Genomic DNA, 56,853 nt, shown 5'->3' with positions numbered 1-56,853 from the left:
GCGAAAGCTTCGTCATCAGCGGCCTGATCAGCACCCACAACGACTCCCAGGTGAACAAGTTTCCGGGGTTGGGCGATATTCCGATTCTGGGCGCGTTTTTCCGCGACAACACCATCAACCGTGAAGAGCGCGAACTGCTGATGATCGTCACCCCGCATCTGGTCCAGCCATTGGCTGCCGATGCACAACTACCGACATTGCCTGGCGAACAGCTGCGCAATTACGACCCGAACTTCTACCGCATGTTCTTTCTGGAAAATGGTGACTTCGACAGTCTCAGCGGACTCTCGCAATGAAACGCAGCCTGAACCCGACGCGCCTCGCCCTGACTCGTAACGGTGACTTTGAGCGTTTGCCGGGCCAGCCTTATTGCCATTGGCCAGGCGTTCAACCTGTTGTCGCCAGAGGACCTTCGATGAAAGCAGTCATTGCAATAACGGCGACATTAATGCTCGCAGGTTGTGCCAGCAATGGCATGCCTTCGCGACCGGGTAGCTGTGCCAAGCCCGGTTCGGAGCAAGAACTGGCCCTGAACCTGGCCGACAACATGGCCGAAGAAGGTCGTTTGTATGCCAGCCTGGCGAATCTGGAAGGTTTGCCCGATAGCGTGGTCCAGGTTCGCCTGCGCAAGGCTCGGGTGCTGCGCTTGATGGGGCGTAGCGGCGACGCGCAGCCGTTGTACGAAAGCTTGCTCGGCACCTGTCTGGCGGCTGAAGGGGAACATGGCCTGGGCCAGTTGGCCGCCGCCAGAAATGATAACGCCACCGCTGCCATTCACCTTGAGCGTGCGGTGAAAATGGCCCCCACCGACGACAAGATGCGAAATGACCTGGGGGTCGTCTACCTCAATCAGCGACGGATCCCTGAAGCACGCTTTGAGTTCATGACGGCCATGGAGCTCAAGCAGGCGAACACACTGGCGGCACTCAATTTGGTGACGTTGCTGATCTATCAGGATAACTGGAAGGCGGCAGCCGAACTGGTGACCCGCGCCGACTTGAGCCCCAAGCAAGTCGTAGAAGCCCAAACCCGCGCGGAAAAACTCAAGGCCTCCGCCAAAAAAGTGGTGGCCTCCGAGGGCAATCGCAAGACTGAGGTAGCCGATGCCTCTTCCAGTGCGAACAAGTAGAACGTACGAGGAGTCGAGATGAAGACCAAAAGGTTGTTGATCGTGTGCATGGCTTGCCTGTCAACTACTGCCTGGGCCATTGAGCCGGGGCCTTCCTCGCCGTATCAACAAGGCACTGAGCAGTGGTTGCAGTTGCAGATTCGCGGCGTGGTTGCCTCCCCTCACCTGCAAACCGCTTCGGCCACCGAACGTGACCTGGCCATGCAGCGCTGGCTGAACAGCTTCAACTTTCCGATTCCGGAATTTTATGACCAGGATTCAGCGGGAGAAATGACCATCAGCGGCGGCAACTGAGGGATATCGATGGGTGATCAGCTTCTGGCGTCGTCCAGAGTGGCCTGGCTGCAAAGCCGGGCTTGATGTCGTGTGCAGGAAAGCAGTGGCATCTAAGCATGATCCATCCCTGGACGGATTACCCCGTAGGAGCTGCCGAAGGCTGCGATCTTTTGACTTTAAGCGATCGTGAAATCACAGGAAGATCAAAAGATCGCAGCCTTCGGCAGCTCCTACAGGGGATGTGTAAACCAATGGCAGGAAAGTACTGATCAAGCCCGGGTGGCAAGGCCGTCGTACTCGACAGCCTCAAGCCGTTTGACCTCACCCGAATGCTCTGAGTACCCCAATCAAGGGGGGACCAATGGCTACCAGAAAGAAGCTCGGCCACAGGCAGAAAATCAGCGGAAATACCAGCTTGGTACCGACTTTCGCCCCCATCTCTTCGGCGGCTTGCGTACGCCGATCACGAAATTCATCGGCATAGATGCGCAGGGTGTCGGCCACGCTGGTACCGAAGCGGATACTTTGCGCCAACAGACTGACCAACCCTTGAACATCTTCCAGCCCGGTGCGCACAGCCAATTGCTTGAGCGCTTCGGTACTGGGAATACCCGCGCGGATTTGCGCGTTGACCAGCGCCAGCTCCTCCGCCAGTTCAACCTGACTGACCGACATTTCCTCTGCCACCCGCTCGATGGTCTGTGGCAATGCCAGACCTGACTCCACGCACACCACCATAAGGTCCAGAGCATCCGGAAAGGCGGCACGCAGATTGCCCTGCCTGGCCTGCTTGCGCTTATCGACAAACATCGCAGGCAGCAACCACCCGACAGCAGCAATCATTGACACCAGCAGCAACCCCATGTTCAGAGAAAGCCCGGAGAACATCGGCATCAACAACAGTGCAAGGCCAACCGAAATCAGTGGCAACAGCAAGCGCACCGCCCAGTACACCTGTACCGACGAGGGCGAGCGGTAACCGGCGTGCATCAACAGGGTTTGGGTCGAAGACGTCTTAGCCGACTCAGTCGAGCCAAAGCGTTGACCGACCCGTTCCAGCAATAACTGCAGATTACCCGGCGCGTCCTGCCCGGCGACATTTCCCGAATAACCGCGCTTGATAAGTGCCAGACGACGCTGTACCGGATCCTGCAGCCCCAGCACCAGTAACACCACGGTGACGGCCGCGAGCACCGCACTCAGACCGATGGCACCGACGAACAACATACGCGCCAACTGCGCATTGCCTACCACCTGACTGAACAACCCGAGCAAATAGTCCATGACCTGCACCTCCGCGAAACGAATACCACTCAAACCTGGATCCGGATGATTTTGCGGATCCAGAGAATCCCGAGCAACATGGCACCGAAAGCCCCGATGATCAGCTTTTGACCTGTTGGATCATTAACCAGCACAGGTAAGTAAGTAGGGGTTGTGACCAGGATCGCCGCCGCCAACACGAAGGGAATGGCCACCAGCACCCAAGCCGATATACGCCCTTCAGCCGACAAGGTTTTAATCTTGCGCTGGAAACGGAAGCGCCCGCGAATCAGTCTACTCAGACGCTCCAGCACCTCGGTCAGATTACCTCCGGTCTCGCGATGGATGAGGATCGAGGTCACCAGCATCATCACCGTCATGCTTGGCATCCGCTCCAGCAGGCCGAGCATGGCCCGGCGTACATCGTTGCCATAGTTGATATCGGCGAAGGTCAGGCCGAACTCCTGAGCGACCGGTCCCTTGTGCTCCTCGGCCACCAGGCGCAGGGTTTCGTTGAACGGATGCCCAGCGCGCAGAGCGCGGCACATGGCATCCAGCGCATCCGGCAGGCCTTCCTCGAACGCAGCGAAACGCTTGCTACGGTCACGAGAAATTTTCAGTATGGGTAACCAGAAGACCGCGAAACCCGCCACCAGCGCCATCCACCAGACTGACGAGACCATCCAGATCAGGATTCCCGCCCAGCCCCCCAGTACCAGTCCGAGCAGCAATACCCGATAGGCCCGGTATTCGTGCCCGGACTGCTCAATCATTTGCGTCAATGCCTCCATCAAGGGGAGCTGTTCAAGCCTGGCCTCCAGTGGCGACAAACGCGTCAGGTACTTCTGCCGCAACACCGTCTGCATGTTGGGCAAATTATTGGCTTTCTCCATTACGTGCAGGCGGCTGCGGATGCGCTTGCGCATCTTGCCGGCCTCGCCGAATACAGGCACCGCCACACCCTGGGACAGGAGGAAGACCGCGATAAACACCATACCGAGGAATATCAGAATGAATTCACCAGGAATTTGGTTCATGACTGCCGTGCCTCCATCCACTCAGGCCTGAACATCGTCAGCGGCAACTCGATGCCGCGCTTGGCCAGCACATCGCGGAAGGCGGGGATCATGCCGCTGGGCCGATAATCACCCAGCACCTCGCCGTTTTCGCCCATGCCATGGCGCGCAAAGGAGAAGATTTCGCTCATGGTGATGATCTCGCCTTCCATGCCGTTGATTTCCTGCACGCTGACCAGGCGGCGCTTGCCGTCCTCCTGGCGTTCCAGCTGGATGACCACATCGATGGCCGAAGCGATCTGCTGACGCATGGCCTTGATCGGGAAGGTCGCCCCGGTCATCGACACCATGTTCTCGATCCGTCCCAACGCATCGCGCGCGGTGTTGGCGTGGATCGTGGTCAACGAGCCGTCGTGGCCGGTGTTCATCGCCGTCAGCATGTCCAGCGCCTCGACGCCACGCACTTCGCCGATCACGATACGGTCCGGGCGCATCCGCAGACTGTTGCGCACCAATTCCCGCTGGCTCACCTCGCCGCGCCCCTCGATGTTCGAAGGCCGGGTTTCCAGGCGCACCACATGGGGCTGCTGCAGTTGCAGTTCGGCCGAATCCTCGATGGTGACGATCCGCTCGTTTTGCAGAATGAAACTGGACAGGACATTGAGCATGGTGGTCTTGCCGCTGCCGGTACCGCCGGAAATCAGCACGTTCAAGCGCCCACGCACTATCGCCTTGAGCAGCAGGGCAATGGCGGGGGTCAACGTCCCCACCTGGATCAGGCTGTCGGTATTGAGCAGGTCCACCGCAAAGCGCCGGATCGACATGCTCGGGCCGTCGATGGCCAGCGGCGGGATAATCGCGTTGACCCGCGAACCGTCCTTGAGCCGGGCGTCCACCAAGGGCGAAGACTCGTCAATGCGCCGGCCCAGGCTGGAGACGATACGGTCGATGATGTTCAGCAAATGCTGGTCATCGCGAAAGCGCACATCGGTGCGTTGCAGTTTGCCGAAGCGCTCGACATACACCGAGTTAAAGCCGTTGACCAGAATGTCGGACACGCTGTGATCGGCCAGCAACGGCTCCAGGGGGCCAAGTCCGAGCACCTCGTCGGTGATCTGCTTGATGATCAACTGGCGGCTGGAAGTACTCACCGGTGCCGAATGCTCGTCGAGCAGGCGCTGGCAAATGTCGCGAATCTGCCGCGTCGCCTCAGCCTGCTCAAGGGAGTCCAGCAAGGACAGGTCCATGACCTTGAGCAACTGCTGGTAGATCTTTTCTCGCCACTCGGCTTCCACCGGGGTGACCTGGCTTCTGGTTTCATACAGAACATCCGGGACTGCGTGCTCCCAAGCCATCAATTCAGCTGCCGGATCCGGCAGCTCACCGTCCAACGGGATAACCGGCGATGAGGCGGGTTTAGCGGACTGTTTGCGCAAGCGGTTACGAAAGTCGCTGATCATGGGTCACCCCCCGAAAAAACGGTTGAAGGCGCGTTTGAACACGCCTTTTTTTCCAGCCATCTGGTTGCCGACCAGATCGTCGGCCACGTTGCGCAGGGCAACGGTGATCGCCGCCTTCGGCGCATGCAGACCCAACGGCACGCCAGTGTTCTGACTCTGGCTGACCAGGTTGAAGTTGTTGGGTAATTTCGACAGGTTCGTGCAGCGCAGCGCTTCGCCGATATCCTTGAGGCTGACCGCTGCCGTCTTGTCATAGCGGTTGACCACGATCTGCAATTGATCCCCACGCACGCCCAGGTCTTCGCGCAGGATCCGCACCAGGGAGCTGGCATCGCGCAGATGGCTGACGCTCTGCTGCACCACCACATACACCCTGTCCACTTGTTCCAGCACGGAACCGGTGAGGTGGTCGATTTGCCGCGGCAGATCGATCACTACCCAGTCATAGCTGGCGCGGGCCAACTGCATCAGGGTGTCAAGTTGCTCAGGCTGGGCATCCTGCGGCAGGCACAGCTCACCGGCCCGGCCCCCCAGCACATGCAAGGTCGGGCTGAAGTGGCTGCAAAAACCGCGTAGCGCAACGCTGTCCATGCCGTCGATCTGATGCAACACCTCAAGATGGCTGTGGGTTTGCGCCACATCCAGGTAATGCGTCACGCTGCCAAATTGCAGGTCCATATCCAGCAACAGGGTACTGCCACCCTTCATGCTGAGCTGCTGAGCCAGATTGCAAGCCAGCATGGTGCCGCCCGATCCGCCCTTGGCGCTGATCACGGCGAGCAATTTCCCTTCTGTCCCGCTGCCGGTCCGAACCTCCATGACCAGCCGATTCAAGGCAGCGACCAGTTCTGTCTCGACAACGGGCTCGGGCAGCACGTCACGGGCGCCGGCCTGCATCGCCAGGCGCATGCCTTCCTGTTCGCTCAGCAGTCCGCACACCAGCATCGGCGGACGCTCATGGGCCGGCCGCTGCAACAGTGCCGACAGCTCTTCACGCCACAGGTGGCTGACGCGCAACAGCAACAGATCGGGCATCCGGTCCAGGCCATAGAGCGGGTCGACATGCCCATTGCTGACCAGGCGAGTGCTTACCTCCAGGCTGGGCATGCGCTGGCAGACGCTCTGCAGGTCGCGCAACGACGTGGCATCACGGCTACTGATCAGCAACCGTAGCCCGGCTTTGCCGGTCGAGGTAGAGAGCGGGGTATCCTTGGTATTCAGCATGGCGTGATCTCCCCGGAATCGGAATGACGCCCGAGGCTTTCGCGTGGCAACGTTGCCCTGAATGCAGGCAAGGTAATGGGCACACCGATCCCGGGAATAAACAGATTGAAAACGAAGTTTTGCAGGCTCAACCGGACATAGCGGATGGCACGAAAACCGTTGGCGCTGACAGTGTCAGCGGGGTTGGCCACCAGCGCCCCATTTGCGTCCAGATAGGTCAGCGTCAGGTGGGTGGTGGCCAGATTGCCGATCAGCTGGCTCGTGCCGGCATCGCCTGCGGCATTGAAGATCGCCCGCTGCAGGACCACCGGATCGCTGATATTGCACACAGCCGCCAGACGCGTGCCACGACGCACCGCTTCATCCAGCGCATTGACCGTGAAGTACAGGCGACCGATTTCCACCACGCCGAACAACAGCGTGAAGATCAGCAGACCAATGACGGCGAACTCCACCGTATAGGTGCCGCGCATGTGTTTTCTGTTCATCACAGTGCCCTCATCACGGTAGTGGCAACCAGCGGGATGCTCAGTGCAATCTGATTACCAAAAAAACCGGGAAGCGATCCGGTGCAGTTGCCAGCGCCAATCACCGGGCAGAACGTGTAAGTGATGGTGACCCGCACATGGTCGGTGCCCACTGCGGCAACGACCACGTTGCCCGTCGTCAGCCCTGACACCACTGCGGTGCCGGTATTGGCAGGTACGCCATACACCGCAACGTTTTTCGTCTGGGTCAGTAGCGTATTGCTCAGAGCGACCGCACCCAGCGTCGAGTCCCAGGCATTGCTGGCGACAAAACGATCGGCATCGCGGCTGGCCTGAAGCAGGATGTTGTACTGATAGAGCATGCGGCCGAATTCGCCGAAGGCCAGCATCAGCAACAGCAACACCGGCAGGACCAGGGTGAACTCCACCATGGCCAGGCCTTGCTGGCGCTGCCGACTTTTAAATCCGTGAAGTCTCATGACGCCCCCTACGAGTCAGTGCTCGGAGTACCGCTGCCGGTGAGATAGGTTTTGTACAGCTGAATGATCTGCGGGCCGGAATCCGTTGACGGCGAGGGGCCCGCCACGTTGTCGCCTTCACACTCCTTCACGAACTGGCCGAAGATCTGCGCGTCCCCGCCGCCGCCATCCATGGGCTGCACCACGAAATAGCAACCAAAACCGAGAACCGGGATCGAGGTTGAACCGCCCTGTTTACCGCTGCAGTCGCCCACCACGATTTTCAGCATCCGGCGCTCGAACACCCCGTTGCCCTGACAGCCAGTGCCCCCCGCCACACAGGCGGCAACGCTTGCACGCCAGTCGTTGTAGTCCAGTATCGAGTTGCTACCGGCTGTGAGATTGCCGTTGTTCGAGGTGACGGTTTGCCCCTGGTACTTCGCTCGAGGCGGAGAGACCGAGTCATCGTAGGTGATGGCGGGGTTACTGGACGTGGTCACCAGGTCCGGCGGATAGTCCGAGGCGCTGACCGGGCCGTTGTAGATGCCGAAGCGCGTATTCAGACCTTGAGACGCTGGACCGACCATGTTGCCCGGTGAGGTCTGGACATTTTGCCCCACGTCGCGACAGACCTTGCCACCTCCGGCCAGATCTTCCCGGACCGCACTGCCACCCGAGCCAAAATCGAGCAACTGAAAATTGCCTGGACCAATGGGCGACGAATTGCCGGCCGCTGTCTTCAAAACCTGCAGATCACCAAACTGAAAGCCCCAGAACATGCCGGCACCCGGGTTGTATTGAGTCGGGTTGCCACAGACCATCAAAGGGGCAAGATCACAGGGACTGGTAGGGCTGGGACCCGCGGTGGCGATCGCCGCCACTGCTTTGGCCCCCAGGCCGCCAGGGCCGAATACCTGGGCGAAGTTCCAGAAAAATCCCGTCAGGTTATAGCTCGGTACCGATACCCGAACGTACTTGGCATCCGTCGGCCCGGGATAGGAGAACGGGCCATAGACGCTACTTGCCAGTTCCACCACTGCAAATGCACTGGCGTTGCCGCCGATAGCCGTAGCCAATTCGTTGTTGCCCGCGGCATTGGCATTCTGTACCAGCGTAAAGAGTGCGGCGGTACGCGTAGTGCTGGCACTGTTGCTGCCACCTTCCACTTGACTCAAGGTTTTGGCGCCACTCAGCGCGGCAGCATCCACCGCATTCTGCAGGCGTGTCTTGTTCAGCATCATATGACCGCCGTCCAGAGCCAACGCCGCCATCATGGCCATCGCCGCCAACGCGATCACCATCATTGCACTCACCGATCCTTCCTGGCGCCTTGGCGTCGAAGTGAACGGCCGCTGAATACGAAGATTCATCATCAAGCCCTCGATTGCCGATACGGATCCGGATCGGCTCCGCCAATAACCTGGTGCCCAGGCACCTGTTGCACACTGTCAGCGAATATTGACTACTTTGGCTTCGGTCCCGCGGATAACGGTGATACCCGCGCCCTCACCACTGCTGCGCTGTACCACGCGTTTTGGCGCTTCGACAGTGGCCACAGCCATGGCCGGGGCAACAGGTGCAGCAGGCGTGGCAGGTGCAACGGCCGGGCTTTTCTTCTCGAGGTTCAGCGGGTTACGCAGCGCCAGTTGCAACTTGCCTTCCGTCTGCGCCGTGACCAGGGCTTCCGCTTCAGCGGCCGACATCTCCAGCGTCACTGCGCGCACCACGACCGGTTGGGTCTTGTCGGTGCCCGCGGTCTGATCCACCGCCAACACCCGCAAGTTCTCGAGGATGGTCCTGGACGTGGCGCTGTTACTGCCGGCATTGGTGGTTTTGGTCGCCAGTACATCGACCCGGTTACCCGGCAACAGGAATCCACCCACGCCCACCACATCGTCCACCCGTACCGATATGGCGCGTTTGTCTGGCGCAATCAACGAGGCCAGGGTACTACCCCCCAGGTGTTCGCTCAGACGCGCACCGCGCACGATGTCGCCCCGCAGAATGTCGAACGTTGCGATCTTGCCCACGGCTTTTTCGCTGGCATCGAAGGCATCGTCCGGGATCGTATCCATGGGCATGCGTACGGTCGTGACCTGCTGGGCCTCGACCATCTGCCCGAATGGAATCTCCACCGTGGCGACCACTACGTTTCGAAGGTGGTCATCCGGGCTGGCATTGAGCCGCGCGCTCAGCCAGGAGTCGGCCATCCATGCAGCCCCAAGGCCCATGACCAGGGAAGCGCCTATCAGGGTAAGCGTACGAGAGCTCATGTCAGTATCTCCGCATCAAAGAAAGTCGAGCTGGACGAAGTAGTTGTGCCAGGCCCATTCCAACTCTTTCGGTGACAGTGGTCCGGAACCGCCCATATAACGCTGGCGATCGAGTGCCATGTTCAGGAGATCACGGGGATGGCAAGGCACCAGGGGCATGCCTTCACTTGCATAAAGCCTTTGCAGTACATAACGCACCAGCAGCGGGTCATAGGAAATGCCCAGACGCTCGCTTTCCTGACGCCAGATCTTTTCGTACTGCTCGGGCTTCAGGTAACCGAACTGCAGCTTGTAGCCAATCCGCCGAAGGAAAGCCTCATCGGCCAATTCCAGGGGATTGAGGTTGGTGGAAAACACCAGAATCAGATCGAACGGCAGCTCGCAATGCCGACCACCGCCCAGGTTGAGAAAGTCGCGTTTCTCCTCCATCGGGACGATCCAGCGATTGAGCAGCTCGGCGGGGGCCATGCGCTGGCGTCCCATGTCGTCGATGATGAACAGGCCATTGCTGGCCTTGAGCTGCAAGGCGGCCTGGTATTGACGGGTGAAGGGGTCATAACGAACGTCCAACTGTTCCATGCTCAACTCACCGCCCGTGATGACGATCGGGCGTTTGCAGCACAGCAGACGACGGTCGATGCCTTCGTTGAGCATCAGATTGTTCTGCTGAACGTTGTCATCGAGCCGCTGATGCACCTGCGGGTCATAGATTTCGATCACTGACTCGTTGATGACGATGGCATGAGGGACCCAGATGGCCTCGGCGAACAGGCGGATCAGCCGGGTACTGACATAGGTCTTGCCGGTACCCGCAGGGCCATAAATCATGATTGCGCGCCCGGAGTTCATCGCGACACCCAACTGATCGAGCATCTCCTCCGTGAGCACAACGCCAGCCAGGGCATTGCGCATATCGTTGGCGTTGATGCGGCCATGGTGAATGGTCTGTAGCTTGATCAGGGAGCGGTAAGTACTCACCGGGAACGGTGCCGCTCCTATATAACCGCTGCGCGACAGGGCATCCCGGGCGGCACTGCGACCACGCTCGGTCAGGCCATAACGCAGCATCTGCCCGCCGGTTTGACTCACCTGGCCCAGCACTTCGATACGGCCATCCTTGCGCAGAAACGCCAGGACCTCTTCAAGTACCGCGCCGGTCAGCGCCAGGCGGTCCACCAGCCGCGACATGTCCAGTACCCCTGCATCAAACAGATGCTTGCACACCAACTCGCCGAGAAAACTGTCGGTCAGACCTGTTTCGCGGATTGTGCACGGCTGAGGAGCCAGTCGTTGCACCGCTTCCCGCTCATTAGGGAAGGCATCAGTATCAACCATGACGTGCATGACTAATCTCCCAATCCACTGGCAAGGAGTTGCCAGCAGATGCTGCCCAGCGTGCCGAGCAAAATTGCAACAGCGTAAGGGAAGGGCTTGCCGGCCGCCTCGTCCGGACTCGGTGCCAGATAGGCCCGAGCCTTCAGAATCAGCCAATAACGCCCCAGGGTTTGGAACATCTGACCGTGCACCAGCACAACCAGAAGACCGCACAGCCCGCCGAACACAAGACTGTAAAGTGCGGCCCACAATGCGTAATGAACCGGCAGGAAGCTGCCAACCATGGCCATCAACTTGACGTCGCCGGCGGCCATGCCACCCAAGGCATACATGGGCAGAAACACCGCAAAACAAATCAGGATGCCCAACAGGCCGTCACCCAACCCGCTTATCCCCCCAGAGTAAGCCTGGCCAGCCAACCCCAAACCCAAGCCCACGATGATCAGCAGGTTGGGAATGCGGTGGCGACGAATATCGCTCACCACCGCCACGCCCAGCAGTCCTATCAGCAGAACAGTAGCCATCAGCTGCTCCATGGACATCATCGTATCTCCCTAGCGGAAACTGTCGTTAGTTGCAGACACCACCACCACCAACGGCATTGCACAGCGCCGTGATTCGGGTATGCACGTTCGCTCCAAGGTTGGTGAATGCGAGAGCAACAACAGCCGTAATCAACCCCCCCGCCACCGCGTATTCCACAATGGTCAGGCCATCTTCGTCTTTGACGAACTTCAGTACCGAAGCCTTGATTGTTTGCATGATCATTTTGCCCACCTCACTCGAATGTTGTTTTTTCTGAGGCAGTACTTTCTGCGCTGCCTGAGTGCAACCCTAGTCAGGAGCAAGGCATGGGCGTTAGGAAGATTTTGCACATCGCTAGGACTTTTTTGCGGGGCGGCCAATACGGAGCATTGGCCGTTGCAGCAGTCACGGGAGGGGTAATCAAGGCATTGAAACGCAAAGGCAATTGCCATTGATTCACAAGCGACAGGCGGTTAAACCCGGCTTTTTCGACGACACACGAGCAAATAATCGCCCGGAGCTGCCTTCCAGTTAACCCATAGAGCGAATAGAACTAAAAAACGCATTTTCTATCGGGATTAAATCTGCAAATTGATGGCACATTGGCAATACTGGCGATGAGAGTCACTAGAACCCCCAGAGTGAAGACATGACGTCCAATTTGACCAGTAGGCCATCGCTCCTATGGTTCGATCTGACTCATGATCGATCCACGAAAGAACTCGTCACACAGTTCGAGAGTGCCTGCGACTGCAAACTGGCAAAAAACTCCGTGTTGCCCATCGGGGAACAGGCAGACATGATCTGCATCCATTTTGATCGCCCCGACACTCCAGGCTTGAAGCTATTGCTGGAGATCAAACGCACCACCCCTACCATCCCGATCACCATGTTCACCGTGCAGCACTCGGAGGAACTGGCGGTATGGGCCATGCGCTCCAGCGTCTGGGAATACATGGTGCTCCCGTTCTCGACCACCGAGAAGAAGCGTTACCTGACGGCGGTGCTGCAACTCTGCGAGCTGCGCCGAAATGCCAAAGGCCAGGACAAGTCATCGCAGATCGAGCACTCCCCGACCTTGCCGGACAGCATCCGGCTGACCTCAGGCCACCAAAAACACCAGGCACTGAACAGCGTCATGCTGCACATCGACCAGCACTTTCGAGACAGCATCGATCAGAGGGAGCTGGCGCAGCGTTGCGGCATGACGACATTTCGCTTCAGCCGCCTGTTCAAGGAAGCCAATGGACTGGGCTTCACGGATTACATCCTGGACAAGCGCATGAACTTCGCCAAAGAACTGCTCGACAACAGCCAGATGCCGATTACCAGCATCGGCTATGAGGCCGGCTTCAAGGATCCGTCCTACTTCGCTCGTGCCTTCAAGCAGTTCGCAAACTGCACGCCCAGCGAGTACCGCCTGGCACGCCAACTCAGAGCGACTGAAGCTACGCAACGGGTGCAGGATGAAGCAACCACTGACGCGCTCGAAAGCCTTGTACAAAGCCTCGGCGGTTGATCCGGTTTTTTACGCGCAAACAAAAACGCCGCTCAATGAGCGGCGTTTTCGTTAAATATGGAGCGGGAAACGAGACTCGAACTCGCGACCCCGACCTTGGCAAGGTCGTGCTCTACCAACTGAGCTATTCCCGCAAATGGCGTCCCCTAGGGGACTCGAACCCCTGTTACCGCCGTGAAAGGGCGGTGTCCTAGGCCACTAGACGAAGGGGACACGCTGCCCGGAACACATGGTGTGTGTTTCGGTGCCCAGATCCGCATCCGAAGACTTGGTTCTGGTTTCACTCAGCCCTGCCCGAAGACAACGCTGTTTAAAATTGGAGCGGGAAACGAGACTCGAACTCGCGACCCCGACCTTGGCAAGGTCGTGCTCTACCAACTGAGCTATTCCCGCATTGGCGTCCCCTAGGGGACTCGAACCCCTGTTACCGCCGTGAAAGGGCGGTGTCCTAGGCCACTAGACGAAGGGGACACACTACAACATTCACTCCCTGCTTCGTTTCGCTGTGTGCTTTACGCTGCAAGTGGCGCGCATTCTATGGATGGATTGAGAGGTCGTCAACCCCCTGATATAAATTTATTTAAATCAATGACTTCGCCCTGCTTTTGGACGCCTCTGCGGTTTTTCCGCTGCCCGGTGTTTGACGCCTATATTCTGGCACCCGCCAAGACGTTATAGTCCTCCAGTGATGGCAATCTGTATATCGCGTGCCACCATTTATAGAAGCGAGGCTGCGGCCGATATAAGCGCAGGCATGTCCGATCCAACCCTTCATGCGGGCCTAGGCGCTCAAATGCCAAGCCACTAGACTCGCATGTGTACCCTAAAAAGAGGTCTTACCGGTGACGCCACTCATGATCACCCTGCTAGTTGTAGCCGGGATCGCCCTGTTGATCGCCATTGGCTACATGAACCATGTGGTGGAAAACAACAAGCTGGAAAAGGCCCGTACCAAGATTGAACTCAATGATCGCCTGCGTCGCTGCGGCGAAATCACCGAGACTTTCCCCGGCCAGTTGATGACCCCGGCACTCAAGCTGTTGGTAACCCGCCTGGAACTGAACGTCTGCCAGCGCCTGCTCAACCTGGAAAAATCCAGTGCCAACCTCAAGGCACGGATCGCTGAACTGGAGGCCCTTGTCGGCCAGGGTGAATCGATCCCGATCAACAATCCGCCGGCACCGATCCAGACCGAAGCCAAGGCCAAGGATGTACGTTTCCTGCTTGAAGCCCTGCACGGGCAAATCACCCGCGCGGCACAGGACGGCTTCCTGCCCCCCAACGAAGCCAAGCGCTGGATTCGTGAAGTGCGCCACATCCTGGTGCTGCTGCACATCGAGTTCTTCAACAATCTCGGCCAGCACTCCCTGCAACAGAACCAGCCCGGGCAGGCTCGCCTGGCATTCGAGCGCGGCGTGCAATACCTGCGCAAGCAACAGGAACCACAGGTCTACGCCGAGCAACTGGAATACCTGGAAAAACTCCTGGCCCGCGCCAATGACCAGGTCATGGATCGCATTGCGCCGGTCGAAGGCGAGGTCAACCAATTGACCGAAGGCCTCAAAGACGTCGAAGCTGACGCGGACTGGAAAAAGAAAGTGATCTACGACTGATCGGCGAAACAGAAAAGCCACCGCAAGGTGGCTTTTTTTTGCTCTTCTGTAGGAGCAGCCGGTCGACGCTCGATTGCTCGCGATGGACTCCAGAACACCGCGCTCACCCAGTCAACGCGCGTTGTCTTTGCGGCCATCGCGAGCAATCGAGCGTCGACCGGCTGCTCCTACAGCCTGAAATGCCCCACCATCCCCTTCAGCTCAACCCCCAGTTGCGCCAACTCGATGCTGGAGGCGGCATTGCCCTGCATCGCCAGCGATGATTGATCGGCACTGGCGCGAATACTGGTGACACTGCGGTTGATCTCTTCGGCCACCGAGCTCTGTTCCTCGGCTGCCGCGGCGATCTGCTGGTTCATCTGCTGGATCAACGATACCGCCGCCGCAATACTTCCCAGTGCGCTCTCGGTCTGCAAGGCATCGCTGACCGCCAGCTTTACCAACTCGCCACTGCTCTGGATCTGCTGCACTGATGACTGCGCCGCCGAGCGCAAAGCGCTGACCAGGCGTTCGATTTCCTCGGTCGATTGCTGGGTTCGCCTGGCCAGTGCACGCACTTCATCGGCCACCACCGCAAAGCCCCTGCCCTGCTCACCCGCACGGGCCGCCTCGATCGCCGCGTTCAATGCCAGCAGGTTGGTCTGCTCTGCCACGCTTTTGATCACACTCAAGACCGTGCCGATGTTCTGGATTTCCGCACTCAGGCTTTCAATGCTCGAACTGGCCGAGTTGGCCGAGTCCGCCAACTGCTCGATCCGTGCCATGCTCTGGCGCACCACCTGCTGACCACTTTCAACCTTGCCGTCAGCCGTTTGCGCCGCCAGGGCTGCTTCCTCTGCGTTGCGCGCGACGTCATGCACCGTGGCCGTCATCTGATTCATCGCGGTGGCGACCTGTTCGGTTTCCTCCTTCTGCGTGCTGACTTCGAGATTGGTCTGTTCCGTCACTGCCGACAGCGATTGGGCGGAAGTGGCCAACTGCTCGATACCCGACTGTAGACCGCTGACGATATGGCTGAGTCCCGCGGCCATTTGTTGCATGGCCTGCATCAACTGGCCAATTTCGTCACGGCGGGTCACGTCGATGGTCGCACTCAAATCCCCTGAGGCAATCTGCTGCGCCACCTGGATCACACTGCGCAGCGGCGCCACGATCAACCGGGTGATGAACCACGCAGCAACCAGCCCGACCAGCAACGCCAGAGCGGAGGAGCCAAGGATCAGCATGGAGTTCTTTTTCAGTTCGGCCTGCATCGCCTGATCTTCAGCGACATAAGCCTGATCCACCCGTTCAACCACTTGGGCTGCGCGTTGGTGCAACTGTTGATAAACGGTTTTTTCCTGTTCCAGCAGACCGGTGTACTCGGCGAGCTTGTCACTGAAACCGGCGATATGACCCGTCACCTCATTGAGGACGGTCTGGTAACCCTCGTCCTTGACCGTGGTCTTGAGCTGCTCGGCCTGGGCCAATGCCTGGCTGGCCTGTTCGATCTTGCCCTGCCCGGCGCTGTCGTCGCCTTTGCGGCTTTGATCCAGGCGCACGCGCGCTTCATTCATGGCTTGCAGCATCAAGCGTGAAACCTGGCTGACCTGACCGGCCTGCTCGATGAATTGCGCACCATCCTTGCCTTCGGAATCTTTCAGCGTATAAGCGCCGTCATCGGCGAGCCCGGATTGCAATACATCAAGATTATTGGCCACGCTGGACACCGACCAACTGGCCATTTCCAGCGCCAGGTCCTTGGCCTGGGTGAGCGAGACAAACTCGTCGAAGGCCTTGCGATAGGCACCCAAAGACTGTTCGACATCATTCATCACCGGCACATTGGCCGCTGACGCGGCCTTGAGCTGAGCGGCCAGGGCAATCAAGCCATCGACGCCCTCGTGCAGGGCATCGACGGTTTTCGGATTGCCGTGCAAGGCGTATTCCTGCTCCAGCAGCCGGACCTTGAGCAAACCGCTGTTGAGCGATGACATTTGCTTGAGCCCGTCGAAGCGCTGGCTGATGGTTTGCAGGGACCACACGCCAATGCCCGCCACCAGCGCAGTCAACAACAGCACCAGGACAAACCCGATACCCAGTTTTTTCGCCATACCGAGGTTGGCAAAACGTCCTTGCACGGCCGAATTCATTGCACTTAGTCCCCTGCCAAAGTCTGTAGACGCAGATTCGCAACGGGCCAGTGGCAACACAAGGCTCTGGCGCCGGAATAATGGCAAAAAGCTACGCCAACGTCGCTTTCAGAACGCTTGAGGTCGATCCCGAGCTGTGGCCTGAAAGAACGCACGGGCACGCGGATCGCAGGCATACGCCACATTGATACGCTGCCAGTCACTGGCCCCACCCGAGGCGTTGAAGGCGCTCTTCGATGACAACACCACACCCAGACGCCTTGCCCGGGCCAGCACCTGATCGTAGTCGGACATTCGTGATCGCGCCCAGATAAACAGGCCTCCCGCCGGCTTGCCGAAGACTTCCCATTCGGCATCCTCGAGCATTTGCAACACCGCCAGCCGTTCGCTGTTCAAGCGTTGACGCTGACGTTGCACCAGTTTGCCGTAGGCTCCGTTAGCCAACAGGCACGCCAGCACCGACTCGCAAAATCGGGAGGCGCCCATGCCAGAGATCATCTTGACCTCGGCCAGACGCGAAATGACTGCGCAATCGGCCACCACGAAACCGACCCGCAAGGAACTGCTGAGGGTCTTGGAATAGCTGCCCACGTAGATCACGCTGTCGTCCAGCGCAGCCAGTCGCGTACCGCAACCGCTACGCAAATCCGCATAGACGTCGTCCTCGATCACCCGCACGCCAAAGGCCCTGGCCAGTTGCAGCACGCGACGCGCCACCCCGGGTGAAAGGTTGCTGCCGGTCGGGTTGTGAAAGAAGCTATTGATGAGCAATCCTTGAGGCCGGTGCTTGGCCAGCACCGATTCGAGCACGTCCACGTCCGGCCCCCGCGGTGTTCGCGGCACCTCGACCATGTGGATGCCGTGCAGCCTGAGCAGATCGAACAGCAGCGGATAACCGGGGCTCTCCACGACCACACAATCACCGGCCTTGAACAGTGTTCGCACAATCAGGTCGAGCCCCTGACTGGCCCCCGCCGTGGTCATGATCCGGTTGTCCTGTACCGGGATGTCCAGCTGCCTGAGGCGTTTGAGTATCTGTTGCCGCAAGGCTGGCAACCCCAGCGGCGAGCTGTAGTTGAACAAACTGGCCGTATCGGTACGACTGACTTGCCGGATCGCGTAGATCAGATCGTCGGTCTCGCGCCAGCTTTCAGGCAGCCCGCCACAGCCCAGCCTCAGCTCCCCCGACCACGGCCCATACTCGGGTTCGGCCCCCTCAAACCACACAGGCTCGGGCCTTGCGTTCGCGACCAATGCCGGGTCGGCAACTGTATAGCCGGCCCCATGACCTGACACCAGCATCCCCTGCGTCACGAGACGTTCACAGGCCTGAGTGACGCTTGACTGACTGAGCAAATTGATCCGCGCGATCTGTCGCACCGAAGGCAAGCGCGTACCGGGCGATACCCCGCTGGAATGAAGCCAGCAGGTCAGCGCGTCAACAATTTGCTGTACGACGGGCACCAGCGCCTGTCGGTCGATTCTCAACTCCATGAGCAAGCAAACTCCTGTTGATTTTGCGAGAAGCAGTTAATCACAGGAGGGTTCGAAGGCATGTGCGACAACGCCGCCAAAACCATTCGATCTAATTATTTGAAACACATTGCCCACCCCGGAACCCAAAAACTGTGGGAGCGAGCCTGCTCGCGAAAGCGGTGTGTCAGCCGATATTAATTTCGACTGATACGCCCTCTTCGCGAGCAGGCTCGCTCCCACAGGTTCCGCATGTATTCAGTATCGGTGCGTCGTTTTAAAACGCGGTAACGCCACCGTCCACGGCCAATGAGTGCCCTGTGGTGAAGGCCGCGCCATCGCTGCACAGATACAGCACCGCGCTGGCGATTTCTTCGACCTTGCCGATGCGACCGACCGGATGCATGGCGTTGGCGAACTCGGCTTTTTTCGGGTCGGCTTCATAAGCGCGACGGAACATGTCGGTGTCGATCACCGCCGGGCACACGGCGTTGACCCGGATCTTTTTCTTGGCGTATTCAATGGCCGCCGACTTGGTCAGGCCGATCACCGCATGTTTGGAGGCTGCGTAGATGCTCATTTTCGGCGCTGCCCCCAGGCCCGCCACCGATGCCGTATTGACGATCGCGCCACCCCCTTGCGCCAGCAGCAACGGCAACTGGTATTTCATGCACAGCCAGACGCCTTTGACGTTGACGCCCATGATCGCGTCGAACTCGTCGAGTGAACCGTCGGCCAGCTTGCCTTTCTCGATTTCGATGCCGGCATTGTTGAAGGCATAGTCGAGGCGACCGTAAGTATTGATCACCTCCTCCATCAGATTTTTAACATCGCTTTCCAGGGTAACGTTGCAGCGCACGAAGGTCGCCTCGCCACCGGCCGTACGAATCAGCGCCACCGTGCCCTCGCCGCCCGCCGTGTCCATATCGGCCACTACGACCTTAACGCCCTCGGCGGCAAATGCCTGGGCGGTCGCGCGGCCAATACCGGCCGCCCCGCCGGTCACCACAACCACCTGGCCGGAAAACGTCATGCTCATTGTTATGTCCTCGAAGAGAAGTAAGCGGGGAATCGCGCAGGACCAGTCTAGCCATGGAGGTGCTGAACGCGGCAGCACTATCAGGACTCCGGTTGGGCGCCCATGAGTTGCAGTGATGGAACTGCCGTACCAACTATCACTGCACTGGATCAACCTGCATTCGCCGCATCAGCCGAACTTGCGGCATCGGCGCTGACCGGCTATCAACAAAGCTTCATTCATCTTGAGTGCCTGTCATGACCTCCCAGACCAATCGCCAATTCCTGCTCGCCAAACGTCCGGTTGGCGCGGCGACCCGCGAGACATTCACCTACCAGGAAGTACCGGTCGGCGAGCCGGCGGCGGGCCAGATCCTGGTCGAAAACCAATACCTGTCCCTGGATCCGGCCATGCGCGGCTGGATGAACGAGGGCAAGTCCTACATCCCGCCGGTCGGGCTCGGCGAAGTCATGCGCGCCCTGGGCGTGGGCAAAGTCATTGCGTCGAACAATCCGGGATTCGCGGTCGGGGACTACGTTAACGGCGCCCTCGGGGTGCAGGACTTTTTCCTGGGTGAGCCGCGAGGCTTCTACAAGGTTGACCCGAAACTGGCACCGCTGCCACGTTACCTGTCAGCACTGGGCATGACCGGGATGACGGCCTACTTCGCCCTGCTCGACGTCGGCGCGCCGAAGGCCGGTGACACCGTGGTGCTGTCGGGTGCGGCCGGCGCCGTGGGCAGCATTGCCGGGCAGATCGCCAAGATCAAAGGCTGCCGGGTGGTTGGCATCGCCGGCGGCGCGGACAAGTGCAAGTTTTTGATCGACGAACTGGGTTTCGACGGTGCTATCGACTACAAGAGCGAAGACGTCCTCGCCGGCCTCAAGCGCGAGTGCCCGAAAGGTGTCGACGTGTATTTCGATAATGTGGGTGGCGACATTCTCGACGCGGTGTTGAGCCGCCTGAACATGAAGGCGCGAGTGGTGATTTGCGGTGCCATCAGCCAGTACAACAACAAGGAAGCGGTCAAGGGGCCGGCCAATTACCTGTCGCTGCTGGTCAACCGCGCACGCATGGAAGGTTTTGTGGTGATGGACTACGCCGCCCAATACGCCAGCGCCGCCCAGGAAATGGCAGGCTGGATGGCCAAGGGGCAGCTCAAGAGCAAGGAAGACATCGTCGAAGGACTGGAGACATTCCCGGAGACGCTGATGAAATTGTTCAACGGCGAGAATTTCGGGAAGCTGGTGTTGAAGGTTTAATTCAATATTTGAAGTGATCACAAAACCAATGTGGGAGCGAGCTTGCTCGCGATAGCAGAGTGTCAGGCAACATTGATGTCACTGATCCTCCCTCATCGCGAGCAATCGAGCGTCGACCGGCTGCTCCCACAGGTTTAGCGGTGTTTAAGCCAGTTCGGCCACTACGTCGGCCAACGCCTTCGCCGGATCCGCCGCCTGGCTGATCGGACGGCCGATCACCAGATAATCGGAACCGGCATCCAGTGCCTGACGTGGCGTCAGGATGCGACGCTGATCGTCCTGGGCACTGCCCGCCGGACGAATCCCCGGGGTCACCAGTTGCAGCGACGGATGCGCCGATTTCAGCGCCTGGGCTTCCAGGGCCGAGCACACCAGGCCGTCCATCCCGGCTTTTTCCGCCAGGGCGGCCAGGCGCAGGACCTGCTCTTGCGGCTCGATGTCCAGACCGATACCTGCCAGATCTTCACGCTCCATGCTGGTCAACACGGTCACGCCGATCAGCAGTGGCTTGGGACCGCTGCGCTGATCCAGCACTTCACGGCACGCGGCCATCATGCGCAGGCCGCCGGAGCAATGCACGTTGACCATCCACACGCCCATTTCCGCAGCGGCCTTGACGGCCATCGCGGTGGTGTTCGGGATGTCGTGGAACTTGAGGTCCAGGAACACTTCGAAACCCTTGTCGCGCAGGGTGCCGACGATTTCCGAGGCACAGCTGGTGAACAGTTCCTTACCGACTTTGACCCGGCACAGCTTCGGGTCCAACTGATCGGCCAGCTTCAGTGCGGCGTCACGGGTAGGGAAATCCAGGGCGACGATGATAGGAGTCTGGCAGGCGGACATGAGTGGGCTCTCAGGCAAGTCGAAATCGGCGCGCATTGTAGCGGAACCAGCGCCGCTGCGGGACCCGATGATCGGTAAATCGTCGAAACGGCTCAGGCAAGACTAGCCCCCGAGGCCATTGTGTCGAGTTCGATACACACACGACACGCCCGCAACACCCGGGCCGGCTACCCTCGGCAACCGCAACAGGTCCCTGCAACAGCACTTCCCGCCTCAGGGCCGGACGCCTATGCTGGAACCACAACCTCGCCGCCTATCTTTGTGGTTGGCAGCCTACCTGGCAGATGAACGCACGCATGCACAACACTCAAGCCCCCGTGAACGACGACCAAAAGACGCCCGGCGACGACAAACGCTGGAGCATTCGTGCCCTGATCGTCGACGATGACGTGCCGATCCGCGAATTGATGATCGACTACCTGGCCCGATTCAACATCCACGCCAGCGGCGTCACCGATGGCGCCGCGATGCGCCAGGCGATGCAGGCGGAGCATTTCGACGTGGTGGTACTCGACCTGATGCTGCCAGGCGAAGACGGACTGTCGTTGTGCCGCTGGCTGCGCGCCGAGTCGGACATTCCGATCCTGATGCTCACCGCCCGCTGCGAACCCACCGACCGGATCATTGGCCTCGAGCTGGGCGCCGACGACTACATGGCCAAGCCGTTCGAGCCCCGCGAGCTGGTGGCGCGGATCCAGACCATCCTGCGTCGGGTGCGCGATGACCGCAGCGAACAGCGGGCGAACATTCGCTTCGACAATTGGCGCCTGAACAGCGTGCTGCGGCAACTGATTGCCGACGATGGCCTGGTGGTACCGCTGTCCAACGCCGAATTCCGCCTGCTCTGGGTATTTATCGAACGTCCGCACCGGGTGCTCAGCCGTGAACAACTGCTGGACGCCGCCCGCGGTCGTTCGATTGAAGCCTTTGACCGCAGCATCGACCTGCTGGTGTCGCGCCTGCGCCAGAAACTCGGCGACGATCCCAAGGCTCCGCAGTTGATCAAGACTGTTCGTGGCGAGGGTTACCTGTTCGATGCCCGAGACATCGGCTGATGCGCGGGCGCTTCGATACGCTGTTCGGCCGCCTGTTTGGCGTGTTGTTGCTGGCGATTATCCTCGCGCACCTGCTGGCCTTTGCCTGGTTTCATCATTACGGTCCACCACCGCCGCCACGTCCACCGGAGTTTTCCGAAGGCCTGGAAGGACCACGCCCGCCACTGGACCCACGCTTCGAGAAGCGGCCGCCAAGGCCGTGGTTCGGCGGCCCCCTGGTGCCGCTGACTTTTCAATTGGTCTCGCTGATCATTGCCGCCTGGTACGGCGCCAAACTGCTGAGCCGGCCAATCCAGCGCCTGAGCGACGCAGCCGAGCGCTTGAGCGAGAACCTCGACAGCCCGCCGCTGGAAGAGTCGGGGCCACGGGAAGCGCGGCAAGCGGCGCACACCTTCAACAAAATGCAGCGGCGCATCCTTGAACAGGTCAAGCAGCGCTCGCGCATGCTCGGCGCCGTGTCCCACGACCTGCGCACGCCGCTGTCACGGCTCAAGCTGCGGCTGGAAAAAATCGACGACGACAAGCTGCAAGGCCAGATGCGGCAAGACCTCGACGACATGATCAGCATGCTCGACGCCACCCTCACCTATCTGCATGAACAGCGCACCAGCGAAGCCCCACAGTGGATGGACGTGCAGGCGCTGGTGGAGTCCCTGAGTGAAAATGCCCAGGACCAGGGCGCAGACGTCCAGGCCAGCGGTCACTGTGCCCCGCTGCAAGTGCAGCCGATGGCCCTGCGTTCCTGCATCAACAACCTGATGGACAATGCCCTGCGTTATGCCGGGCAGGCGCTGATCACCCTGCAAGACCATCGTGAACACCTGGTGATCCGGGTCATCGACCATGGACCGGGTATCGCCACTGAACAACGTGAAGCCGTGTTCGAACCCTTCTTTCGCCTTGAAGGCTCGCGCAATCGCAATTCCGGCGGCGTTGGCCTGGGCATGACCATTGCGCGTGAGGCGGCGCAACGAATGGGCGGGCAGTTAACCTTGGAAGAGACGCCAGGTGGCGGCCTGACGGCCGTGATTCGCCTGCCGCGCACCTGATACCCCTACAGAGCCCGCCGCGATCGGCCTCGTTGTCTGGTGGTGCACGTGCTCCCCTGTAGGAGCTGCCGGAGGCTGCGATCTTTTGATTTTGATTTTGATTTTGCGATCTGGAGATTGCTGAAGATCAAGATCAAAAGATCGCAGCCTCCGGCAGCTCCTACAGGTATTTCGTTATCGGTGTTCCCCCGGGATTCCGTGAAGAACCCAAAAAAAGCCCACTACCCCTCAGCGGTTCAATGGACTACGGCCCCTGTAACTTCAGGGCAGGCGATCCTCAGCCCGTGCCTGAGTCTTGCTCCAGTCAATCAACAGGCTATAGGCCACCGCCAGCAATGTCGGGCCGATGAACAGGCCGATAAAACCAAAGGCAATCAACCCGCCAAACACCCCAAGCAGCACGATGACCAGCGGCAGGTTACCGCCACGGCTGATCAGGTACGGCTTGAGCACGTTGTCGACACCGCTGATGACGAATGTGCCCCAGATGCCGAGGAATATCGCCATCCCGTACTCGCCTTTCCAGGCCAGCCAGGCTGTCGCCGGAATCCACACCAGCGGCGGTCCCATCGGGATCAGGCTGAGCATGAAGGTCACGATGCCGAGCACCAGCGCACCCGGTACGCCGGCAATCAGGAACCCGATCAGCGCCAGGATCGCCTGGGCCGCTGCTGTACCAATCACTCCGTTCACCACCCGCTGTACCGTGCCTGCCACCAGTTCAATGTAGTAGCCGGCCCGTTGACCGATCAGCCGTTCCAGCAATGTGTGCACAAACGCCGCCAGGCGCGGTCCGTCACGATAGAAAAAGAACACGAAGACGATGCTCAGGGTCAGTTCGAGAATACCGCCGCCGATCTGCGCGCTGCGCGCCAGTAACCAGTTACCCATCTGCCCCAGATAAGGCTTGAGCGACACCATCATCGCCGCGCCCTGCTCATCAATGCTGTTCCAGAGTCCGACCAGCCGCTCGCCCACCAGGGGAATCGAACCCAGCCAGGCCGGTGCTTCGGGCAGCCCCTCGACCTGCGCATCCTTGATGAATGCGGTGGCATCACGCACATGATCGGCGAGGTTGAAACCCAGCCACACCAACGGTGCCGCGACCAGCACCATCCAGCCCAGCGTCAGCAATGCCGCCGCCAGAGACTCGCGGCCATTGAGCCAACGGGTCAGCAAGCGCATCAGCGGCCAACTGGCGAATGCCAGGACGGCGCCCCAGAACATCGCCGACCAGAACGGCGCCATCACCCAGAAGCTCGCGCCGAACAGCACGACGAGCAGGATCTGCACCAACAGGCGATCGTTATTGATCATTGAAAATCCCGAAAATATCAGTCAGCAAAAGAGTAGGCGAACGCAGCGTGCACGCTCGCCCGGTACAGCCTACCGCAATAGCTCGATGTGCAGGCCAGAGCCTTCGGCACTGCCGGCTTCCATTCGCGCGGCACGCACGCCCTGGGCAATCAGTGCCTGACGCCAGGCTTCGGCGTTCGCTCCGGAAATGCTGACCCGCAAGGTGGTGTCCAGATTCAGTCCGCGGGAAATCAGGCGCAGCCAAGTCTCGTCTGGTGCACTGTTCAACGTGGAAAAATCCAGTTCGCCGGTGCTCTTGAGCTCACGCAGCAAGGTCGCGGACGTCGGAAACACCTCGCCCAGCGGTGCCGAAGCGTCGAACTGCTCGACATGCAGGTAGGCTTTGCGATTACCGCGGGTGATGCTGTACAGCGCGACGAGCGTGTTATCCCGTGGAGCGGCAAGTCGCAGCAGCAAATAGGCTTGTTGATCGTCGGCACCGTACAGCTTGGCGTTGCCGAAGACTTCGTTGGCCCAGAGACTGCTTTCGCCGCAATCGCGCGCCTGGCACCAAAAGAGCAACCCGGCATCCTGTTTTTGCAAAGCCTCGCGGGCAGCGGTGAACGCTTCGGTGGATGAATGCTCCGCTGGCAACTCGTAGGTCACCGAAGTGACGTTGCCGCGGGCGCTGACCTGACCGTCGAAACGTAACTGGCCACTGATCTTGCGGATCGAACCCAAGGGGTAGATCCGCTCCAGTTCGGCGGCCGGGCGATAGTCGACAATCTGGGCATCGACCATGCGCGGCACTATCGGCAGGTCCTGACTGCCCGGAACATCGGCGGCGAACAACAAGGGACTGAAACTGCACAGCACCAGCAAACTGAATGAACGCATGGATAGACTCATCGGATCAGCATGGCCTGGGCGCCCTTGATGACACTGGCTTCATCGGCGCGTTGCGGTACCTGCAGACCACGTTGCACCGCCGGCCGGGCCTCCAGGGTGGCCATCCAGCGTTGCAACGCCGTCAAGCCCTCCACCGAGACGCCCGACCACTCGTAACCGCGCACCCATGGAAAGGTGGCGATGTCGGCAATGCTGTACTCATCGGCGAGGAACTCCACGCTTTGCAAACGCGTGTCGAGCACTTCATAGAGGCGACGGGTCTCATGCTGATAGCGGTCGATAGCGCCCTGGAGTTTTTCCGGAAAGTAGCGGAAGAACACGTTGGCCTGGCCCTGCATCGGGCCGATGCCACCCATCTGGAACATCAGCCACTGCAACACCAGCGAACGTCCCTTCGGGTCGCCCGGCATCAGTTTGCCGGTCTGTTCTGCGAGGTAAATCAGGATGGCACCGGACTCGAACACGGCGAAATCGCCGTTGGCGCGGTCGACAATTGCCGGAATCCGGCCATTGGGGTTGATCTTGAGGAAGTCCGCGGACTTCTGCTCCTTCTTGTCGAAACTCAAGGCATGCACTCTGTAGGGCAGGCCGAGTTCCTCGAGCACGATAGAGACCTTGTGGCCATTCGGGGTCGCAGCGGTGTAGAGATCTATCATGGTTGTCTCCCTTTTCAACCCGCCAAGCCTCGACAGTTGCCCGGCGCAAGTCAAGGAATGGCGAAAAACCGATTGAAACAGTCTGCGACAAGATCGGCACCGGACTCGTCATTCAGGTGCAAATGGTGTCCGCCTGGCAGCTGTTCCCGGCTAAAGGGTAGACGCTCCAGCAACTCGGGGTGTTTGGCGAGCATGCCGTCGGCAGCGACCACCAGCGTTGTAGGACATTTGATCCGCTGGACGAAGGCCATGGCCTGCTCGGTGGTCAGGCGCAGTGGCGATGGCAGCGTGAGGCGATTGTCGGTGCGCCAGGTATAACCACCCGAAACCGGCATCAGACCCCGCTGCGCCAGCAGTTCCGCGGCTTCGCGGCTGACCGCCACCAGGCCCTTCATGCGCGCTTCGATGGCGCGGTCGAGGGTGTCGTAGACCGGTTTGCGCTTCTCCCGCAGATCCAGTTGCGCCTGCAGGGCCATGCCCATCCGCTCGGCAGCGTTTTCGCCTTTGTCTGTAGGAGGAATGATGCCGTCGATCAGCGCCAGGTGGGTGACCCGCTCGGGCATCGACCCGGCGATGATCAGCGAAGCGATGGCGCCCATCGAATGCCCCATCAGCGCAAATTTCTTCAGTCCAAGCTGTTCGGCGACTTGCAGCACATCGTGGGCATAGTCCCACATGGCGTAACCGGCTCCCGGCGGGCGATGCCCGGAATGACCGTGACCGGCCATGTCCAGCGCGATGATGCGCAGGCCTTTGAGTTTGGGGGCCAGTCGGGCAAAGCTGTTGGCGTTGTCCAGCCAGCCATGCAGGGCAATGACCGGCAAGCCGTCTTCAGGCCCGAACAGGTGTGCCGCCAGCTCGATGTGCGGCAGGCTCAGGCGAACTTCTTCGACGGTGTGGCTCATGCGCAATCCTGTTGTCGACGGCCGCCCCAGCGATGGAACAGGCCTTTGAGCATTTGCGCGGTATCAAGGGGACGCTCGAGCGGAAACATGTGGCCGCCGGGCATGGTCAACGACTCGCCCAACGGCAGGCGGTCGACCGAACTGGCGTGATGGCGCATCACCACGCGGCTGTTGTGCCCGCGAACCACCGCCAGTGGCACTTGCAACTTGCGGGTACTGCCCGGACTGGTGTGCGGCACGCCGCGATAGATGCTGATTTCCGTGGCCGGGTCGAACCGCAGGCGCAGTTTGTCGCCGACCTGGTGCAAGCCGTGATGCAGGTAGGCATCGAAGCATTCGGGGTCGAAACCGCGAAACAGGGTTTTACCGGCAAAATATTTCCGGGCGCTTTCCAGGTCGGCGAACTCCTCGCGGCGGCCCAGGGTACGGCCGGCCGGCGTCAGGCGGTCGATGAAACCGAAGCGTTTGGCCGCACGTATGACCCATTGATCGGCTCGGGTCAGCACTGGCGAGTCGAGCATCACCACCCCGCGATACAGCTCAGGGCAGCGCAAGGCCGCATGCAGGTGCAACACCCCGCCGAAGGAGTGACCGACGCCCCACACGGGCTCGGCCTGTTGTTGCAGGTGATGGATCAGCTCATCCACCAGGTTGTACCAGTTATCGTCCGCCGGGTAACGCGGGTCGTGGGCGTGCTGCTCCAGATGCGTCACCTGAAACTCGGGTGCCAGCGCCGCAAACAACTTGCCGTAGGTCCCCGAAGGAAAACCATTGGCGTGGGCGAAAAAGATCTGTTGCGACATACCTGCAAATCCATGAGCGAGAACAGACGTTGATTGTCCGTAAGACCGCTTCCTACAGCAATGACCATAACTACCAGGAATGGTGGCAGGAGCTGCCGCAGGCTGCGATCCTTTGATTTCAACCCGTCAACGTAACGGAGGTTTCTCACCCAACGGCACCACCGCCATGGTCAACCGCGACACACAACTGGCCTTGCCCTCATCGCTGGTCAACCGAATGTCCCAGACATGGGTCGTGCGGCCGATGTGGATCGGCTTGGCCACTGCCGTCACCCGCCCGCTGCGCAGGCCGCGCAAATGGTTGGCGTTGATTTCCAGGCCCACGCAATAGAACTTGCTGGCATTGATGCACAGGTAGCTGGCCATCGAGCCGACCGATTCGGCCAGCACCACCGAGGCGCCGCCATGCAGCAAACCGTAAGGCTGATGGGTGCGGTGATCGACAACCATGCTGGCGGTCAGGGACTCATCGTCGAAGGACTCAAAACGGATGTCCAGCAGTTCGCCGATGGTGTTTTTCTGGATTGCGTTCAACTGCTCGATGTTGGGAGTGGTGCGCCACAGACTCATCGCAGGGTTTCCTTGTTGGTTTTGTTGGTGAATCAATCCTGCCACAGCACCGCTTCGCTGCGCTCGCTCCATTCTGCAAAACGCTCACCGTACGCCGCTTCGATCACGTTGCGCTTGATCTTCAACGTCGGGGTGAGAAAGCCGTTTTCCACGGCCCAACTGTCCTTGACCACCACCAGGCGCCGCAGCTGTTCATGCTTGTCGAGCGCACCGTTGACCTCTTCCAGCAGTTTTTCCAGGCTCGAATGCAGGCCGGCGCGTGCGGCCCCGTCGGCATCCTGTTGGCCGACCGCCGACAACACGCACAAACCCAGCGGTGCACTCAAGCCATCGCCCACCACGCAGACCTGTTCGATACGCGAATGCACGGCCAGGCGATTTTCAATCGGTGCCGGCGCCACGTATTTGCCTTTGCTGGTCTTGAAGATTTCCTTCAGGCGCCCGGTCAGGCGCAGATTGCCTTCGGCGTCCTCCTCGCCCTTGTCGCCGGTGCGCAGGAAGCCGTCCTCGGTAATGGTGTCAGCGGTTTTTTCCGGTTCCTTGAAATAGCCGAGCATGGTCGCGCCACTGCGCACCATGACCTCCCCCGTCTCGGCGATCCGCACTTCAACTTCCGGGCACGGCTTGCCGATCCAGCCTGGTTTGTTCTGGCCCGGGATGCCGATGTGGGAGTAACCGCAACTCTCGGTCATGCCGTAGACCTCCAGCACGTCCAGTCCCAGTTTGCGGTACCACTGCAACAAGGTTTGCGGCACCGGTGCCGCGCCGGACAACGCGATGCGCAACGCATCCAGACCCAGTCCGGCGAGGACTTTATGCCCGACCCGTTTGCCGATGATCGGCAGGCCGAGCAGGAAGTCGAGGCGTTTTGCCGGGATTTTGCTGTACACGCCCATCTGGAATTTGGTCCAGATGCGCGGCACGCCAAACAGTGCGGTCGGGCGTGCACGCTGCAGGTCGGTGAGGAAAGTATCGAGGCTCTCGGCGAAAAATACCGTTTGGCCGGTATAGATCGACGCCAGTTCGACGAACATCCGTTCGGCAACGTGGCACAGCGGCAGGTAGGACAACAACCGGTCCGACTCGTTGAGGCCAAACAACGCAGTGCCGCGTGTGGTGGCGAAGCCCAGATTGCCAAAGCTGTGCATCACGCCTTTGGGCATGCCCGTGGTGCCGGAGGTGTAAATGATGGTCGCCAGTTGATCGGCGGCAGGTTTCGGATCGTCCTGGATGGGCGAGCTGCCTTGCAGGTCGGCCCAGCTGAAATCGAACGTACCCGGCGGATGCAGGGGCAGGCTGATGGTCGGCAGGTCGGGGCTGACGCCACGGGACATGCCTGGCCAGTCGTCGAGCTTGCCGATGAATGCCAGCGCCGCTTCCGAATGTTCGAGCACCTGGGCAACCGATTCGGCGGTGAGGTTGGGGTACAAGGGCACCGACACATGCCCGGCCATCCAGATCGCCAGGTCGGCGATGATCCAGTGCGCACAGTTCTTCGAGATCAGGGCGATGTGGCTGCCCTGCGGCAACTCCCGCGCTCGCAACCAATGGGCCGCGCAACGGGCCTGGTGACCGACGTCCGCCCAGGTCAAGGTCTCGACCTGGCCGCCTCCGACCGGCTGGACCAGGAAGCGCTGGCGGGGGTGACGGGCCTCACGCTCGTAGAAAACGTCCAGCGGCAAACGAAAAGCAGCAGACATGACTCGCTCCTGTGTTTTTGTTCTGGAGCAAGCGTAGTCAACCAAGCAAGTGCTTGGTTAATTTTTTACAGGTAAAAAGCAAGATCAAAAGATCGCAGCCTGCGGCAGCTCCTACAGGAGACCGCAGGCTGCGATCTTTGCTTTTATGGGTGCTTGATGTCGTTGAGCCTCATCGACCCGACCAACAACTCATTGCTCTCGAGCTCGGCCAGGCCGGCGGTGCTGACCCGCTCCGGTGGATGTCCCGCGCCATGTTGCAGGTAGCTCAACAAATTCCCCACCAGCGGGTTGTGACTGACCAGCAGGACATCGCTCACCGCCACCATTTGCTCGGCGACCTTGTCCGGCTCGGTGTCCGGTGTCAGCCACTCGACAGTGCGGATTTCCGGCTCGAACCCCAGTGTTTCGCGCACCAGTTGCGCCGTCTGCTGCGCTCGCAGGTACGGACTTGCGTAAATCGCCGTCAGCGGTTGCCCGATCAGTTGCGCGGCGCTGCGCAGCACCTCCTCACGACCGTTATCCGTCAGTTCCCGCTCCGAATCGTGGGGCCGGGAGCCGTGCGGTACAGCTTCACCATGACGCAATACCCAGAGTTTCATAGCTTGGGTTCCTCATCTCGAGCCGGATGCGGTGCCGGTGCCACAACATGCGGCGCTTCACCTTCCGGTGTACGCGGCGTCGGCCAATCGGCGAACGGCCAAGGCTTCTGGTCGCTGTGAAAGCTGCCGAAACGACCGATCTGCGCCAGAAACTGGCTCAGACTGTCGCCAAAGTTCATCAGGCTGGCGCTCGGGGCGCCATAAAACAAACGATAGATCAACTGCACCAGCACGACGGCGCCGAGGATGAACTGCGCGACTTGCCACACCAGCACGAAGACGATCATCCACAACACGCGCAGCAGGATGGATTCATACTTGGCTTCTACTTTTGGATCGTTCATGCGCAACTCCCTGCTTTTATGGCAAGCGTGATTAATTGAAACCACTGGTGGAAATAAAGTCGACGTCGGTTTTCGGCTCGCCACGCATTAACAGACCGATGACCTGCTCCAGCGTGCGGCCTTCGAACAGGATCGCGTGCAACCCGGCGACCAGCGGCATGTACACGCCAACCTCCTGGGACTTGGCCTTGAGTACTTTAAGGGTGTTGACCCCTTCGGCGACTTCACCCAGGCGCGTGACGGCCTCGTCCAGGCTCAGGCCCTGGCCGAGGGCGAAGCCGACCTGATAGTTGCGGCTCTTTGGTGAAGAACAGGTCACGATCAAGTCGCCCACGCCGGCCAAGCCCAGGAAGGTCATCGGGTTGGCGCCCTGATTCACCGCGAAGCGGGTCATTTCCGCCAGTGCCCGGGTGATCAGCATGCTCTTGGTGTTTTCCCCCATGCCCAGCGCCACCGCCATGCCGGCGATGATCGCGTAGACGTTTTTCAACGCCCCGCCCAGTTCCACGCCGAAACGGTCGGCGCTGGCATAAACGCGAAAGGTGCGGCCGTGCAGCGCGGCCTGAACCTGTTGGCACAGTTCTTCGTCTTCACTGGCGACCACCGTGGCCGTCAGCGCATGTTCTGCAATTTCACGGGCCAGGTTGGGGCCGGACAGGACGCCAATGCGTGCCTGCGGGGCGATTTCTTCAAGGATCTCGCTCATCAACTTGAACGTGTGGGCTTCGATGCCTTTGGTCAGGCTCACCAGCATTTTGCCGCTCAAGCGTTCGGCGTGCGGCACCAGCACCGAGCGCAGCGCGCTGGAGGGCAACGCGACGAAACACAGGTCGCTGGCATCCAGGGTGGCTTGCAGGTCGGTGACCGGGGTGACGCCGGGCAGAATCTTGATGCCTTTGAGGTAACGCGGGTTTTCGCGATTGACCCGAATGGCCTCGGCCTGTTCGGGGTCACGCATCCACTGAAGGACCTGATGCCCGTTCTCGGCCAGCAGATTAGCCACGGCGGTTCCAAAACTTCCGCCTCCCAGGACCGCAATCGGGCGCTGTTCAGTCATATGCAATCCGTTAATCCATACCAGTGGCGATGTCGGCATTATACGGGGCAGCCCATCGGCGGCCAGCCCCGACATCAAATACCTGCACCCGCAGGAAGAAGACCAATAAAACCGAGGAAAATGCAGACATCGTGAATGGAAAAGTCATTCGGCTCGGTTAACATGCGCGCCATCAATCACTGACAGGGATGTGTTGTGTCTCCGGCTGCTCCTTCACCGCGTTCGCCTCTGGTACTGGCGCTGATTTTCAGCTCGCCGGTGCTGGCCGACGACCTGTTCCTGGACAGCGAACCGCTGCCGCAAGTGCTCACCGCCACGCGCCTGAAGCAGTCGCCGGCGGCCGTGCCGGGCAGCATGACGGTGATCGACAGCGCCCTGATCCACGCCACCGGTGCCCGTGACATCAGCGAACTGCTGCGCCTGGTGCCGGGGATGATGGTCGGCAACATCAGCGGCAACCAGGCCGCGGTGAACTACCACGGCACCAATGCGACTGAAGCGCGACGCATGCAAGTGCTGATCGACGGGCGCTCGGTGTATCGCGCCGGCCTGGCCACCGTCGACTGGAGCGACATTCCGGTGGCCATGGAAGACATCGAGCGCATCGAAGTCTTTCGCGGGCCCAATACCGTCAGCTACGGCGCCAATGCCCTGATGGCGGTGGTCAACATCATTACCCGGCGGCCGGCCGACAGCCTCGGTACCCGCATGAAGGTCACCCGGGGCCAGCGCGGCATCAACGACTTTTATGCCAGCCAAGGCCTGGGCTGGGAGGATGGTGACATGCGCCTGTCCCTGTCCGGCCAGCAAGACGACGGCTTCGACACCGACAGAACCGGCGCTGATTACCATGACAGTCGTCGCCTCGATCGCTTCAACCTCGCGGTCAGCCAGAGCCTCGACGAACGGCAAAGCCTCGATTGGCAAGTGAATGCCAAGGACGGCACCAACCAGCGGCCCTATACCTACCGGCCGGTGTTCCCGGGGATTACCCGTGCCGGCAACGACTCCGACGTCACCGCCAAGGACTACGCCGGGTCGTTGCGCTGGAATCTGGACATCAATCCCGATCACAGCCTTTATATCCAGGGTTCTGCCCAACACTGGGATCGCCAGCAAACCTGGCGCGCCTGCGACGCAGAAATTTCGTTCAGCCCGCAATTGACCGAGCTCTGGCAACTGAACCCGAACTACACCGAACGCCTGGCCCGCAACATCACACGCTTCACCGGCCGTGGAGTCCCGGCTGGCACACCCGCCGAGCAGGCGCTGGCCAACCAGGTACTCGATCAATGGCGCAACGGTGCGAGCCAGACCGTTTGCGGCGACATCGACCAGAGCACCCGGGAAACGCGCTACGACCTTGAACTGCAGGACACCCTGAGCCTTGCCGATAACCTGCGGCTGGTCAGCGGGATGAACTATCGTTACGACCGGGCGGATTCCGAGACTTACTTCAATGGCACTCTCGATGACAGGACCTGGCGGGTGTTCGGCCAGGTCGAGTGGCGTGCCAGCGAACACTGGTTGCTGCAAGGCGGCGCCATGTTCGAAGATACCCGGTTGATCGGCAGCTCGCTGACACCTCGCATGGCGGTCAACTACCTGATCAACCCGCGCCACGGCTTGCGTGCGGTGTACTCCGAGGCCATCCGCTCGCCGGACATGTTCGAGAACAACGTCAACTGGAGTTATCAGGTCACTAACCTCAAGCCCGGTGCCTTTGGCCAGTCCAGCGCCCGCTATTTCGTCAAGACCCGCGGCCCGGGCGACCTCGATCAAGAGCACATGCGCTCCCGGGAGCTGGGCTACAACGGCTACTTCCCCGAAACGGGGCTGGCACTCGACGTGAAGTTGTTCCACGACGAAATCACCGGCATGATCAGTGAACCGCTGCGCAACAATCAGTACGTCGCCAGCAACGCCAACAAGGAGCGTTTTTCGGGAGCCGAAACCCAGCTCGACTGGCGCGTCGGCAGCTTCGATCGCCTGCGACTGACCTATGCCTACGTCGATGCCGACGCCAGCAATCCGCTGGATGCCAGGCAGACTGCAAACAACAGTGGTTCAGCCGGATGGCTGCGGGATTGGGGCCGGGGCTGGAACAGTGCGCTTTTCTATTATGGCGACGACGCCCTCAACGGTTACCGCTTCGAACGGGTCGATGCGCGCATCGCCAAACGTATCGCCCTGGGCAAGGCCAGCCTGGAACTGGCCGGAGTGCTCCAGCAACGCCTGGACAATCAGCCGACTACCTTCATCGATAACCGTTATGACCAGCGCCACGTGATGTATTTCAGCGCAGAGCTGGAACTGTAAGATGCCGTATCGTCCGGCCTGGAGAACACCGACCTTGAGCCGGTTGCTGGCGGTGCTTTGCCTGTTGTTCACCGGCATGCTGGGCAGCCTGGCGAGCAATGCGGCCGACATTTTGCTCACGGGGGCCGAAGACAGCCCCGGTGTGCGGGCGTTTACCCAGGCCCTGAGCGAGTTGCGACCGAACGACAACGTACGATTCCAGGCGCTGGCCAGTTTGCCGATACCGGAAAAACTGCCGGAAAATATCCGCTTGATTCTCCTCGATCTGCCCAGCCTCGACTGGCGCCTGCAGGACGCCCAGGGCCCGGCGACACTGGTGCTGCGCATCAGCCGCCTGCAAGCCCGGCAACGCTTGAACAGCTCGCTGCCGGCGCGCCTTTGCCTGCTGTGGAGCGATCCACCGCCGGACCGCCAATTACGCCTGACCCGCACCCTGTTGCCCCAAGCCAGACGCATTGGCGTGCTCTACGACAACCACAGTGAATTCCTGTTGGATGAGCTGCGTCAGGCCGCCCTCCCCCTGGGCCTTGAGGTGGTCACCCAACGCTGGGACAACATTCACGACAGCCGCCCGTTGCAGACCTTGCTGAAGAACAGCGACGTGTTGCTGGGACTGGACGACGCCGACCTGTACAACCCGCAAACCGCAAAGAACCTGCTGCTGAGCAGCTACTCGCGGCAAATGGCACTGATCGGCCCCAACGCGAGCTTCGTCAAGGCCGGGAGCCTGGCCAGCACCTACAGCGATCAGAGCGACTGGCTGGCGGTCCTCGATGAGTTACTCGACCGGCCACCGACCACCTGGCCGCGCTCGCACTATCCCCATCGATTCAAGGTCGCGAGCAATCCCCAGGTGGCGCGCTCCCTGGGTATCGAAGAGATAAACGAGGCGTCTGTCGCCACATTGCTGGCTGAAGGAGAACGCCGCCCATGAACCTGCGCCGTCGCTGGGACATCAACACCCGCACCCAACTCATCAGCCTCGGCCCTGCCCTGCTGCTGACCTTGTTGCTGATCAGCTTCTTCACATTCGTGCGTATCCAGGATCTGCGTCAGGAAATCTCCCACACCGGCCAGTTGATCGCCAACCAACTGGCCCCCGCCACCGAGTACGGGGTGATTTCGGGCAACAGCGAAGTGCTTGAAACCTTGCTCAAGGCGACGCTGGCCACGCCCAACGTGAGCTTTCTGGAAGTCCAGGACAGCGCCAACCGGGTTCTGGTGTACGTCGAACAACCGAACGAACACCACAATCGCGCGCAACAGCTCGAAGTGTTCCAGGCCCCCATACGGCTCCAGCGAATCGCTTTGCACAATGACTTTTTCCAGAGCAGCAAAACCGCCACTGCCGCCCCCACCGAGGACTACCTCGGCCGGGTGATCGTCGGGCTGTCCAACGATGCCTTCAGTCGGCGCCAGCAGGAAATCGTGCTCAAGGCTGCCATTCTGGCGCTGTTTGCCCTGCTGTTTACCTTCCTCGTGGCCCGACGCCTGGCGAGCAGCCTGTCGCAACCGATCCGTGATATCGGCAATGCCGTCAAGGCGATCCAGGCCGGCGATTACAAAAAACCGCTGCCGATTGTCGATGACACTGAGCTGGGGGCACTGTCGCAACACATCAACAACCTCGCCAGCGGCCTCGAACAGGCCAGCCGCGAACAGCATCAGGCCATGGCGCAGTTGATCCAGACCCGCGAAGAGGCGGAAAAGGCCAACAACGCCAAATCCGACTTCCTCGCCATGATGAGCCATGAATTGCGCACGCCGATGAATGGCGTACTGGGCATGCTGCAGTTGCTGGAAACCACCGACATGACCGAGGAACAGGTGGAGTACGCGGCGCTGGCCTCGGAGTCCACCGAGCACTTGCTCAAGGTCATCAATGACATCCTGGATTTCTCGCGGATCGAACGTTCGGAACTGGAACTGGAGCACATTCCCTTCAACCTCGCCGACCTGATCGGCAGTTGCGCCCAGTCGTTCCAGCACAGCGCCGCGCAACGCGGTCTCGACCTGCAATTGATGATCCCCGACGACATGCGCGGCCTGCAGGTCAAGGGCGACCCGACGCGTATCCGGCAGATACTGGTCAACCTGGTGGGCAACGCGCTGAAGTTCACCGAGAAGGGCCGCGTCACCCTCGAGGCGCAATGGCAGTCGCTGGATCACGAACTGCTGTGGTTCACCTGCACGGTGCGTGACAGCGGCATCGGCATCCCGGCCGAAAGCCTGGAGTTGATGTTCAACGCATTCCAGCAAGCCGACAGTTCCATTTCAAGGCGCTACGGCGGCACCGGACTGGGCCTGCCGATTGCTCGCACCCTCGCCGAGCGCATGGGCGGCACCTTGCGCGCGCAGAGTGAGGAAGGCCGCGGTTCGGTATTCACCCTGGAAATTCCCCTGGCCCTGCACCAGCAGACGCAGCCGCTGTTGCCGCCCCGCGCGCAAACCGGCGACAGCGACGGCGAAGGGCGCAATGTGCTGCTGGTCGAGGACAATCCGGTCAACCAGACGGTCATCGAAGCCATGTTGCGCAGCCTGGGTTTCAAGGTCAGTGTCGCCGCCGACGGCGCGCAGGCGGTACGCAGTGCCGAGAGCCTGATTTTCGAAGCGATCCTGATGGACTGCCGCTTGCCGATCATCGATGGCTATGAAGCCACCCGGCAAATCCGCCAGTTACCCGGGTGCACCGACCTGCCAATCATCGCCCTGACCGCCAATGCCTTGCAGGGCGATCGCGAGGCCTGTCTGTCGGCTGGGATGAACGATTACCTGGCCAAGCCATTCAAACGGACTGATCTGCAACAAATTCTGCAACGGTGGGTGCAGTAGTACAGGCCTTTCGACCATCTGTGACTGGCGTGAAAGGCGAAAGTGCGGCAGTCTTAGGCACCTCGACAGGCCCGAAAAGGGGCTTGAATAATAATTTCAGTGCACAAGTGTACATTCATGTCCTTGGTGCTGTGACTTTCACCACAACGCAATAGTCTATGAGTAGGCTGCCGGTTCGAGGCATGAACGCTTCGATCGGCCGGGAAGATTTGCCCCACCTGCCGCATGGGACTATTGAGGAGCTCGCATGACCAAACAAAACGCCTTTACCCGGGAAGACCTGCTGCGCTGCAGTCGCGGTGAGCTGTTCGGCCCAGGTAACGCGCAACTGCCCGCCCCGAACATGCTGATGGTTGATCGCATCACCCTGATCAGCGAAGAAGGTGGCAAGTACGGCAAGGGTGAATTGGTCGCCGAGCTGGATATCAATCCGGACCTGTGGTTCTTCGCCTGCCACTTCGAAGGCGATCCGGTGATGCCGGGCTGCCTGGGCCTCGACGCCATGTGGCAGCTGGTCGGCTTCTTCCTGGGCTGGCAAGGCCTGCCGGGCCGTGGCCGTGCGCTGGGTTCGGGCGAAGTGAAATTCTTCGGCCAGGTCCTGCCGACCGCCAAGAAAGTCACCTATAACATTCATATCAAGCGCGTCCTCAAGGGCAAGCTGAACCTGGCCATCGCCGACGGTTCGGTCACTGTCGACGGTCGCGAAATCTACACCGCCGAAGGCCTCCGGGTCGGCGTGTTCACCTCCACTGACAACTTCTAAGGGTTATCCGCATGCGCCGCGTCGTTATCACTGGTCTGGGCATCGTTTCTTGCCTGGGCAATGACAAAGAGACCGTCTCCGCTAACCTGCGTGCAAGCCGCCCTGGCATCCGGTTCAACCCGGAATATGCCGAAATGGGTCTGCGTAGCCAGGTTTCCGGCTCCATCGACCTCAACCTTGAAGAACTGATCGATCGCAAGATCTATCGCTTCGTCGGCCATGCGGCAGCTTATGCCTACCTGGCCATGAAAGACGCCATCACCGACTCCGGCCTGACCGAAGAGCAGGTGTCCAACCCGCGCACCGGCCTGATCGCCGGCTCCGGTGGCGCATCGACCCTGAACCAGATGGAAGCGCTGGACATCCTGCGCGAGAAAGGCGTCAAGCGCGTCGGCCCATACCGCGTCACGCGGACCATGAGCAGCACCGTTTCCGCTTGCCTGGCCACTCCGTTCAAGATCAAGGGCCTGAACTACTCCATCGCTTCTGCCTGCGCCACCAGTGCTCACTGCATCGGTACCGCCATGGAACAGATCCAGATGGGCAAGCAGGACATCGTCTTCGCCGGCGGCGGTGAAGAAGAGCACTGGAGCCAGTCGTTCCTGTTCGACGCCATGGGCGCCCTGTCCAGCAAGCGTAACGACACTCCGGAACAAGCCTCCCGTGCCTACGACGCTGACCGTGACGGCTTCGTCATCGCCGGCGGTGGCGGCATGGTCGTGGTCGAAGAGCTGGAACACGCTCTGGCCCGCGGCGCGAAGATCTACGCGGAAATCGTCGGCTACGGCGCGACTTCCGACGGCTACGACATGGTTGCCCCAAGCGGCGAAGGCGCGATCCGCTGCATGCAGCAGGCGCTGTCCACCGTCGACACCCCGATCGACTACCTGAACACCCACGGCACCTCGACCCCGGTCGGCGACGTCGCGGAAATGAAAGGCGTGCGTGAAGTGTTCGGCGACAAGGCTCCGGCCATCAGCTCCACCAAGAGCCTGTCGGGTCACTCCCTGGGCGCCGCCGGCGTTCACGAAGCGATCTACTGCATGCTGATGATGGAAGGCAACTTCATTGCCGGCTCCGCCAACATCGACGAGCTGGACCCTGAAGTGGCCGACCTGCCGGTGCTGACCAAGACCCGCGAAAACGCCACCATCAACACCGTGATGAGCAACAGCTTCGGTTTCGGTGGCACCAACGCCACGCTGGTACTGAAGCGCTGGGAAGGCAAGTAATTTCCCGCTGCTGAGCCACACATTAAAACGCCCCGACTGGTTCGGGGCGTTTTTTTTGCTGCTGAAAATGGGGCAACACTGCGATCCATGTGGGAGCGGGCTTGCTCGCGAAAGCGATTTAATATTCAACATGGATGTCGACTGCCCCACCGCTTTCGCGAGCAAGCCCGCTCCCACAGGTCTTGCGTTCAGCCTGCAGTTTTCATCGTCGCAAACATGAAACCTTTGTCATGAAACTCAACGACCTGCGACCGAATGTCGCGTATTTAGCGGGCTGCAGGACTGTTTCCGTTTTTACAAAAAACCGTTACCAAACTCAGTCATTTACTTAGCAAGCTACCAAACTCTATAACAGAGGCCTGCACACGCCTTGCTGCAGATAACAGAGATTGGAGCTAGCAGATGACTGTCAAAGTAACTGAACGCGACGATTCACATAAATCCCACGAGGGTGTAGCCGCCGGCATCCGGATCTGGGACGTGCACCAACAAGACCTGCTGGTCGGTATGTTCCATTCCGAGGCCGACGCGCAAAACTACAGGGCCGAACTGGAAATGCTCGAGCGTAAACGCGAGCTCGCAACCGGTTGAAACCAGGTTCCACCACCGTGCAGCCTGCCCTTTCCTGCCGGGCAGGCTGCATCCACATCAGATAACCTCGATCAGCGTCAAATGAAGGTCATCTTCGATCGGCACCGAAGGGACACTTTCAACAATCCAGCCCGCTTGAAGCCTGACCACCTCGACGTCGCCATCGCCCATTCCGTCATTGCGGATCGAAAACTGCAGCGATGACGGATGACGCTTGGCATAGTCGAAACTCATGCCGCAGGCGATCAGGAAATCGATTTTTGCCTCGGTCAGCTCTACCTGAACGTCGCGCTCGCCTTCTTTCAGACTGTAGTAATCCAGGCACAAGTTGATTGCAAAAGGGCAGCCATTGACGAGGCTATTGATGAACCGCCCTTCATAACCACCGAAATAACTGTGTTCAGCCCGCACGCTGCTGAGCTTCTTCACCTTGACCTCGATTTCCTCGGAAATCTTGAACAGCCAAAAGTCCCCCTCCGAAGCCAGGTGTTTGCCAAAGTCGATACCTGATACATGGCGCTTTGGCCACATCGACATCAAAGGTATATCGACTTCATATTCTTTATTGGTGATCGCCAGCAAGTAATTAATAACATCGTAATAACTTGACTCACCTTCTCCAACCTTGACGAGTGTCGCACAGCTTCCCGCCAGCAATACGATCTTGCCATAGCGTTCCACTGGCAGTTCGGTCATCAATAAAGCTATGCACGCTGGCACTTTCTCCAGGTAGGCAGCGCTCAGCTCATGGAGCTCCTCTTCATTACGCACCTCGCGCCAGGGAATGTTCCAGAAGAACTCCGGAAGGGTAAAGAAAACACAAGCGGTCTCGCCATGATCCTCGCGAGCGGCCTTTGCAGCGATCTTGATTTTTCGGCGTACAAGCTCGACACGAGCGACAAGTTCATCGTCCAGGTAATCGCAAATGGATTGCCCGAGCGTTCGCGACTGTGAAAGCTGCGACTTGAAAGTGGGTTGGCGTAACGAAGCGATACTGACAAACATTTATTCCATCCTTGGATACTAAAGTTCATTCCATTTATTTTCTCAAGACACAAACATCCTTATGAAAAGACATTATTTCCTGGCAAAAGAAAACCCGAAAGATCGTATCGATACAATCTTTCGGGCTCAATGTATAAAACATGCAAAGTACTAGCAAACATGTAAGCCTGCTAGAACATTGAATCTGTTACCACATCAGGTCATCAGGAATCTTATAGGCCGCGTACGGATCGTCCTCAGCGATGACCTCTTCAGTCTGCACATTGAGCTGCACGATGCGCTGCGGATCGCGCTCCTGAATCTTCAATGCCGCCTCGCGCGGAATCACTTCGTAGCCGCCAGCGTGATGCACGATGGCCAACGATCCACTGCTGAGCTTGTTGCGCATCAGGGTGTTGACGCAGATGCGCTTGACCTTCTTGTCGTCGACGAAGTTGTAGTAGTCCTCGGTCGTCAATTTCGGCAGGCGCGAGACTTCGATCAGTTGCTTGACCTGCGCGGCACGGGCCTTGGCCTCGGCTTTCTCCTGCTGCTGGCGGTTGAGCTCCTGATCGCGCTTGACCTTCTCGGCCATGGCTTCCTGCGCCGCGCGTTGCTGGGAGTCATCCAGCTCGATCTGACCTTTGTGGGCCAGGCGCTGTTGTTTCTGTTTGTCTTTGCTGACCTGCTTGGCCTGCTTCTGGTTGACCAGCCCTGCTTTGAGCAACTGGTCGCGAAGGGAAATGCTCATGGTGCTTATTACTCACTTGGGCCACGGCTCAACCGCAGCTGGGCAAATTCTTTTCCTGACGTTTGGCTTCGCCCCACAAGGCGTCCAACTCTTCGAGGGTGCAATCTTCTATGGGACGACGGGTATCGCGCAATGCCTGTTCGATAAAACGAAAGCGTCTTTCAAACTTGCCGTTGGCGCCACGCAGCGCGGTTTCCGGATCAACCTTGAGATGCCGCGCCAGATTGACCACGGAAAACAGCAAGTCGCCGATCTCGTCGGCCACGGCTTCGGGATCGTTTTCCGACATGGCTTCGAGCACTTCATCGAGCTCCTCACGCACTTTATCGAGCACCGGCAAGGCGTCCGGCCAGTCGAAGCCGACCTGCCCCGCGCGCTTCTGCAATTTTGCCGAGCGAGACAACGCCGGCAATGCAGCAGGGACGTCATCGAGCAACGACAACTGTTCGGGTGCCGAAGATTTCTCCGCGCGCTCTTCGGCCTTGATCTCTTCCCAGCGCTGCTTGACCTGCTCTTCACTCAGGCGCGGGACATCCAGAGGCGCATACAGATCACCGGTGGGGAACACGTGGGGATGACGGCGGATCAGCTTGCGGGTGATGCTGTCGACTACGCCGGCGAATTCGAAGCGCCCTTCTTCGCGAGCCAACTGGCTGTAATACACCACCTGGAACAGCAGATCGCCCAGCTCACCCTGCAAGTGATCGAAGTCCCCGCGCTCGATCGCGTCGGCGACTTCGTAGGCTTCCTCAAGGGTGTGCGGGACGATGGTGGCGTAAGTTTGCTTGATGTCCCATGGGCAACCGTACTGCGGGTCGCGCAGGCGGTTCATCAGGTGCAGCAGGTCTTCAAGTGAATACATTTATTAAACTCTGCGAGAACCTGTGGGAGCGAGCTTGCTCGCGATAGCGGTCTGTCAGACAACACATGTGCTGAATGTTAAGCCGTCATCGCGAGCAAGCTCGCTCCCACAGTGGATCGGCGCCGAACATGCATCAAGGTGTACGGTTACGCCGCGTTTCGATGATGTTCGGCAACTGGGAAATCCGCCCCAACAACCGCCCCAATGCATCCAGCCCCGGAATCTCGATGGTCAGGGACATCAGCGCGGTGTTGTCCTCCTTGTTCGAGCGGGTGTTGACTGCCAGCACGTTGATCCGCTCGTTGAGCAGCACTTGCGACACATCACGCAGCAAACCGGAACGGTCGTAGGCGCGGATGACGATGTCCACCGGATAGGTGAGCACCGGTACCGGTCCCCAACTGACCTGGATGATCCGCTCGGGCTCGCGCCCGGCCAGCTGCAGCACCGAGGCGCAGTCCTGGCGGTGAATGCTCACGCCACGCCCCTGGGTGATGTAGCCGACGATGGCATCGCCCGGCAACGGTTGGCAGCAGCCGGCCATCTGGGTCATCAGGTTGCCGACACCCTGGATCTGGATATCACCGCGCTTGCCCGGTTTGTAGCCCGTGGCTTTGCGTGGAATCAATTCCAGCTGTTCGTTGCCGCGCTCCGGCTCGACCAGTTGCTGCGCCAGGTTGACCAGTTGCGCCAGACGCAAGTCGCCGGCACCGAGGGCGGCGAACAGGTCTTCGGCGGTTTTCATGTTGGCCTTGTCGGCCAGCTTGTCGAAATCCACCGCCGGCAGACCGAGGCGATTGAGCTCACGCTCAAGCAGGGTTTTACCGGCCGCGACGTTCTGGTCACGAGCCTGCAGCTTGAACCAGTGAACGATCTTCGCCCGTGCCCGCGACGTGGTGACGTAACCCAGGTTCGGGTTCAGCCAGTCACGGCTCGGAGTGCCGTGCTTGCTGGTGATGATCTCGACCTGTTCACCGGTTTGCAGGCTGTAGTTGAGCGGCACGATGCGCCCGTTGATCTTGGCGCCACGGCAGTTATGACCGATTTCGGTGTGTACACGGTAGGCGAAGTCCAGCGGCGTCGCGCCCTTCGGCAAGTCGATGGCATGGCCGTCCGGGGTGAAGATATAGACCCGGTCAGGCTCGATATCGACCCGCAGTTGCTCCGCCAGGCCACCGATGTCGCCCAGTTCTTCGTGCCATTCGAGCACCTGACGCAGCCAGGAGATTTTCTCTTCGTAGTGATTGGAACCGGATTTGACGTCGGTGCCCTTGTAGCGCCAGTGCGCGCACACGCCGAGCTCGGCTTCCTCATGCATCGCATGGGTGCGAATCTGCACTTCCAGCACCTTGCCCTCGGGCCCGATCACCGCCGTGTGCAGCGAGCGATAGCCGTTTTCCTTGGGGTTGGCGATGTAGTCGTCGAACTCTTTCGGGATGTGCCGCCACAGGGTGTGGACGATGCCGAGCGCGGTGTAGCAGTCGCGCATTTCCGGCACCAGCACACGAACGGCACGCACGTCGTAGATCTGGCTGAACTCCAGACCCTTGCGCTGCATTTTGCGCCAGATCGAATAGATGTGTTTGGCCCGGCCGCTGATATCGGCATCGACGCCGGTGGCCTGCAATTCGTTCTTCAGCTGGCTCATCACGTCGCTGATGAAGCGCTCGCGATCCAGTCGCCGCTCGTGGAGCAACTTGGCGATCTGCTTGTACTGGTCCGGCTCCAGGTAACGGAAGGACAAATCTTCCAGTTCCCACTTGATGTGACCGATACCCAGGCGGTGGGCCAGTGGCGCATAAATGTCGAAGACTTCACGAGCCACGCGGTTGCGCTTTTCGTCATCGGCGGTTTTCACCGCACGGATGGCGCACGTGCGTTCGGCCAGTTTGATCAGGGCGACGCGAACGTCATCGACCATGGCCACCAGCATCTTGCGCAGGTTTTCAACCTGGCCCTGGGTGCCCAGCACCAGGGATTTACGCGGGCTCAGGCTGTCGCTGATCGCGGCCATGCGCTGCACGCCATCGATGAGTTTGGCCACCACCGGACCGAAGCGCTGGCTGACCGCCGGCAACTTGATCTGGCCTTCGCGTACGCCTCGATACAGGATCGCGGCGACCAAAGAGTCCTGGTCGAGTTTGAGATCGGCGAGGATCTCGGCGATCTCAAGTCCGGTACGGAAAGTCGAGTTACCTTCCGACCACAGATTCTGTGCCGCATTGGCTTGTTGTTCGGCCTCGCGAGCGTACTCGCAGGCTTCCTTCAAGGCTTCGCGATCCAGTGCCAGATCGACACTCACCGCGTGATCGAGCCAAGCCTCGAGATTGATACTGCCGTCGGTGTTGATCGGCTGGTGTGCTCTCACCTGTACCATCTTGCTTACCTTCCCTACGACGCAGATTCAATGCGTCAAATCGCTGACCTTCGCTGCCTGTGCGCCCACGTCGGGCTCGGTGCGCGGCTGCACGGGCGGGCCAGTCGGACCAGACGAGCATCCTAGCTCGCTTCAAATAACGCCATGGCCTCGACATGTGCCGTTTGAGGAAACATATCGAGAATCCCGGCACGTTTTAACCGGTAGCCCTGCTTGATCAATTCGACCGTGTCGCGCGCCAGCGTTGCCGGGTTGCATGACACATACACCAACCGCTCGGCGCCCAGGGTCTTGAGCTTGCGCACAACCTCGAAAGCACCGTCACGCGGTGGGTCCAAGAGTACCGCACAAAAGCCTTCGGCGGCCCATTCGGCGTCCGTCAAAGGCTGGGATAAATCGGCCTGAAAAAACTTCGCGTTATGCAGATTGTTGCTAGCGGCATTCGCCGCCGCCCGGTCGACCATCACCTGCACACCTTCCACTGCCACCACTTCGCGAGCAGCCTTGGCCAGCGGCAAGGCAAAGTTGCCCAGGCCGCAGAACAGATCGAGTACGCGCTCATCCGCCGTCGGCTTCAACCAGTCCAGCGCCTGGGCGACCATCGCTTCGTTGACACCAGCGTTGACCTGGATGAAATCTCCAGGTCGGTAAGCCAGTTCCAGGTCCCACTGTTCAAGACGATAGCCCAGCGACTGGTCAGCCTCGACCGGTTGCGGTTCACCGTCGCCATGCAGCCACAACTGGGCCTCATGGAACGCGCAGAAATCCTTGAGGATGGTCATGTCACTTTCAGACAACGGCGCCATGTGCCGCAGTAAAACCGCCAGCGTCGAACCGCTGAACAACTCTACGTGCCCCAGTGCCTGAGGTTTGCTCAAGCGCCGCAGCATTTCCGGCAAGCGGGTCATGATCGGTTGCAAGGGCTGTACCAGCACCGGGCAGTCATCGATGCCAACGATGTCCTGGCTGCCGGCGGCACGGAAACCGACTTCGAGTTTTTTCGCCTTCATGTCCCAGCGCACCGCCACGCGGGCGCGACGCCGGTAGGCGAACTCCGCGCCGCTCAATGGCGCCGCCCACTCTTCGGGTTCGACGCCCGCGACCTTCGACAACTGCTCGGCGAGCATGCGCTGTTTCAGGGCAAGCTGTTCGTTATGAGGCAGATGCTGAACGCTGCAACCGCCGCAACGGCCGGCATGGGCGCACGGTGCCGGGCGGCGCAATTCGCTGGCCTTGAACACCCGCTCGGTGCGCGCCTCGACCACTTTGCCGTGGGCGCCGAGCACACGCGCTTCAATCTCTTCACCGGCCAATGCGCCGATGACGAACCAGGTGCGGCCTTCGAAAAACGCGATGCCGCGACCGTCATTGGCCAGGCGCTCGATGGTCAGGCGCTGCTTTTTGCCGGTCGGGATTTGCGGGGCCTTGCTGCCACCGGTGGGCTGGAAGCGCAGGCCTCTTTCATGCTTGGCCATCAGTTGGGCGCGTCGAAAATGCCGGTCGACAGGTAACGGTCGCCACGGTCGCAGATGATCGCGACGATCACCGCGTTTTCAACTTCTTTGGACAGGCGCAGCATTGCCGCCACGGCACCGCCCGAGGACACGCCACAGAAAATGCCTTCTTCGCGGGCCAGCCGACGGGTCACGTCTTCGGCTTCGCTTTGGGCCATGTCGACGATCCGGTCCACGCGGTCAGCCTGGTAGATCTTCGGCAGGTATTCCTGGGGCCAGCGGCGGATGCCCGGGATCGCCGAGCCTTCCATCGGTTGCAGGCCGATGATCTGCACGTTGTCGTTCTGCTCTTTCAAGTAGCGCGACACGCCCATGATGGTCCCGGTGGTGCCCATGGAGCTGACGAAATGGGTGATGGTGCCCTCGGTCTGGCGCCAGATTTCCGGGCCGGTGGTGGTGTAGTGCGCTTCGGGGTTGTCACCGTTGGCGAACTGATCCAGTACCTTGCCGCGACCTTCGGCTTCCATCTTCTGCGCGAGGTCACGGGCGCCTTCCATGCCCTGTTCCTGGCTGACCAGGATCAGCTCGGCGCCATAGGCGGTCATGGCCGCCTTGCGTTCGGCGCTGGAGTTGTCCGGCATGATCAGGATCATCTTGTAACCCTTGATCGCCGCGGCCATGGCCAGGGCGATCCCGGTGTTGCCCGAGGTCGCTTCGATCAGCGTATCGCCGGCATGGATCTGCCCGCGCAGTTCGGCGCGGGTGATCATCGACAGCGCCGGACGGTCCTTGACCGAACCCGCCGGGTTGTTCCCTTCGAGCTTGAGCAAAAGGGTATTGCTGGTGGCGCCGGGCAGGCGCTGCAAACGGACCAGCGGAGTGTTGCCGACGCAATCGGCGATGGTTGGGTACTGCAAGGTCATGGCGTATTCGCAATCCAGACTGCGGGGGCGCCTATCATACCGGCAAACCTCGGAAGGCCATATCACGCAAAGTGTGGTGCTTATGGTTTATGGGAATAAGCGGCAAGCTTTGAGCTGCAAGCGGCAAGTGGCGGTGCCACTCGGAGCATGAAAAACAGGGGTTGCTGTGGTGGGAGTGAGGGCCTCTTCGCGGGCAAGCCCGCTCCCACAGGGGGCTGGGGTGATTACAGGTTTGGCGGTTCAAACACAGTCAGTGTGGGAGCGGGCTTGCTCGCGAAGGCGTCGGCACTGGCGCTACTGACATCCGCCAACAAGCGCATATTCAAGCGCAACCCGGTCCCGGTGTTCTGCGCCCAAAGCTGTCCGCCCTGACGCTGCACAGCGTTCCGGGCAATGCTCAAGCCCAATCCGAATCCACCATCCCCCGGTCGCGAACCGTCGAGTCGGGTAAACGGCAGGAAGATCCTCTCCAGATCAGCTTCCGCCACACCGCCGCCCTGATCCTCCAGCCACAGATGCCAGTATTTACCCTCGCACTGTCCGCCAAGGCGGACCACACCGCCCTCGGGCGAATGCCGAATCGCATTGCGCAGAATGTTTTCCAGGGCCTGGGCCAGGGTGTTGAGATGACCGCGCACCCAGCAGGATGCATCCACCGTGCATTGCAGCCGAGTATCAGGCCAACCGCTTTCATAGCAGGCATTCTCCGTGAGCATCTCCCACAGCGCCTGGATCTGGATCGCTTCGTCGGGCAAGCGGGTGCGCTCGGTGTCCAGCCAGGCCAGCTGCAGCGTGTCTTCCACCAGGCGCTGCATGCCATCGACCTCCCGGCCGATGCGTTCGCGCAATAGCTCGAGCCCCTGCTCGCTTTCACTGGCCACCCGCAAGCGGCTCAAAGGCGTGCGCAATTCGTGGGACAGGTCGCGCAGCAGTTGCTGCTGCAAGGCCACGGTACTTTGCAGGCGTTCAGACATGTGATCGAACGCCCTGCCCAGCTCGCCCAGTTCATCCGAACGATTGGTGGTCCGGCTCGAGAGCCGTACGTTCAGTTGATCGGCACGCCAGGCATTGGCCTGCTCACGCAAGTGGTTGAGTGGCACCACCAGCAAACGGTAGAGCCCGACGCACAGCAGCAAAGTGAACAGCCCCGGAATCACGCCGTTGGTGATCACCCGCCAGAACACCCGGTATTGTCCAGGCAGAAAGCGCTCGGGCAACTCGATCACCAGGCTGCCGGCGGACGAGTCACCGGGAAACGGTATGCGCATCCACGGCCGGCCTTTCTTGTGGATGGGCCAATCGAGGCCGCGTAAAAAAGTCAGGCGTTCGACTTCCTTGTCCGTCAGCGACTGATTGCTCAAGGACTGCAAATCACCGTCGATGACACCGACCCAGCCTTTTTCCCGCTGATGCATGCTCTGCAGCCAGTCATCGACACCGGCGCTCTGGCGCTGCTGCCATGCCTGCTCGGCCTCGGCAGCGTAGCGCGTCAGGGTGCCGCGGGCCTCATCGGAGAGGAACTGGTTGCGCTGCTCCATGTAACGGCCCCAGGACCAACTCAACCAGATCATCAGCAGACAGAACGCGACCAGTAGACAGGCCAGTTTCCAGAACAGCGAATGCCTGCCCGGCAAGTTACATTTCATCGGCGGCGCTCAGGATGTAACCCTTGCCCCAGACCGTGCGCACTTCGCGCTCGGTGTAACCAATGGCCTTGAGCTTGCGGCGGATCTGGCTGATGTGCATGTCCAGGCTGCGGTCATGGGCTGCGTAACCGCGCTGCAGCACCTGCTGATAAAGGAAGGCTTTGCTCAAGACTTCGTCGGCGTTGCGGTGCAGTGTCTCCAGCAATCGGTACTCGCTGCGGGTCAGCCCGCCCGCCTGCTCGCCATAAAACACCTCGAAGCGTTCATCGTCGAAACGCAGGCTGTCCATCGAAGGGGCTGGCACTGCGGGGACCGGGCGGCGGTCGAGGGCCACCCGCCGCAGGATGGCTTCGATGCGCACCCGCAACTCCACCATGCTGAAGGGCTTTGGCAGGTAATCGTCGGCCCCCAGGCGAAAGCCGCTGATGCGGTCGGCCTCGGCACCGAGGGCTGACATCAGCAACACCGGGGTGGTATGGCTCTGGCGCAATTGGGTCAGCACCGCCAGACCGTCCAGGCCCGGCAGCAGAATATCCATCAGCACCACGTCGAAAGGTTGCCGCCGGGCCATGTCCAGGCCTTCCTGGCCGTTCTGGCACCAGGTCACCTGAAAGCCGCTACGGTCCAGATGTTCATGAACGTAGGCGCCGAGCACGAGGTCGTCTTCGATGGACAGGATTCGGGGGAGGCCGGCATTGATGGGAGTCATGACTATCTGCAAACAATTCTCAGTTGAATGATTATTCAAGATTGCCTCGCCAGGGGCAACCCACCGCTTGGCTGTATCGCCAATGAGCTGCGCGGGCCGACGAATGGCAGCCGCATTTTTACGAAGATTGCCCGCGAGCAAATCGCTACACTGCGCAAGTGCTGCATGACGGATATATATGCAGGTCTATGAATAGCGGGATGCAGGAGAGATGCGTGCTCAAGAAACTGGGAATCAAAGGCCGCGTGCTGTTGCTGACCCTGTTGCCAACCAGCCTGATGGCGTTGGTGCTGGGGGGGTATTTTACCTGGATGCAACAGGCTGACCTGCAAACCCAACTCATGCAGCGCGGCGAAATGATCGCCGAGCAGTTGGCTCCCCTGGCGGCGCCAGCCATGGGCCATCAGGACAACGAACTGCTCGAACGCATCGCCACCCAGGCCCTGGAACAAACCGACGTACGGGCCGTGACCTTCCTGGCTCCCGACCGCACGTTGCTGGCCCACGCCGGCCCGACCATGCTCAACCAGACGCCTTCCGGCAGTGGCACGCAGATGCTGCGCCGCAGTGGCAACGATGCGACCCGCTATCTGCTGCCGGTGTTCGGCAAACACCGCAACCTGGCCGGAGACGTGATTCCCGAAGAAGCCGACCGCCTGCTGGGCTGGGTCGAACTGGAGCTGTCCCATAACAGCATGCTGTTGCGCGGTTACCGCAGCCTGTTCGCCAGCCTGATGCTGATCGCAGCCGGACTGATAGGTGCGGCACTGCTGGCCCTGCGCATGGGGCGCACGATCAACCGGCCACTGAGCCAGATCAAGCAGGCCGTGGCCCAACTCAAGGACGGCCATCTGGAAACCCGCTTGCCACCCCTCGGCAGCCAGGAGCTGGACGAACTGGCCTCCGGCATCAATCGCATGGCCGGCACCCTGCAAAACGCCCAGGAAGAATTGCAGCACAGCATCGACCAGGCCACCGAAGACGTGCGCCAGAACCTGGAAACCATCGAGATCCAGAACATCGAGCTGGACCTGGCGCGCAAGGAAGCCCTGGAAGCGAGCCGGATCAAGTCCGAATTCCTGGCCAACATGAGTCATGAAATCCGCACGCCGCTCAACGGCATTCTCGGCTTCACCCACCTGTTGCAAAAAAGCGAGCTCACCCCACGCCAGCTCGACTACCTGGGTACCATCGAAAAATCCGCCGACAGCCTGCTCGGCATCATCAACGAGATTCTCGACTTCTCGAAAATCGAGGCCGGCAAACTGGTGCTCGACCATATTCCGTTCAACCTGCGCGACCTGCTCCAAGACACCCTGACCATCCTCGCCCCCGCCGCCCACGCCAAGCAGCTCGAACTGGTCAGCCTGGTGTACCGGGACACGCCGCTGTCCCTGGTCGGCGACCCGCTGCGGCTCAAGCAGATCCTGACGAACCTGGTGAGCAACGCCATCAAGTTCACCCGCGAAGGCACCATCATCGCCCGCGCCATGCTCGAAGAAGAGCACGAAGACACCGTGCAACTGCGCATCAGCATTCAGGACACCGGCATCGGCCTGTCCAACCAGGACGTGCGCGCCCTGTTCCAGGCCTTCAGCCAGGCCGACAACTCGCTGTCGCGGCAACCTGGCGGCACGGGCCTGGGCCTGGTGATTTCCAAGCGCCTGATCGAACAGATGGGCGGCGAGATCGGCGTCGACAGCACCCCTGGGGAAGGCTCGGAATTCTGGATCAGCCTAAGCCTGCCCAAAGCCCGCGACGATGCCGAAGACCTGCCCGCCGCGCCCTTGCTCGGGCGTCGGGTGGCGGTGCTGGAAAACCACGAACTGGCCCGGCAGGCGTTGCAGCATCAACTGGAAGACTGTGGCCTGAGCACCACGCCGTTCAATACCCTGGAAAGCCTGACCAATGGCGTCACCGCCGCCCACCAGACCGATCAGGCGATCGAGCTCGCCGTGCTCGGCATCACCAGCAACGACATGCCGCCGGAACGCCTCAACCAGCACATCTGGGACCTCGAACACCTTGGCTGCAAAGTGCTGGTGCTGTGCCCGACCACGGAACAGACGCTGTTCCACCTTTCCGTGCCCAACCCCCACAGCCAGCTCCAGGCGAAACCGGCCTGTACCCGCAAGCTGCGACGTTCCCTGTCTGACCTGGTCAGCCCGCGCCCGATGCGCAGCGAGCCGGGCGAACCGGTGTCCAGCCGTGCACCGAAGGTGCTGTGCGTCGATGACAACCCGGCCAACCTGATGCTGGTGCAGACCCTGCTCGAAGACATGGGCGCCAAGGTGCTCGCGGTGGAAAGCGGTTACGCCGCCGTCAAGGCGGTACAGAACGAGACATTCGATCTGGTATTGATGGACGTGCAGATGCCCGGCATGGACGGCCGCCAGAGCACCGAGGCGATTCGCCAGTGGGAAAGCGAACGGCATTGCACGCCGTTGCCGATCGTGGCCCTCACCGCCCACGCCATGGCCAACGAAAAACGCGCACTGTTGCAAAGCGGCATGGACGACTACCTGACCAAACCGATCAGCGAAAGGCAATTGGCCCAAGTGGTGCTGAAGTGGAGCGGCCTGGCGTTGCGCAATCACAGCCCGGAGCGCTCCGGCGATGGGCACGGCAGCGCCCATGACCTGTTGGTGCTCGACCACGAGGAAGGATTGCGCCTGGCCGCTGGCAAGGCTGATCTGGCCGCAGACATGCTGGCGATGCTGCTCGCCTCCCTGGAAGCTGACCGCGAAGCGATTCGTCTTGCTCAGCAGAGCAATGACCACAACGCCCTGATCGAACGGGTCCATCGCCTGCATGGTGCGACGCGCTACTGCGGTGTGCCGCAATTGCGTGCGGCCTGCCAACGCAGCGAAACCCTGCTCAAGCAACAGGACCCGAAAGCCAGCGTGGCACTGGACGAACTCGACCGGGCGATCAATCGCCTGGCAGCCCACGCGCGAATGAACGCTTGATACAGCGCAAGCGTGGGAATCAAATATCGGCGTAAGCTCACCACCTACTCTGTAGGAGCTGGCTTGCCAGCGCCTACAGGAACGAGGCAAAGAGGAAATCATGCGTACGATTCTTTTCAGCAGCCAGAACTACGACATCGACAGCTTTCGCGCGGCCGGGCAACCGGCCGGCATCGAGCTGCAATTTCAGCCTGCGCGCCTGAGCCTCGACACGGTAGCAATCGCCCAAGGGTATGAAGCGGTCTGCGCGTTCATCAATGATGACCTCGGCGCGGCAGTGCTCGAGCGCCTGGCCGCTGGAGGCACTCGCCTGATCGCCCTGCGCTCGGCGGGTTACAACCACGTCGACTTGCCAACGGCAAAACGTCTGGGACTGGCCATCGTGCGCGTCCCGGCCTATTCGCCCCACGCCGTGGCCGAACACGCAGTGGCGCTGATCCTCGCACTCAACCGCCGCTTGCCCCGCGCCTACAACCGCACCCGCGAAGGGGATTTCAGGTTGCAAGGGTTGACCGGCTTCGACCTGGTGGGCAAGACGGTCGGCGTGGTCGGCACCGGGCAGATCGGCGCCACCTTCGCCAACATCATGAACGGTTTTGGCTGCCGGTTACTGGCCTATGACCCCTACCCCAACCCGCAGGTCGAAGCCTTGGGCGCGCGCTACCTGAGCCTGCCGCAACTGCTGGCCGAATCGCAGATCATCAGCCTGCACTGCCCGCTCAACGAACAGAGCAAGCACTTGATCAACCGCGAATCACTGGCGCATATGCAGCCGGGCGCGATGCTGATCAATACCGGGCGTGGCGGCCTGGTGGACACCCCGGCGCTGATCGACGCGTTGAAAGACGGTCGCCTCGGCTATCTGGGGCTGGACGTGTATGAGGAGGAGGCGCAACTGTTCTTCGAGGACCGTTCCGACCTGCCGTTGCAAGACGATGTGCTGGCCCGGTTGCTGACCTTTCCTAACGTGATCGTCACCGCGCACCAGGCCTTTCTGACCCACGAAGCGCTGGACGCGATTGCCGCCACCACATTGCGCAACATCGCCGCCTGGGTGGCGGGCACGCCGGAAAACCTGGTCACGGGCGACTGAAACGGATCGAAGGTCATCGGCCTGCGCGATGCGGCATGCAAGCCCGTGCTAGCATATCGCGCATATTTGGAGGACCCATGGTCGAACACGATTTCCGCTACAGCCTGATGAACCCGCAACACACCCTCACCGAATGCCGCGCCCTGGTGCCGGGGCGTTATCAGGTCACCGGCAACGGTGGCTCGATTCGCAACAACGACGTGCTGGTCGTGACCCTCAAGGGCGCCAAGGACTTGTCCATGCGCCTGACCGTCGAAACGGTTCGCCACCTGATCAATCCGCCCGGCCAATGGGTCGCGGTGGCCAGCGGCCCGGTGTTCGGCGAACTGGCGATCCATACCTGGCAAGTGAACTGCGACAGCTGCGCCAAAGCGCTGAGCTTCGAGTTCGCCGTCGACGCCAAGCTGGGCAACAAGGCCGAAAAACCTGACGCCAGCGCGCGAATTGCCGAGCTGGGCTGGACCACCGTCGGCGAGAAACACCTGTGCCCGAAATGCCAGGAGCCTGCGTGATGAAACGCCTCGTTCTGAGCGCGATGGCCGGTGCCAGCCTGCTGGGCTGCGCCGCCGAGCCGGTGCAGCTTGAACACAATCGCAGCTACATCCTGGAGTGGATCGGCGAGCGGCCACTGATGGACTACAGCCACCTGACCATCACGCTCGGTGAAGATGGCCGGGCCTACGGCAATGGCGGCTGCAACCACTGGTTCGCGCCGTACACCCTGGAGGGCGACAAACTGACCTTCGGCAAAATCGGCAGCACCCGCAAACTGTGCGCGCCGGCGCTGATGGAGCAGGAAAAACGCTTCCTGCAGGCCCTGGAAAACGTCCAGCGCTGGGACGTCTCCCCGATCGAGCAGATCCGCTTCTGGCCAGCCGAAGGCAAGCCGCTGCGTTGGTGGCTTGAAGAGGGTTGATCCGCAAAAAAGATCGCAGCCTTCGGCAGCTCCTACAGGATTAAACGTAAACCTGTAGGAGCTGCCGCAGGCTGCGATCTTTTCTCTCAAGAACAACTCAATTTTTCGCCTGCAACGCCTCAAGCTTCGCCATCACCCCCGCCGCCGTCTGTTCACCCATCAACTGCTCACGCACCTTGCCCTTGTCATCGATGATGTACGTCACCGGCAATGCCTCGCTGCGCGGCAATTCGAACAATTCGGCAGGATCCTGGGCCAACACCGTGAACTTGATCCCCAGTTTCTCGCTCGCGCCCTTCAGTTCCTGCCCCTGGACGTTGTCGAAGTTAACCCCGAACACACCGATTTTCTTGTCCTTGAGTTGCTCGGCCAGGGTGTTCAACTCCGGGATTTCGGTACGGCAGGGTCCGCACCATTCTGCCCAGTAGTTGAGTACCAGCCATTTGCCATCCAGTCGGTCGGAGGCGATCTTGTGGCCGTCCTGGTCGATGCCATAGTCATTCCCGCAGCCCCCCAGCATCAACGCTCCGATGATCGCCAATGCTGCTGCCAATCGCCTTGTCATGTCGTGTTCCTTGTCAAAAATTGAATGCACCTGCGACCCATCGCCTCTCACGGTTCTGGATTGCGTGCTGCACAGTTAGAATAGCCGCCACCTTACGCAAGATGCGACCCGCTCATGACCGATCTGACGCTTTATCACAACCCGCGCTGCTCGAAATCCCGCGGTGCGCTCGAACTGCTTGAAGCCCGTGGCCTGGCCCCGACGGTGGTGCGTTACCTGGACACTCCGCTGGACGCCACGCAAATCCAGAGCCTGCTGGGCAAACTGGGGATCAGTGCGCGGCAACTGCTGCGCACCGGCGAGGACGAGTACAAGACCCTCAATCTGGCCGACAGCAGCCTGAGCGAAGCGCAATTGATTGCCGCCATCGCCGCCCACCCGAAACTGATGGAGCGACCGATTCTCGAAGTCGGTGACAAAGCCGTCATCGGTCGCCCACCGGAGCAGATCCTGGAACTGTTGCCATGAGTGCACCTTACATTCTGGTTCTGTATTACAGCCGCAGCGGCTCGACCAACGAAATGGCCCGGCAGATCGCCCGTGGCATCGAACAGGCCGGGCTTGAAGCCCGCCTGCGCACGGTGCCGGCGATTTCCACCGACTGCGAAGCCGTTGCGCCGCAGATTCCCGACGAAGGCGCGCTGTATGCCAGCCTCGACGACCTGAAGAACTGCGCCGGCCTGGCACTCGGCAGCCCGACCCGCTTCGGCAACATGGCCGCGCCGCTCAAGTACTTCCTCGACGGCACCAGCAACCTGTGGCTGACCGGCGCCCTGGTGGGTAAACCGGCCGGCGTGTTCACCTCCACCGCGAGCCTGCACGGCGGCCAGGAGACGACCCTGCTGTCGATGATGTTGCCGTTGTTGCACCACGGCATGCTGATCACCGGCCTGCCGTACAGCGAATCGGCACTGCTGGAAACCCAGGGCGGCGGCACGCCATACGGCGCCAGCCACCACGCCGGTGCCGACGGCAAAAGCGGCCTGGATAGCCATGAAGTGGCGCTGTGCCGCGCGCTGGGCATGCGCCTGGCCAAGACTGCACAGAAACTGGAGAGCTGAAGTGGCCAGGAAGCCGAAGATTCTCCCCGCCATTGACTGGCTCGAGCCGCGAGTGCGGGCGATGCGTGTCATCAGCCTACTGTGCTTTTTGGGGCTGGTGGGCCTGCTGTGCGTCTACTACCTGCTGATCGCCGACCTGCATGGCGCCCGGCCATGGGTGATTCTGCTGATCGAACTGGTGCCACTGCTGATACTGGCGCCGGGCATGATCGTCGGCAGTCCTCGCGGGCATTCATGGATGTGCTTTGTGGTGAACCTGTATTTCATCAAGGGCGCATTGGCCGCTTATGATCCGAACCGACAAATCTTCGGTTTGCTGGAGATGGGTGCGAGCCTGGCGGTGTTTTGCTCGGCACTGTTGTATGTGCGCTGGCGTTATCAGTTGAACCGCAAGCTGGCTGGCGAGGGCGAGACGTCCGTCGCCTGACAGAAAAGATCGCAGCCTGCGGTGTAGTGGTTCATTTTTTTTGAACCGCTCTGTAGGAGCATTAAGCCGCCTGTTGCTCATACAGCGCAGGCGGCAAGTTGTTCGAGGCAGAGTGGCAACGGCGATGGT

At 60.4% G+C, this 56,853-nt stretch carries 55 protein-coding genes, 4 tRNA genes and 1 pseudogene (1 of these 60 only partly in view); 21 read left to right on the top strand and 39 right to left on the bottom strand.

The features are described 5' to 3' along the window. The 3 genes from KW838_RS14315 to KW838_RS14305 form a co-directional block, all read left to right on the top strand. On the top strand, positions 1–296 hold the end of the coding sequence (locus KW838_RS14315; RefSeq protein ID WP_218501395.1) for a type II and III secretion system protein family protein. It extends 928 nt beyond the left edge of the window; only the last 296 of its 1,224 coding nucleotides appear in the window; its start codon lies beyond the left edge, outside the window; it ends in the stop codon at positions 294–296. 119 nt (positions 297–415) lie between these two features. Beyond that, positions 416–1,129 carry a tetratricopeptide repeat protein gene (locus KW838_RS14310; protein WP_218501394.1) on the top strand — a complete coding sequence of 238 codons (714 nt, stop codon included), beginning with the start codon at positions 416–418 and terminating at the stop codon, positions 1,127–1,129. Between the two features lie 18 nt (positions 1,130–1,147). Further along, entirely contained in the window at positions 1,148–1,423 is a 276-nt protein-coding gene (locus KW838_RS14305) for a DUF3613 domain-containing protein (RefSeq protein ID WP_218501393.1), read from the top strand. Between the two features lie 303 nt (positions 1,424–1,726). Here KW838_RS14305 and KW838_RS14300 read toward each other — a convergent pair whose 3' ends face one another. From KW838_RS14300 to KW838_RS14250, 11 genes are all read right to left on the bottom strand, one after another. Then, complete coding sequence (locus KW838_RS14300; protein WP_218501392.1) at positions 1,727–2,689, bottom strand: type II secretion system F family protein; 963 nt, start codon at positions 2,687–2,689, stop codon at positions 1,727–1,729. 29 nt (positions 2,690–2,718) lie between these two features. Then, positions 2,719–3,705: a type II secretion system F family protein gene (locus KW838_RS14295; protein ID WP_218501391.1), complete on the bottom strand. Its 987-nt coding sequence runs from the start codon at positions 3,703–3,705 to the stop codon at positions 2,719–2,721. Beyond that, complete coding sequence (locus tag KW838_RS14290; RefSeq protein WP_218501390.1) at positions 3,702–5,144, bottom strand: CpaF family protein; 1,443 nt, start codon at positions 5,142–5,144, stop codon at positions 3,702–3,704. Before KW838_RS14290 ends, KW838_RS14295 begins: the two co-directional genes overlap by 4 nt. Positions 5,145–5,147: 3 nt before the next feature. Beyond that, positions 5,148–6,368: an AAA family ATPase gene (locus tag KW838_RS14285; protein ID WP_218501389.1), complete on the bottom strand. Its 1,221-nt coding sequence runs from the start codon at positions 6,366–6,368 to the stop codon at positions 5,148–5,150. Then, positions 6,362–6,856, bottom strand: a complete 495-nt coding sequence (locus tag KW838_RS14280; RefSeq protein ID WP_218501388.1) for a TadE/TadG family type IV pilus assembly protein — start codon at positions 6,854–6,856, stop codon at positions 6,362–6,364. The genes KW838_RS14285 and KW838_RS14280 overlap by 7 nt, the downstream gene beginning before the upstream one ends. Further along, positions 6,856–7,335 (bottom strand): TadE/TadG family type IV pilus assembly protein, encoded by a 480-nt coding sequence (locus tag KW838_RS14275; RefSeq protein WP_218501387.1) that lies wholly within the window; start codon positions 7,333–7,335, stop codon positions 6,856–6,858. The genes KW838_RS14280 and KW838_RS14275 overlap by 1 nt, the downstream gene beginning before the upstream one ends. Positions 7,336–7,343: 8 nt before the next feature. Beyond that, the gene (locus KW838_RS14270; protein ID WP_218501386.1) at positions 7,344–8,687 is read right to left on the bottom strand and encodes a Tad domain-containing protein; all 1,344 of its coding nucleotides are present in this window, start codon (positions 8,685–8,687) and stop codon (positions 7,344–7,346) included. A 75-nt stretch (positions 8,688–8,762) separates the two neighbouring features. Next, positions 8,763–9,587 (bottom strand): Flp pilus assembly protein CpaB, encoded by an 825-nt coding sequence (cpaB, locus tag KW838_RS14265; protein ID WP_218501385.1) that lies wholly within the window; start codon positions 9,585–9,587, stop codon positions 8,763–8,765. A 15-nt stretch (positions 9,588–9,602) separates the two neighbouring features. Further along, the gene (locus KW838_RS14260) at positions 9,603–10,931 is read right to left on the bottom strand and encodes an AAA family ATPase (protein WP_218501384.1); all 1,329 of its coding nucleotides are present in this window, start codon (positions 10,929–10,931) and stop codon (positions 9,603–9,605) included. A 2-nt stretch (positions 10,932–10,933) separates the two neighbouring features. Beyond that, positions 10,934–11,464, bottom strand: coding sequence for a prepilin peptidase (locus tag KW838_RS14255; protein WP_218501383.1), 531 nt, complete (start codon positions 11,462–11,464; stop codon positions 10,934–10,936). A gap of 28 nt (positions 11,465–11,492) precedes the next feature. After that, positions 11,493–11,690: a Flp family type IVb pilin gene (locus KW838_RS14250; protein ID WP_218501382.1), complete on the bottom strand. Its 198-nt coding sequence runs from the start codon at positions 11,688–11,690 to the stop codon at positions 11,493–11,495. Between the two features lie 406 nt (positions 11,691–12,096). Between KW838_RS14250 and KW838_RS14245 the strand changes: the two genes are divergently transcribed. Further along, complete coding sequence (locus KW838_RS14245; RefSeq protein WP_218501381.1) at positions 12,097–12,966, top strand: DNA-binding response regulator; 870 nt, start codon at positions 12,097–12,099, stop codon at positions 12,964–12,966. A 58-nt stretch (positions 12,967–13,024) separates the two neighbouring features. Here the strand turns inward: KW838_RS14245 and KW838_RS14240 are convergent. The 4 genes from KW838_RS14240 to KW838_RS14225 all read right to left on the bottom strand — a co-directional run bounded on the left by KW838_RS14240 (position 13,025) and on the right by KW838_RS14225 (position 13,437). Beyond that, positions 13,025–13,100 (bottom strand) — tRNA-Gly (locus tag KW838_RS14240). Between the two features lie 3 nt (positions 13,101–13,103). Next, positions 13,104–13,179, bottom strand: a tRNA-Glu gene (locus KW838_RS14235). 104 nt (positions 13,180–13,283) lie between these two features. Beyond that, a tRNA-Gly gene (locus KW838_RS14230) sits at positions 13,284–13,359 on the bottom strand. Positions 13,360–13,361: 2 nt separating this feature from the next. Next, positions 13,362–13,437: transfer RNA gene (locus KW838_RS14225), tRNA-Glu, on the bottom strand. Between the two features lie 383 nt (positions 13,438–13,820). Here KW838_RS14225 and KW838_RS14220 point away from each other — a divergent pair. Then, entirely contained in the window at positions 13,821–14,579 is a 759-nt protein-coding gene (locus tag KW838_RS14220; protein ID WP_173900808.1) for a hypothetical protein, read from the top strand. Positions 14,580–14,746: 167 nt separating this feature from the next. On the opposite strand, the gene KW838_RS29935 is transcribed toward KW838_RS14220, so the two are convergent. The 4 genes and pseudogenes from KW838_RS29935 to KW838_RS14205 all read right to left on the bottom strand — a co-directional run bounded on the left by KW838_RS29935 (position 14,747) and on the right by KW838_RS14205 (position 19,223). Beyond that, entirely contained in the window at positions 14,747–15,610 is an 864-nt protein-coding gene (locus KW838_RS29935; protein ID WP_371317843.1) for a methyl-accepting chemotaxis protein, read from the bottom strand. Then, positions 15,605–16,672 (bottom strand): annotated as a pseudogene (locus KW838_RS29930) (HAMP domain-containing protein); the annotation flags it as partial. The gene KW838_RS29935 and the pseudogene KW838_RS29930, both read right to left, overlap by 6 nt. Positions 16,673–16,819: 147 nt before the next feature. Beyond that, a complete protein-coding gene (locus KW838_RS14210) occupies positions 16,820–18,205 on the bottom strand; it encodes a PLP-dependent aminotransferase family protein (RefSeq protein ID WP_218501379.1) in 1,386 nt (461 codons plus the stop codon). Positions 18,206–18,461: 256 nt separating this feature from the next. Next, complete coding sequence (locus tag KW838_RS14205; RefSeq protein WP_218501378.1) at positions 18,462–19,223, bottom strand: SDR family oxidoreductase; 762 nt, start codon at positions 19,221–19,223, stop codon at positions 18,462–18,464. Between the two features lie 236 nt (positions 19,224–19,459). Between KW838_RS14205 and KW838_RS14200 the strand changes: the two genes are divergently transcribed. Further along, a complete protein-coding gene (locus KW838_RS14200) occupies positions 19,460–20,464 on the top strand; it encodes an NADP-dependent oxidoreductase (protein WP_104449035.1) in 1,005 nt (334 codons plus the stop codon). A 144-nt stretch (positions 20,465–20,608) separates the two neighbouring features. Here the strand turns inward: KW838_RS14200 and pyrF are convergent, their stop codons facing one another. Continuing rightward, entirely contained in the window at positions 20,609–21,307 is a 699-nt protein-coding gene (pyrF, locus tag KW838_RS14195) for an orotidine-5'-phosphate decarboxylase (RefSeq protein ID WP_165824752.1), read from the bottom strand. 296 nt (positions 21,308–21,603) lie between these two features. Between pyrF and KW838_RS14190 the strand changes: the two genes are divergently transcribed. Together KW838_RS14190 and KW838_RS14185 are read left to right on the top strand one after the other, a co-directional pair. Continuing rightward, positions 21,604–22,362 (top strand): response regulator, encoded by a 759-nt coding sequence (locus KW838_RS14190; protein ID WP_102699768.1) that lies wholly within the window; start codon positions 21,604–21,606, stop codon positions 22,360–22,362. Beyond that, on the top strand, positions 22,362–23,411 hold the full coding sequence (locus KW838_RS14185; RefSeq protein WP_102699769.1) for a HAMP domain-containing sensor histidine kinase: 1,050 nt from the start codon (positions 22,362–22,364) through the stop codon (positions 23,409–23,411). The genes KW838_RS14190 and KW838_RS14185 overlap by 1 nt, the downstream gene beginning before the upstream one ends. Before the next feature lie 261 nt (positions 23,412–23,672). On the opposite strand, the gene KW838_RS14180 is transcribed toward KW838_RS14185, so the two are convergent. The 10 genes from KW838_RS14180 to KW838_RS14135 form a co-directional block, all read right to left on the bottom strand. Beyond that, positions 23,673–24,728: an AI-2E family transporter gene (locus KW838_RS14180; protein ID WP_102699770.1), complete on the bottom strand. Its 1,056-nt coding sequence runs from the start codon at positions 24,726–24,728 to the stop codon at positions 23,673–23,675. Between the two features lie 69 nt (positions 24,729–24,797). Beyond that, positions 24,798–25,604 carry a DUF4892 domain-containing protein gene (locus KW838_RS14175; protein WP_218501377.1) on the bottom strand — a complete coding sequence of 269 codons (807 nt, stop codon included), beginning with the start codon at positions 25,602–25,604 and terminating at the stop codon, positions 24,798–24,800. 8 nt (positions 25,605–25,612) lie between these two features. Then, positions 25,613–26,272, bottom strand: coding sequence for a glutathione S-transferase family protein (locus KW838_RS14170; RefSeq protein ID WP_218501376.1), 660 nt, complete (start codon positions 26,270–26,272; stop codon positions 25,613–25,615). Positions 26,273–26,322: 50 nt separating this feature from the next. Then, positions 26,323–27,177, bottom strand: coding sequence for an alpha/beta hydrolase (locus KW838_RS14165; protein WP_218501375.1), 855 nt, complete (start codon positions 27,175–27,177; stop codon positions 26,323–26,325). Beyond that, the gene (locus KW838_RS14160) at positions 27,174–27,980 is read right to left on the bottom strand and encodes an alpha/beta fold hydrolase (RefSeq protein WP_218501374.1); all 807 of its coding nucleotides are present in this window, start codon (positions 27,978–27,980) and stop codon (positions 27,174–27,176) included. The genes KW838_RS14165 and KW838_RS14160 overlap by 4 nt, the downstream gene beginning before the upstream one ends. 126 nt (positions 27,981–28,106) lie before the next feature. After that, positions 28,107–28,550: a hotdog fold thioesterase gene (locus KW838_RS14155; RefSeq protein ID WP_218501373.1), complete on the bottom strand. Its 444-nt coding sequence runs from the start codon at positions 28,548–28,550 to the stop codon at positions 28,107–28,109. Between the two features lie 32 nt (positions 28,551–28,582). After that, positions 28,583–30,250: an AMP-binding protein gene (locus KW838_RS14150; RefSeq protein WP_218501372.1), complete on the bottom strand. Its 1,668-nt coding sequence runs from the start codon at positions 30,248–30,250 to the stop codon at positions 28,583–28,585. Positions 30,251–30,393: 143 nt separating this feature from the next. After that, positions 30,394–30,849, bottom strand: coding sequence for a phosphohistidine phosphatase SixA (gene sixA / locus KW838_RS14145; protein ID WP_218501371.1), 456 nt, complete (start codon positions 30,847–30,849; stop codon positions 30,394–30,396). After that, entirely contained in the window at positions 30,846–31,193 is a 348-nt protein-coding gene (locus KW838_RS14140; protein WP_007974561.1) for a DUF4389 domain-containing protein, read from the bottom strand. The genes sixA and KW838_RS14140 overlap by 4 nt, the downstream gene beginning before the upstream one ends. A gap of 31 nt (positions 31,194–31,224) precedes the next feature. Next, positions 31,225–32,250: an NAD(P)H-dependent glycerol-3-phosphate dehydrogenase gene (locus tag KW838_RS14135; protein WP_102699777.1), complete on the bottom strand. Its 1,026-nt coding sequence runs from the start codon at positions 32,248–32,250 to the stop codon at positions 31,225–31,227. A gap of 195 nt (positions 32,251–32,445) precedes the next feature. Here KW838_RS14135 and KW838_RS14130 point away from each other — a divergent pair, with 195 nt between their 5' ends. The 6 genes from KW838_RS14130 to KW838_RS14105 all read left to right on the top strand — a co-directional run bounded on the left by KW838_RS14130 (position 32,446) and on the right by KW838_RS14105 (position 39,987). Further along, entirely contained in the window at positions 32,446–34,569 is a 2,124-nt protein-coding gene (locus KW838_RS14130; protein ID WP_218501370.1) for a TonB-dependent receptor domain-containing protein, read from the top strand. Between the two features lies 1 nt (position 34,570). Then, on the top strand, positions 34,571–35,503 hold the full coding sequence (locus KW838_RS14125; RefSeq protein WP_102699779.1) for an ABC transporter substrate-binding protein: 933 nt from the start codon (positions 34,571–34,573) through the stop codon (positions 35,501–35,503). After that, entirely contained in the window at positions 35,500–37,401 is a 1,902-nt protein-coding gene (locus KW838_RS14120) for an ATP-binding protein (RefSeq protein ID WP_102699780.1), read from the top strand. Before KW838_RS14125 ends, KW838_RS14120 begins: the two co-directional genes overlap by 4 nt. A 247-nt stretch (positions 37,402–37,648) precedes the next feature. Continuing rightward, positions 37,649–38,164: a 3-hydroxyacyl-[acyl-carrier-protein] dehydratase FabA gene (fabA, locus tag KW838_RS14115; RefSeq protein ID WP_003227150.1), complete on the top strand. Its 516-nt coding sequence runs from the start codon at positions 37,649–37,651 to the stop codon at positions 38,162–38,164. 11 nt (positions 38,165–38,175) lie between these two features. Next, positions 38,176–39,396, top strand: coding sequence for a beta-ketoacyl-ACP synthase I (gene fabB, locus KW838_RS14110; protein WP_015096439.1), 1,221 nt, complete (start codon positions 38,176–38,178; stop codon positions 39,394–39,396). 402 nt (positions 39,397–39,798) lie between these two features. Next, on the top strand, positions 39,799–39,987 hold the full coding sequence (locus KW838_RS14105) for a hypothetical protein (protein ID WP_007974549.1): 189 nt from the start codon (positions 39,799–39,801) through the stop codon (positions 39,985–39,987). 57 nt (positions 39,988–40,044) lie between these two features. On the opposite strand, the gene KW838_RS14100 is transcribed toward KW838_RS14105, so the two are convergent. From KW838_RS14100 to KW838_RS14065, 8 genes are all read right to left on the bottom strand, one after another. After that, positions 40,045–40,992: a hypothetical protein gene (locus KW838_RS14100; RefSeq protein WP_218501369.1), complete on the bottom strand. Its 948-nt coding sequence runs from the start codon at positions 40,990–40,992 to the stop codon at positions 40,045–40,047. A gap of 187 nt (positions 40,993–41,179) precedes the next feature. After that, the gene (locus KW838_RS14095) at positions 41,180–41,722 is read right to left on the bottom strand and encodes a DUF2058 domain-containing protein (protein ID WP_015096441.1); all 543 of its coding nucleotides are present in this window, start codon (positions 41,720–41,722) and stop codon (positions 41,180–41,182) included. 28 nt (positions 41,723–41,750) lie between these two features. Next, on the bottom strand, positions 41,751–42,584 hold the full coding sequence (gene mazG / locus KW838_RS14090; RefSeq protein ID WP_007974542.1) for a nucleoside triphosphate pyrophosphohydrolase: 834 nt from the start codon (positions 42,582–42,584) through the stop codon (positions 41,751–41,753). A 133-nt stretch (positions 42,585–42,717) separates the two neighbouring features. Further along, positions 42,718–44,961, bottom strand: a complete 2,244-nt coding sequence (gene relA / locus KW838_RS14085) for a GTP diphosphokinase (RefSeq protein WP_007974540.1) — start codon at positions 44,959–44,961, stop codon at positions 42,718–42,720. Between the two features lie 122 nt (positions 44,962–45,083). After that, the gene (rlmD, locus tag KW838_RS14080) at positions 45,084–46,436 is read right to left on the bottom strand and encodes a 23S rRNA (uracil(1939)-C(5))-methyltransferase RlmD (protein WP_102699783.1); all 1,353 of its coding nucleotides are present in this window, start codon (positions 46,434–46,436) and stop codon (positions 45,084–45,086) included. Further along, positions 46,436–47,338, bottom strand: coding sequence for a cysteine synthase CysM (gene cysM / locus KW838_RS14075; protein ID WP_015096444.1), 903 nt, complete (start codon positions 47,336–47,338; stop codon positions 46,436–46,438). Before cysM ends, rlmD begins: the two co-directional genes overlap by 1 nt. A gap of 224 nt (positions 47,339–47,562) precedes the next feature. After that, on the bottom strand, positions 47,563–48,984 hold the full coding sequence (locus tag KW838_RS14070) for a sensor histidine kinase (protein ID WP_218501368.1): 1,422 nt from the start codon (positions 48,982–48,984) through the stop codon (positions 47,563–47,565). Beyond that, complete coding sequence (locus KW838_RS14065) at positions 48,974–49,693, bottom strand: response regulator transcription factor (RefSeq protein WP_102699785.1); 720 nt, start codon at positions 49,691–49,693, stop codon at positions 48,974–48,976. Before KW838_RS14065 ends, KW838_RS14070 begins: the two co-directional genes overlap by 11 nt. A 215-nt stretch (positions 49,694–49,908) precedes the next feature. Here KW838_RS14065 and KW838_RS14060 point away from each other — a divergent pair, with 215 nt between their 5' ends. The 4 genes from KW838_RS14060 to KW838_RS14045 all read left to right on the top strand — a co-directional run bounded on the left by KW838_RS14060 (position 49,909) and on the right by KW838_RS14045 (position 54,671). Next, positions 49,909–52,662, top strand: a complete 2,754-nt coding sequence (locus KW838_RS14060; RefSeq protein WP_218501367.1) for a response regulator — start codon at positions 49,909–49,911, stop codon at positions 52,660–52,662. Between the two features lie 100 nt (positions 52,663–52,762). Beyond that, on the top strand, positions 52,763–53,755 hold the full coding sequence (locus KW838_RS14055; RefSeq protein ID WP_218501366.1) for a 2-hydroxyacid dehydrogenase: 993 nt from the start codon (positions 52,763–52,765) through the stop codon (positions 53,753–53,755). 77 nt (positions 53,756–53,832) lie between these two features. Next, entirely contained in the window at positions 53,833–54,267 is a 435-nt protein-coding gene (locus KW838_RS14050; protein WP_218501365.1) for a hypothetical protein, read from the top strand. Next, on the top strand, positions 54,267–54,671 hold the full coding sequence (locus KW838_RS14045) for an META domain-containing protein (protein ID WP_102699788.1): 405 nt from the start codon (positions 54,267–54,269) through the stop codon (positions 54,669–54,671). Before KW838_RS14050 ends, KW838_RS14045 begins: the two co-directional genes overlap by 1 nt. Before the next feature lie 97 nt (positions 54,672–54,768). Here the strand turns inward: KW838_RS14045 and KW838_RS14040 are convergent, their stop codons facing one another. Then, positions 54,769–55,236, bottom strand: coding sequence for a TlpA disulfide reductase family protein (locus KW838_RS14040; protein ID WP_218501364.1), 468 nt, complete (start codon positions 55,234–55,236; stop codon positions 54,769–54,771). A gap of 114 nt (positions 55,237–55,350) precedes the next feature. Between KW838_RS14040 and arsC the strand changes: the two genes are divergently transcribed. The 3 genes from arsC to KW838_RS14025 are packed head-to-tail and all read left to right on the top strand — an operon-like array spanning position 55,351 to position 56,724. After that, positions 55,351–55,704 (top strand): arsenate reductase (glutaredoxin), encoded by a 354-nt coding sequence (gene arsC / locus KW838_RS14035; RefSeq protein WP_218501363.1) that lies wholly within the window; start codon positions 55,351–55,353, stop codon positions 55,702–55,704. Beyond that, the gene (gene wrbA, locus KW838_RS14030) at positions 55,701–56,297 is read left to right on the top strand and encodes an NAD(P)H:quinone oxidoreductase (RefSeq protein WP_218501362.1); all 597 of its coding nucleotides are present in this window, start codon (positions 55,701–55,703) and stop codon (positions 56,295–56,297) included. The genes arsC and wrbA overlap by 4 nt, the downstream gene beginning before the upstream one ends. Before the next feature lies 1 nt (position 56,298). Then, positions 56,299–56,724, top strand: coding sequence for a DUF2069 domain-containing protein (locus KW838_RS14025; protein WP_102699792.1), 426 nt, complete (start codon positions 56,299–56,301; stop codon positions 56,722–56,724). Positions 56,725–56,853: the final 129 nt, after the last annotated feature.

It is taken from the genome of Pseudomonas sp. PDM27 (assembly GCF_019219205.1).
Classification (GTDB): Bacteria; Pseudomonadota; Gammaproteobacteria; order Pseudomonadales; family Pseudomonadaceae; genus Aquipseudomonas; species Aquipseudomonas laurylsulfatiphila.
This window is presented reverse-complemented; position numbering and strand designations above follow the sequence as displayed.

Coding starts and splice junctions, on each gene's coding strand:
- KW838_RS14310 (WP_218501394.1), top strand. CDS start 416: ATGAAAGCAGTCATTGCAATAACGGCGACATTAATGCTCGCAGGTTGT.
- KW838_RS14305 (WP_218501393.1), top strand. CDS start 1,148: ATGAAGACCAAAAGGTTGTTGATCGTGTGCATGGCTTGCCTGTCAACT.
- KW838_RS14300 (WP_218501392.1), bottom strand. CDS start 2,689: ATGGACTATTTGCTCGGGTTGTTCAGTCAGGTGGTAGGCAATGCGCAG.
- KW838_RS14295 (WP_218501391.1), bottom strand. CDS start 3,705: ATGAACCAAATTCCTGGTGAATTCATTCTGATATTCCTCGGTATGGTG.
- KW838_RS14290 (WP_218501390.1), bottom strand. CDS start 5,144: ATGATCAGCGACTTTCGTAACCGCTTGCGCAAACAGTCCGCTAAACCC.
- KW838_RS14285 (WP_218501389.1), bottom strand. CDS start 6,368: ATGCTGAATACCAAGGATACCCCGCTCTCTACCTCGACCGGCAAAGCC.
- KW838_RS14280 (WP_218501388.1), bottom strand. CDS start 6,856: ATGAACAGAAAACACATGCGCGGCACCTATACGGTGGAGTTCGCCGTC.
- KW838_RS14275 (WP_218501387.1), bottom strand. CDS start 7,335: ATGAGACTTCACGGATTTAAAAGTCGGCAGCGCCAGCAAGGCCTGGCC.
- KW838_RS14270 (WP_218501386.1), bottom strand. CDS start 8,687: ATGATGAATCTTCGTATTCAGCGGCCGTTCACTTCGACGCCAAGGCGC.
- cpaB (WP_218501385.1), bottom strand. CDS start 9,587: ATGAGCTCTCGTACGCTTACCCTGATAGGCGCTTCCCTGGTCATGGGC.
- KW838_RS14260 (WP_218501384.1), bottom strand. CDS start 10,931: ATGCACGTCATGGTTGATACTGATGCCTTCCCTAATGAGCGGGAAGCG.
- KW838_RS14255 (WP_218501383.1), bottom strand. CDS start 11,464: ATGTCCATGGAGCAGCTGATGGCTACTGTTCTGCTGATAGGACTGCTG.
- KW838_RS14250 (WP_218501382.1), bottom strand. CDS start 11,690: ATGATCATGCAAACAATCAAGGCTTCGGTACTGAAGTTCGTCAAAGAC.
- KW838_RS14245 (WP_218501381.1), top strand. CDS start 12,097: ATGACGTCCAATTTGACCAGTAGGCCATCGCTCCTATGGTTCGATCTG.
- KW838_RS14220 (WP_173900808.1), top strand. CDS start 13,821: ATGATCACCCTGCTAGTTGTAGCCGGGATCGCCCTGTTGATCGCCATT.
- KW838_RS29935 (WP_371317843.1), bottom strand. CDS start 15,610: ATGGCCGCGGGACTCAGCCATATCGTCAGCGGTCTACAGTCGGGTATC.
- KW838_RS14210 (WP_218501379.1), bottom strand. CDS start 18,205: ATGGAGTTGAGAATCGACCGACAGGCGCTGGTGCCCGTCGTACAGCAA.
- KW838_RS14205 (WP_218501378.1), bottom strand. CDS start 19,223: ATGAGCATGACGTTTTCCGGCCAGGTGGTTGTGGTGACCGGCGGGGCG.
- KW838_RS14200 (WP_104449035.1), top strand. CDS start 19,460: ATGACCTCCCAGACCAATCGCCAATTCCTGCTCGCCAAACGTCCGGTT.
- pyrF (WP_165824752.1), bottom strand. CDS start 21,307: ATGTCCGCCTGCCAGACTCCTATCATCGTCGCCCTGGATTTCCCTACC.
- KW838_RS14190 (WP_102699768.1), top strand. CDS start 21,604: ATGCACAACACTCAAGCCCCCGTGAACGACGACCAAAAGACGCCCGGC.
- KW838_RS14185 (WP_102699769.1), top strand. CDS start 22,362: ATGCGCGGGCGCTTCGATACGCTGTTCGGCCGCCTGTTTGGCGTGTTG.
- KW838_RS14180 (WP_102699770.1), bottom strand. CDS start 24,728: ATGATCAATAACGATCGCCTGTTGGTGCAGATCCTGCTCGTCGTGCTG.
- KW838_RS14175 (WP_218501377.1), bottom strand. CDS start 25,604: ATGCGTTCATTCAGTTTGCTGGTGCTGTGCAGTTTCAGTCCCTTGTTG.
- KW838_RS14170 (WP_218501376.1), bottom strand. CDS start 26,272: ATGATAGATCTCTACACCGCTGCGACCCCGAATGGCCACAAGGTCTCT.
- KW838_RS14165 (WP_218501375.1), bottom strand. CDS start 27,177: ATGAGCCACACCGTCGAAGAAGTTCGCCTGAGCCTGCCGCACATCGAG.
- KW838_RS14160 (WP_218501374.1), bottom strand. CDS start 27,980: ATGTCGCAACAGATCTTTTTCGCCCACGCCAATGGTTTTCCTTCGGGG.
- KW838_RS14155 (WP_218501373.1), bottom strand. CDS start 28,550: ATGAGTCTGTGGCGCACCACTCCCAACATCGAGCAGTTGAACGCAATC.
- KW838_RS14150 (WP_218501372.1), bottom strand. CDS start 30,250: ATGTCTGCTGCTTTTCGTTTGCCGCTGGACGTTTTCTACGAGCGTGAG.
- sixA (WP_218501371.1), bottom strand. CDS start 30,849: ATGAAACTCTGGGTATTGCGTCATGGTGAAGCTGTACCGCACGGCTCC.
- KW838_RS14140 (WP_007974561.1), bottom strand. CDS start 31,193: ATGAACGATCCAAAAGTAGAAGCCAAGTATGAATCCATCCTGCTGCGC.
- KW838_RS14135 (WP_102699777.1), bottom strand. CDS start 32,250: ATGACTGAACAGCGCCCGATTGCGGTCCTGGGAGGCGGAAGTTTTGGA.
- KW838_RS14125 (WP_102699779.1), top strand. CDS start 34,571: ATGCCGTATCGTCCGGCCTGGAGAACACCGACCTTGAGCCGGTTGCTG.
- KW838_RS14120 (WP_102699780.1), top strand. CDS start 35,500: ATGAACCTGCGCCGTCGCTGGGACATCAACACCCGCACCCAACTCATC.
- fabA (WP_003227150.1), top strand. CDS start 37,649: ATGACCAAACAAAACGCCTTTACCCGGGAAGACCTGCTGCGCTGCAGT.
- fabB (WP_015096439.1), top strand. CDS start 38,176: ATGCGCCGCGTCGTTATCACTGGTCTGGGCATCGTTTCTTGCCTGGGC.
- KW838_RS14105 (WP_007974549.1), top strand. CDS start 39,799: ATGACTGTCAAAGTAACTGAACGCGACGATTCACATAAATCCCACGAG.
- KW838_RS14100 (WP_218501369.1), bottom strand. CDS start 40,992: ATGTTTGTCAGTATCGCTTCGTTACGCCAACCCACTTTCAAGTCGCAG.
- KW838_RS14095 (WP_015096441.1), bottom strand. CDS start 41,722: ATGAGCATTTCCCTTCGCGACCAGTTGCTCAAAGCAGGGCTGGTCAAC.
- mazG (WP_007974542.1), bottom strand. CDS start 42,584: ATGTATTCACTTGAAGACCTGCTGCACCTGATGAACCGCCTGCGCGAC.
- relA (WP_007974540.1), bottom strand. CDS start 44,961: ATGGTACAGGTGAGAGCACACCAGCCGATCAACACCGACGGCAGTATC.
- rlmD (WP_102699783.1), bottom strand. CDS start 46,436: ATGGCCAAGCATGAAAGAGGCCTGCGCTTCCAGCCCACCGGTGGCAGC.
- cysM (WP_015096444.1), bottom strand. CDS start 47,338: ATGACCTTGCAGTACCCAACCATCGCCGATTGCGTCGGCAACACTCCG.
- KW838_RS14070 (WP_218501368.1), bottom strand. CDS start 48,984: ATGAAATGTAACTTGCCGGGCAGGCATTCGCTGTTCTGGAAACTGGCC.
- KW838_RS14065 (WP_102699785.1), bottom strand. CDS start 49,693: ATGACTCCCATCAATGCCGGCCTCCCCCGAATCCTGTCCATCGAAGAC.
- KW838_RS14055 (WP_218501366.1), top strand. CDS start 52,763: ATGCGTACGATTCTTTTCAGCAGCCAGAACTACGACATCGACAGCTTT.
- KW838_RS14050 (WP_218501365.1), top strand. CDS start 53,833: ATGGTCGAACACGATTTCCGCTACAGCCTGATGAACCCGCAACACACC.
- KW838_RS14045 (WP_102699788.1), top strand. CDS start 54,267: ATGAAACGCCTCGTTCTGAGCGCGATGGCCGGTGCCAGCCTGCTGGGC.
- KW838_RS14040 (WP_218501364.1), bottom strand. CDS start 55,236: ATGACAAGGCGATTGGCAGCAGCATTGGCGATCATCGGAGCGTTGATG.
- arsC (WP_218501363.1), top strand. CDS start 55,351: ATGACCGATCTGACGCTTTATCACAACCCGCGCTGCTCGAAATCCCGC.
- wrbA (WP_218501362.1), top strand. CDS start 55,701: ATGAGTGCACCTTACATTCTGGTTCTGTATTACAGCCGCAGCGGCTCG.